47 protein-coding genes and 2 pseudogenes (2 of these 49 cut by a window edge) are annotated in these 57,489 nt (G+C 62.4%); 17 read left to right on the top strand and 32 right to left on the bottom strand.

From position 1 onward, the window contains the following. Window positions 1–747: the 5' end (the start) of a penicillin-binding protein 1A gene (locus BFQ04_RS06775; RefSeq protein WP_371914489.1), read on the bottom strand. Its footprint begins 1,716 nt before the window's first position; the window shows 747 of its 2,463 coding nt (coding positions 1–747); it begins with the start codon at window positions 745–747; its stop codon lies beyond the left edge, outside the window. A 218-nt stretch (window positions 748–965) separates the two neighbouring features. Between BFQ04_RS06775 and pilM the strand changes: the two genes are divergently transcribed. From pilM to BFQ04_RS06820, 9 genes and pseudogenes are all read left to right on the top strand, one after another. After that, complete coding sequence (gene pilM / locus BFQ04_RS06780; RefSeq protein ID WP_065950135.1) at window positions 966–1,622, top strand: type IV pilus assembly protein PilM; 657 nt, start codon at window positions 966–968, stop codon at window positions 1,620–1,622. Further along, complete coding sequence (locus tag BFQ04_RS06785; RefSeq protein ID WP_065950136.1) at window positions 1,619–2,170, top strand: PilN domain-containing protein; 552 nt, start codon at window positions 1,619–1,621, stop codon at window positions 2,168–2,170. Before pilM ends, BFQ04_RS06785 begins: the two co-directional genes overlap by 4 nt. Continuing rightward, window positions 2,167–3,138, top strand: a complete 972-nt coding sequence (locus BFQ04_RS06790) for a pilus assembly protein PilP (protein WP_065950137.1) — start codon at window positions 2,167–2,169, stop codon at window positions 3,136–3,138. The genes BFQ04_RS06785 and BFQ04_RS06790 overlap by 4 nt, the downstream gene beginning before the upstream one ends. 147 nt (window positions 3,139–3,285) lie before the next feature. Next, window positions 3,286–4,533: pseudogene (locus BFQ04_RS06795) on the top strand (type IV pilus secretin PilQ); the annotation flags it as partial. 4 nt (window positions 4,534–4,537) lie between these two features. Continuing rightward, on the top strand, window positions 4,538–5,056 hold the full coding sequence (gene aroK / locus BFQ04_RS06800; RefSeq protein ID WP_003171222.1) for a shikimate kinase AroK: 519 nt from the start codon (window positions 4,538–4,540) through the stop codon (window positions 5,054–5,056). A 124-nt stretch (window positions 5,057–5,180) separates the two neighbouring features. Continuing rightward, window positions 5,181–6,281, top strand: coding sequence for a 3-dehydroquinate synthase (gene aroB / locus BFQ04_RS06805; protein WP_065950138.1), 1,101 nt, complete (start codon window positions 5,181–5,183; stop codon window positions 6,279–6,281). A gap of 10 nt (window positions 6,282–6,291) precedes the next feature. Continuing rightward, window positions 6,292–7,875 carry an AAA family ATPase gene (locus BFQ04_RS06810; RefSeq protein WP_065950139.1) on the top strand — a complete coding sequence of 528 codons (1,584 nt, stop codon included), beginning with the start codon at window positions 6,292–6,294 and terminating at the stop codon, window positions 7,873–7,875. Between the two features lie 351 nt (window positions 7,876–8,226). After that, entirely contained in the window at window positions 8,227–12,672 is a 4,446-nt protein-coding gene (gltB, locus tag BFQ04_RS06815; protein ID WP_065950140.1) for a glutamate synthase large subunit, read from the top strand. 123 nt (window positions 12,673–12,795) lie between these two features. Then, complete coding sequence (locus BFQ04_RS06820; RefSeq protein ID WP_065950141.1) at window positions 12,796–14,214, top strand: FAD-dependent oxidoreductase; 1,419 nt, start codon at window positions 12,796–12,798, stop codon at window positions 14,212–14,214. 61 nt (window positions 14,215–14,275) lie between these two features. Here the strand turns inward: BFQ04_RS06820 and BFQ04_RS06825 are convergent, their stop codons facing one another. Both BFQ04_RS06825 and BFQ04_RS06830 read right to left on the bottom strand, forming a co-directional pair. Further along, window positions 14,276–17,365 carry a multidrug efflux RND transporter permease subunit gene (locus tag BFQ04_RS06825; protein WP_065950142.1) on the bottom strand — a complete coding sequence of 1,030 codons (3,090 nt, stop codon included), beginning with the start codon at window positions 17,363–17,365 and terminating at the stop codon, window positions 14,276–14,278. Between the two features lie 3 nt (window positions 17,366–17,368). Next, window positions 17,369–18,535, bottom strand: coding sequence for an efflux RND transporter periplasmic adaptor subunit (locus tag BFQ04_RS06830; RefSeq protein ID WP_065950143.1), 1,167 nt, complete (start codon window positions 18,533–18,535; stop codon window positions 17,369–17,371). A gap of 240 nt (window positions 18,536–18,775) precedes the next feature. Here BFQ04_RS06830 and hemE point away from each other — a divergent pair, with 240 nt between their 5' ends. Beyond that, a complete protein-coding gene (hemE, locus tag BFQ04_RS06835; protein WP_065950144.1) occupies window positions 18,776–19,843 on the top strand; it encodes a uroporphyrinogen decarboxylase in 1,068 nt (355 codons plus the stop codon). A 59-nt stretch (window positions 19,844–19,902) separates the two neighbouring features. Here the strand turns inward: hemE and BFQ04_RS06840 are convergent, their stop codons facing one another. Beyond that, a complete protein-coding gene (locus BFQ04_RS06840) occupies window positions 19,903–21,114 on the bottom strand; it encodes an MFS transporter (RefSeq protein WP_371914490.1) in 1,212 nt (403 codons plus the stop codon). 181 nt (window positions 21,115–21,295) lie between these two features. Here BFQ04_RS06840 and BFQ04_RS06845 point away from each other — a divergent pair, with 181 nt between their 5' ends. Then, window positions 21,296–22,189 carry a LysR family transcriptional regulator gene (locus BFQ04_RS06845; RefSeq protein WP_065950146.1) on the top strand — a complete coding sequence of 298 codons (894 nt, stop codon included), beginning with the start codon at window positions 21,296–21,298 and terminating at the stop codon, window positions 22,187–22,189. Between the two features lie 123 nt (window positions 22,190–22,312). Here the strand turns inward: BFQ04_RS06845 and BFQ04_RS06850 are convergent, their stop codons facing one another. Genes BFQ04_RS06850 through BFQ04_RS06945 form a run of 20 tightly spaced genes read right to left on the bottom strand, consistent with a single transcriptional unit; the run spans window position 22,313 to window position 39,624 of the window. After that, entirely contained in the window at window positions 22,313–22,708 is a 396-nt protein-coding gene (locus BFQ04_RS06850) for a hypothetical protein (protein WP_065950147.1), read from the bottom strand. A 26-nt stretch (window positions 22,709–22,734) separates the two neighbouring features. After that, the gene (locus BFQ04_RS06855; protein WP_065950148.1) at window positions 22,735–23,961 is read right to left on the bottom strand and encodes a beta-ketoacyl-ACP synthase; all 1,227 of its coding nucleotides are present in this window, start codon (window positions 23,959–23,961) and stop codon (window positions 22,735–22,737) included. After that, complete coding sequence (gene fabG, locus BFQ04_RS06860) at window positions 23,961–24,689, bottom strand: 3-oxoacyl-ACP reductase FabG (protein WP_065950149.1); 729 nt, start codon at window positions 24,687–24,689, stop codon at window positions 23,961–23,963. Before fabG ends, BFQ04_RS06855 begins: the two co-directional genes overlap by 1 nt. Then, window positions 24,686–25,147, bottom strand: a complete 462-nt coding sequence (locus tag BFQ04_RS06865) for a hotdog family protein (protein ID WP_065950150.1) — start codon at window positions 25,145–25,147, stop codon at window positions 24,686–24,688. The genes fabG and BFQ04_RS06865 overlap by 4 nt, the downstream gene beginning before the upstream one ends. After that, complete coding sequence (locus BFQ04_RS06870) at window positions 25,144–26,310, bottom strand: beta-ketoacyl-[acyl-carrier-protein] synthase family protein (RefSeq protein WP_065950151.1); 1,167 nt, start codon at window positions 26,308–26,310, stop codon at window positions 25,144–25,146. Before BFQ04_RS06870 ends, BFQ04_RS06865 begins: the two co-directional genes overlap by 4 nt. Further along, on the bottom strand, window positions 26,307–26,789 hold the full coding sequence (locus BFQ04_RS06875) for a hypothetical protein (protein WP_065950152.1): 483 nt from the start codon (window positions 26,787–26,789) through the stop codon (window positions 26,307–26,309). Before BFQ04_RS06875 ends, BFQ04_RS06870 begins: the two co-directional genes overlap by 4 nt. Beyond that, window positions 26,786–27,535 carry a class I SAM-dependent methyltransferase gene (locus BFQ04_RS06880; protein WP_065950153.1) on the bottom strand — a complete coding sequence of 250 codons (750 nt, stop codon included), beginning with the start codon at window positions 27,533–27,535 and terminating at the stop codon, window positions 26,786–26,788. Before BFQ04_RS06880 ends, BFQ04_RS06875 begins: the two co-directional genes overlap by 4 nt. Next, complete coding sequence (locus BFQ04_RS06885) at window positions 27,532–28,779, bottom strand: NAD(P)/FAD-dependent oxidoreductase (RefSeq protein ID WP_065950154.1); 1,248 nt, start codon at window positions 28,777–28,779, stop codon at window positions 27,532–27,534. The genes BFQ04_RS06880 and BFQ04_RS06885 overlap by 4 nt, the downstream gene beginning before the upstream one ends. Window positions 28,780–28,812: 33 nt before the next feature. Next, the gene (locus BFQ04_RS06890) at window positions 28,813–31,143 is read right to left on the bottom strand and encodes an MMPL family transporter (protein ID WP_065950155.1); all 2,331 of its coding nucleotides are present in this window, start codon (window positions 31,141–31,143) and stop codon (window positions 28,813–28,815) included. Further along, complete coding sequence (locus BFQ04_RS06895; protein WP_065950156.1) at window positions 31,115–31,765, bottom strand: outer membrane lipoprotein carrier protein LolA; 651 nt, start codon at window positions 31,763–31,765, stop codon at window positions 31,115–31,117. The genes BFQ04_RS06890 and BFQ04_RS06895 overlap by 29 nt, the downstream gene beginning before the upstream one ends. 29 nt (window positions 31,766–31,794) lie before the next feature. Then, the gene (locus BFQ04_RS06900; protein ID WP_065950157.1) at window positions 31,795–32,220 is read right to left on the bottom strand and encodes an acyl-CoA thioesterase; all 426 of its coding nucleotides are present in this window, start codon (window positions 32,218–32,220) and stop codon (window positions 31,795–31,797) included. Further along, window positions 32,213–33,754, bottom strand: a complete 1,542-nt coding sequence (hutH, locus tag BFQ04_RS06905; protein WP_065950158.1) for an HAL/PAL/TAL family ammonia-lyase — start codon at window positions 33,752–33,754, stop codon at window positions 32,213–32,215. Before hutH ends, BFQ04_RS06900 begins: the two co-directional genes overlap by 8 nt. After that, window positions 33,738–34,673, bottom strand: coding sequence for an LpxL/LpxP family acyltransferase (locus BFQ04_RS06910; RefSeq protein ID WP_065950159.1), 936 nt, complete (start codon window positions 34,671–34,673; stop codon window positions 33,738–33,740). Before BFQ04_RS06910 ends, hutH begins: the two co-directional genes overlap by 17 nt. Next, window positions 34,670–35,404 (bottom strand): glycosyltransferase family 2 protein, encoded by a 735-nt coding sequence (locus BFQ04_RS06915; RefSeq protein WP_065950160.1) that lies wholly within the window; start codon window positions 35,402–35,404, stop codon window positions 34,670–34,672. Before BFQ04_RS06915 ends, BFQ04_RS06910 begins: the two co-directional genes overlap by 4 nt. After that, the gene (locus BFQ04_RS06920) at window positions 35,397–37,067 is read right to left on the bottom strand and encodes an acyl-CoA synthetase family protein (RefSeq protein WP_065950161.1); all 1,671 of its coding nucleotides are present in this window, start codon (window positions 37,065–37,067) and stop codon (window positions 35,397–35,399) included. Before BFQ04_RS06920 ends, BFQ04_RS06915 begins: the two co-directional genes overlap by 8 nt. Next, window positions 37,064–37,609, bottom strand: coding sequence for a COG4648 family protein (locus BFQ04_RS06925; protein ID WP_057724397.1), 546 nt, complete (start codon window positions 37,607–37,609; stop codon window positions 37,064–37,066). The genes BFQ04_RS06920 and BFQ04_RS06925 overlap by 4 nt, the downstream gene beginning before the upstream one ends. Then, a complete protein-coding gene (locus BFQ04_RS06930; protein WP_003209389.1) occupies window positions 37,606–37,860 on the bottom strand; it encodes an acyl carrier protein in 255 nt (84 codons plus the stop codon). The genes BFQ04_RS06925 and BFQ04_RS06930 overlap by 4 nt, the downstream gene beginning before the upstream one ends. 9 nt (window positions 37,861–37,869) lie before the next feature. Next, window positions 37,870–38,139 (bottom strand): phosphopantetheine-binding protein, encoded by a 270-nt coding sequence (locus BFQ04_RS06935; protein WP_065886594.1) that lies wholly within the window; start codon window positions 38,137–38,139, stop codon window positions 37,870–37,872. After that, entirely contained in the window at window positions 38,117–38,929 is an 813-nt protein-coding gene (locus BFQ04_RS06940) for a lysophospholipid acyltransferase family protein (RefSeq protein WP_065950162.1), read from the bottom strand. The genes BFQ04_RS06935 and BFQ04_RS06940 overlap by 23 nt, the downstream gene beginning before the upstream one ends. Next, the gene (locus tag BFQ04_RS06945; protein ID WP_065950163.1) at window positions 38,905–39,624 is read right to left on the bottom strand and encodes a beta-ketoacyl synthase chain length factor; all 720 of its coding nucleotides are present in this window, start codon (window positions 39,622–39,624) and stop codon (window positions 38,905–38,907) included. Before BFQ04_RS06945 ends, BFQ04_RS06940 begins: the two co-directional genes overlap by 25 nt. 316 nt (window positions 39,625–39,940) lie before the next feature. On the opposite strand from BFQ04_RS06945, the gene BFQ04_RS06950 reads away from it, so the two are divergent. Beyond that, window positions 39,941–40,711 (top strand): ParA family protein, encoded by a 771-nt coding sequence (locus BFQ04_RS06950; protein WP_065950164.1) that lies wholly within the window; start codon window positions 39,941–39,943, stop codon window positions 40,709–40,711. A gap of 459 nt (window positions 40,712–41,170) precedes the next feature. Next, entirely contained in the window at window positions 41,171–41,392 is a 222-nt protein-coding gene (locus BFQ04_RS06955; RefSeq protein ID WP_065950165.1) for a DUF6124 family protein, read from the top strand. 129 nt (window positions 41,393–41,521) lie between these two features. Here BFQ04_RS06955 and trxC read toward each other — a convergent pair whose 3' ends face one another. Further along, window positions 41,522–41,956: a thioredoxin TrxC gene (trxC, locus tag BFQ04_RS06960; RefSeq protein WP_057724391.1), complete on the bottom strand. Its 435-nt coding sequence runs from the start codon at window positions 41,954–41,956 to the stop codon at window positions 41,522–41,524. A gap of 222 nt (window positions 41,957–42,178) precedes the next feature. Here trxC and BFQ04_RS06965 point away from each other — a divergent pair, with 222 nt between their 5' ends. Continuing rightward, on the top strand, window positions 42,179–42,475 hold the full coding sequence (locus BFQ04_RS06965; RefSeq protein WP_065950166.1) for a type II toxin-antitoxin system HigB family toxin: 297 nt from the start codon (window positions 42,179–42,181) through the stop codon (window positions 42,473–42,475). Next, window positions 42,472–42,873, top strand: coding sequence for a helix-turn-helix domain-containing protein (locus BFQ04_RS06970; protein ID WP_065950167.1), 402 nt, complete (start codon window positions 42,472–42,474; stop codon window positions 42,871–42,873). The genes BFQ04_RS06965 and BFQ04_RS06970 overlap by 4 nt, the downstream gene beginning before the upstream one ends. A 4-nt stretch (window positions 42,874–42,877) precedes the next feature. On the opposite strand, the gene selO is transcribed toward BFQ04_RS06970, so the two are convergent. From selO to BFQ04_RS30325, 5 genes and pseudogenes are all read right to left on the bottom strand, one after another. Next, a complete protein-coding gene (selO, locus tag BFQ04_RS06975; RefSeq protein WP_065950168.1) occupies window positions 42,878–44,341 on the bottom strand; it encodes a protein adenylyltransferase SelO in 1,464 nt (487 codons plus the stop codon). 48 nt (window positions 44,342–44,389) lie between these two features. Next, window positions 44,390–47,767, bottom strand: a complete 3,378-nt coding sequence (gene mscK, locus BFQ04_RS06980; RefSeq protein WP_065950169.1) for a mechanosensitive channel MscK — start codon at window positions 47,765–47,767, stop codon at window positions 44,390–44,392. 49 nt (window positions 47,768–47,816) lie between these two features. Further along, window positions 47,817–49,559, bottom strand: coding sequence for a potassium/proton antiporter (locus BFQ04_RS06985; RefSeq protein ID WP_065950170.1), 1,743 nt, complete (start codon window positions 49,557–49,559; stop codon window positions 47,817–47,819). Between the two features lie 321 nt (window positions 49,560–49,880). Beyond that, window positions 49,881–50,753 carry a methyl-accepting chemotaxis protein gene (locus BFQ04_RS30320; protein ID WP_371914491.1) on the bottom strand — a complete coding sequence of 291 codons (873 nt, stop codon included), beginning with the start codon at window positions 50,751–50,753 and terminating at the stop codon, window positions 49,881–49,883. Further along, window positions 50,736–51,728: pseudogene (locus tag BFQ04_RS30325) on the bottom strand (MCP four helix bundle domain-containing protein); the annotation flags it as partial. The gene BFQ04_RS30320 and the pseudogene BFQ04_RS30325, both read right to left, overlap by 18 nt. 54 nt (window positions 51,729–51,782) lie before the next feature. Between BFQ04_RS30325 and BFQ04_RS06995 the strand changes: the two are divergent. Next, window positions 51,783–52,013 (top strand): hypothetical protein, encoded by a 231-nt coding sequence (locus tag BFQ04_RS06995; RefSeq protein WP_057724384.1) that lies wholly within the window; start codon window positions 51,783–51,785, stop codon window positions 52,011–52,013. Beyond that, window positions 52,010–52,300, top strand: coding sequence for a cell division protein ZapA (locus tag BFQ04_RS07000; protein WP_057724383.1), 291 nt, complete (start codon window positions 52,010–52,012; stop codon window positions 52,298–52,300). Before BFQ04_RS06995 ends, BFQ04_RS07000 begins: the two co-directional genes overlap by 4 nt. Here the strand turns inward: BFQ04_RS07000 and BFQ04_RS07005 are convergent. Both BFQ04_RS07005 and putA read right to left on the bottom strand, forming a co-directional pair. After that, a complete protein-coding gene (locus BFQ04_RS07005; protein WP_065950172.1) occupies window positions 52,297–54,099 on the bottom strand; it encodes an acyl-CoA dehydrogenase in 1,803 nt (600 codons plus the stop codon). The two genes, BFQ04_RS07000 and BFQ04_RS07005, sit on opposite strands and share 4 nt — an antisense overlap. A 165-nt stretch (window positions 54,100–54,264) precedes the next feature. Next, window positions 54,265–57,489: the 3' portion of a trifunctional transcriptional regulator/proline dehydrogenase/L-glutamate gamma-semialdehyde dehydrogenase gene (gene putA / locus BFQ04_RS07010; RefSeq protein WP_065950173.1), read on the bottom strand. It continues 729 nt past the right edge of the window; only the last 3,225 of its 3,954 coding nucleotides appear in the window; its start codon lies off the right edge, out of view; the stop codon is at window positions 54,265–54,267.

Below are 57,489 nucleotides of genomic sequence, written 5' to 3' on the forward strand. Positions count from 1 at the left end.
GTTCAACGGTTCGGCCACGGCACTTTCGTACGCCGTCTGGTCGATCTTTCCGAGCTTGTACATGCGCCCCAGGATCCAGTCGCGACGCTCCTTGCTGCGCGCCGGGTTGGCCAACGGGTTGAAGCGCGACGGCGCCTTGGGCAGGCCGGCAATCATCGCCATTTGCGCAAGGCTGGCATCACGAATCGACTTGCCGTAGTACACCTGGGACGCCGCTTCGATGCCGTAGGCACGGTTGCCCAGGTAAATCTTGTTGACGTACAGCTCGAGGATTTCGTCCTTGGTCAACTGGCGCTCGATCTGCAGCGCCAGCAGGATCTCGGTGGCTTTGCGCGAAAAACTGCGCTCGCTGGTGAGGAAGAAGTTCTTCGCCACCTGCATGGTGATGGTGCTGCCGCCGGATTGAATGTGTCCGCTTTTTACCAGTTGCGTGGCTGCACGTACCAGGCTGCTGGGGTCGACGCCGTAGTGATTGGCGAAATTATCGTCTTCAGCCGAAAGTAACGCGTTGATGAAATTGGGCGGAATGTCGGCGAAACGGATCGGTGTACGGCGCATTTCGCCGAACTCCGCGATCAGTTTTTCATCGCTGCTGTAAACCCGCAAAGGAATCTGCAACTGGATACTTCTGAGGGCCTCTACCGACGGCAAACCCGGACTAAGGTAGAGGTAGGCCCCGCTGAGTACGAGCAGCAGCCCGCAGACGATCGCGACAATGGAGTACCCGAAAAACTTCAGCAGACGAATCAAGGCTTTTGGATTTCCAGAGAAAAGAAAGAGTTACGCGTCGGGGCATGCATGGCGAACGATGGATCGACCCGGGCAGCAGATAAAAAGCGGGAAAAAACGCTGGGCATTAAAGCATTTTCGCCTCCGGGCGTCATTCGTACGGCTCAAACAAGTCGACCGAATGCACTGCCCGGAGGCAATCAGGCGGTAAGACAGGCAAAGCTTTAGGGAGTTTTATGGGAAAGGGATTTTTCAGGCGAAAACACCACAGCGTTCTCGGCGTTGACATCAATGACCGAGGTATCAAGCTGATCGAGCTGGGCCGTTCGGCGCAGGGTTTCAGCATTCAAGGGTATGTGACACAGGGATTGCCGGCGCATGCGGTGGTCGATGGCACCGTGCTCGACCTCGAAGGCGCAGGGCGGGCGCTGCATCAGGCATTATCGCGGCTGCACAGCCGCGCCAGGCACGCAGCCGTGGCTGTGTCGGGCTCGTCGGTGATTACGCGGGTGATCGAAATGGACGCAGGCCTCAATGACGAACAAAGGGCCTGGCAGATACACATGGAGGCCGACCAGTACATTCCTTATCCTCTGGATGAAGTCGCCATCGATTTTCAGGTACGCGGCCCGTCGTCCCAGGGAGCGGGGCGGGTCGAGGTATTGTTGGCCGCATGTCTGCGCGAACAGGTCGAGGCGCGCGAGGCGGTCCTGGGCCTGGCCGGGCTGGTGACGCGGGTGGTGGATGTCGAAGCATTTGCATTGGAGCGCGCTTGCCGTCAGGATTTTGCCAGCTTCACGCCGGGTCATCGAGTCGATGGCGCACAATGGGCCGCCGATGCCCACGGGATGGGAGTGGCTTGCGGGTTGGCCCTGAGGAGTTTCGCTGGATGACACGAATCAATCTTTTGCCTTGGCGCCAGCTGCTGGCAGAACGGCGCCGCAAGTATTTGCTGGTACTTCTCCTGGCGTTTGCCTGCCTGGCGCTCGCGGCGGTGTGGCTGGCCGACCAAGTGATCGACCAGGCGATAGACCGGCAGGTAACCCGCAACGTCCGCCTGGACGGCAATGTCGCCGTGCATGACTCGCGGATCAAGACCATCGACGACCTGCAGGAACGAAGCCAGCAATTGGCGCAGCGCATGAAGGTGATGCAGGACCTGCACGACGCTCGCTCTTCCGGCGCTCGGCTGTTCGATCAGTTGGCGCGCACGATGCCCGATGGCGTTCACCTGCATGAGGTGGTAGCCAATGGCGATACCGTCAGCATCCGCGGCAGTGCAGACAGCAACCAGGACATCGCCCAGTTGATGCGTCGGTTGGAGGCGTCGCAAGGCGGCCATTCCGCGCGGCTCGAGCGTGTTCAGGCAGAAGGTGAGCGCGGCGCTCATCAGTTTCAGTTGATGGTGCGCCAGGGGGAAACCATCGAGGCGCAACCATGAGCCTGCCCGGGCTCGACTTTTCCGCACTCACCTACAACGCTGCAAAATGGCCCTGGCCTGGAAAGGTTCTGCTTGGCTGCACGCTGGGCGGCCTGGTGCTGTTGATAGCCGAGGTGTCATACCTGGGCGCTTCGCGAGAGCGATTGCACGGGTTAGAGGCGCGGGAACAGGTGCTGCGCGAGCAGCTTGAAGAGCAAGCCGGTGTGGCCGCAGACCTTGAGGCGTCCACCGAGCACGTCAGGACGATGGAAGACACCGTCGCGGACCTCCAACGGCAACTGTCCGGTGACGCCGCAGTGCCGGCCTTGCTTGAAGACATCGCTCGGCTGGCGATTGCCAAGGGCGTGTGGGTCGAAAGCGTTGCGGTGTTGGATGAAGCGTCGCAGCCGTTCCATGTCGAACAGCCCTTGAAGGTTGGCCTTACAGGGGCTTATCACGACCTGGCGGCGTTCGTCAGCGCCCTGGGTGGCTTGCAGCGCGTTGTCACGGTGCATGACCTGGCGTTGCGGTCGCAAGGGGCTTTGTTGCGTCTGGAACTGCTGATCAAGGCCTATCGAGGTGCCGTTCAAGGGGGCAACGCATTACGGGCGGTCGTCCCGGCCCCGCGCTTTGTTTATGACTCGGCATCCCTGCGCGACCCGTTTCAACTCACGGCCCTGCAACCGCATCACCCGCCTGGGCGGCCCGCCCCTGCTCCGGATCTCACGCGGCCCCGCGGGCTGCTGGAGGGCATCGCAATCGACCAGTTCGCCATGGTCGGTACGCTGTCGGGCGGCGGGCAAGCCTTCGCATTGCTGCGTGCCGGATCAACGGTGCATCGGCTGGCGGTCGGCGACTACCTCGGGCCGGATCATGGTCAGGTCACGTCCATCCAGGACGGCCATGTGGAACTGGTCGAGCGCTTTCCCGATGAACGGGGCCTTTGGCTGGAACGCTCGCGAACGCTGGTGCTGGACGTCAACTCATAACGGAATCAACCAATGAAAAGGATTTTCTCGCCCTTCGGCGTGGCGCTATGGATAGCGTTCACGGTGCCGCTGGCTGCTGCTGTACCCAATCGCGTCGACCTTATCCACCTGCCTGCGCCCGAAAGCGCGTCATCGGCCGGCTATACGGGCGACACACTGAACCTTAATTTCCAGAACATCGATTTGCGCGCGGCATTGCAGCAAATCGCCGATGTCGCCGGCCTCAACCTGGTGGCCGGTGACGAGGTACAGGGTTCGATCACCCTGCGACTCAAGGACGTGCCCTGGGACCAGGCGCTGGACCTGGTGTTGCAAGCCAAGGGGTTGGACAAGCGGGTGAAGGCCGGGGTCTTGCTGGTGGCCCCCGCCGACGAATTGGCCGCACGCGAACTGCTGACGCTGGAGGCGCGCAAGCAGATGGCCGAGCTGGCGCCGTTGCGCCGGGAATTGCTGCAGGTCAATTATGCCAAGGCGGCGGACCTGGCCAAGCTGTTCCAGTCAGTGAGCGGCTTTGAGGGCACGACCGACGAGCGCGGCTCGGTGGCGGTGGACGACCGCACCAACAACATCATCGTCTACCAGACCGCAGAGCGGCTGGAAGAGCTGCGGCGGATCGTGGCGCAGTTGGACGTCCCGGTGCGCCAGGTGATGATCGAGGCGCGCATTGTCGAGGCCAATGTCGATTACGACAAAAGCCTGGGGGTGCGCTGGGGCGGGCGGCTCAATCGCGGCAATTGGGGCGCCGGCGGTATTGCCAGGCCTGTGGCGGATGACGCGCAGCCACCGCAGGATCCACCCAGTTCACCCTTTGTGGACCTGGGTTCGCTGACCGGCACCTCGGGCCTGGGGCTGGCCTTTATCACCGACAACCTGCTGCTGGACCTTGAGCTGACCGCCATGGAAAAGTCCGGCAACGGCGAAATCGTCTCACAGCCCAAGGTGGTCACCTCGGACAAGGAAACCGCGCGCATCCTCAAGGGCACCGAGATTCCCTATCAGGAATCCACGTCCCGGGGCGCCACCTCGGTGTCGTTCAAGGAGGCTTCGCTGTCGTTGGAGGTCACGCCGCAGATCACCCCCGACGATTATGTGATCATGGAGGTCAAAGTCACCAAGGACGAACCCGACTATTTGAACAAACTCAACGACGTGCCGCCGATCAAGAAAAACGAGGTCAATGCCAAGGTCCTGGTCAAGGATGGCGAGACCATTGTCATCGGCGGGGTTTTCTCCAATACCCAGAGCAAAGTGCTAGATAAAGTGCCATTTTTGGGCGATGTGCCGTATCTTGGCCGCCTTTTCCGGCGCGATGTGCGGGCGGAGAAAAAATCCGAGCTGCTGGTATTCCTGACTCCGCGTATCATGAATAACCAGGCGATTGCTGTGAGTCGTTGATTCTGTGCGAAATTTGATTCTTGTAGGGCCGATGGGGGCTGGAAAAAGCACCATCGGCCGTTTGCTGGCCAAAGAGCTGCGCCTGCCGTTCAAAGATTCCGATAAGGAGATTGAATTGCGCACGGGTGCCAATATCCCATGGATCTTCGATAAGGAAGGCGAACTGGGCTTTCGCGACCGCGAGCAGGCAATGATTGCCGAGCTGTGCGGCTGCGATGGCGTGGTATTGGCCACCGGCGGAGGCGCAGTGATGCGTGATGAGAATCGCCGCGCCCTGCATGCCGGTGGCCGGGTGGTGTACCTGCATGCCTCGGTCGAGCAGCAGGTGGGCCGCACCGCCCGTGATCGCAATCGCCCATTATTGCGCACGGCCAACCCGGAAAAGACCCTGCGGGACCTGCTTGCGCTGCGCGATCCGCTGTATCGGGAGATCGCCGACCTGGTGGTGGAAACCGATGAACGGCCGCCCCGAATGGTGGTGCTCGACATTCTTGAACGCCTGCAACGGCTACCACCCCGTTAAAGCCTGGCCGCAAATGCGCTATTCTCGGCGGCGCGTCATGACCTCGCGGGGTATGGCGCAGAGCCATCAGGCAACGCCTATCCAGGCGTTACCGGTTGTCAAAATATCTTCAACGCGGGGACACATGCAGACACTTAAGGTCGATCTAGGCGAGCGCAGCTACCCGATCCATATTGGCGAAGGTCTGTTGGACCTGCCCGAGCTGCTCGCACCGCATATTGCCGGTCGGCAAGTGGCGATCATCTCCAACGAAACGGTGGCGCCGCTGTATCTGGAGCGTCTGAGCCGCAGCCTGGCGGCGTACTCGGTGATCTCCGTGATCCTGCCCGACGGTGAAGCCCACAAGAACTGGGAAACCCTGCAGTTGATCTTCGATGGCCTGCTGAGCGCACGGCATGACCGCCGCACCACCGTGGTCGCCCTGGGCGGCGGTGTGATCGGCGACATGGCTGGCTTCGCGGCCGCCTGCTACCAGCGTGGCGTGGACTTTATCCAGGTGCCGACCACGCTGCTGTCCCAGGTTGATTCGTCGGTGGGCGGCAAGACCGGCATCAACCATCCGCTGGGCAAGAACATGGTCGGCGCGTTCTATCAGCCGCAGGCCGTGCTGATCGACACTGCGACCCTCAACACCCTGCCACCGCGCGAGCTGTCGGCGGGGCTGGCGGAAGTCATCAAGTACGGGCTGATCTGCGACGAGCCCTTCCTGACCTGGCTGGAAGCACACATGGACGCCCTGCGCGCCCTCGACCAGGTGGCACTCACCGAGGCAATTTCCCGCTCCTGCGCGGCCAAGGCGCTGGTGGTGAATGCCGACGAACGGGAATCCGGGGTACGGGCTACCCTGAACCTGGGCCATACCTTCGGCCATGCGATCGAAACCCACATGGGCTATGGTGTGTGGCTGCATGGGGAAGCCGTGGCGGCTGGCACCGTGATGGCATTGGAGATGTCGCAGCGCCTGGGCTGGATCAGCGCCCAAGAGCGTGATCGCGGGATCCGTCTGTTCCAGCGCGCCGGTTTGCCGGTGATTCCGCCGCCTGAAATGACCGAGGCGGATTTCCTGGAGCACATGGCAATAGACAAGAAAGTGATCGACGGTCGGCTGCGGCTGGTGCTGTTGCGCCACATGGGCGAAGCGGTGGTGACCGACGATTATCCGAAAGAGATTTTACAGGCCACGCTGGGAGCGGATTACCGCGCCCTGGCCCAGCTTAAAGGTTAATAAGATCCCGATGACTAGTTTGCATGCCGACGAGGCGTTCCTCGGCCATTATCACTTGAGCCACGACCCTTTCGCTCCACGGGTGCCTGGTTTCAAATTCTTCCCCGCCCAGCGCAAGCCGGTACTGGGGCAATTGCACCACCTCGCGCGCTACAGCCAGTTGCTGCTGGTGGTCACGGGGCCGTTGGGCAGCGGCAAGACGTTGCTGCGCCAGGCGCTGGTCGCCAGCACCAACAAGCAATCGGTGCAGAGCGTCGTCGTCTCGGCCCGTGGCGCCGGTGATGCGGCCGGCGTGTTGCGCCAGGTGGCGCAGGCGTTGGACGTAGCCAACGCTGAGCCGAACGCGATCCTCAAGCAGGTGGTGCAACTGGGCCTGACCGGCCAGGAAGTCTATCTGCTGGTGGATGACGCCGAGCAACTCGACGAGTCCGCCCTGGAAGCGTTGCTGGCGCTGGCGGCGGGTACGCCGGAAGGTCGTCCCCATGTGTTCCTGTTCGGTGAGTCGTCGCTGATCGCCGATCTGGAACAGATCAGCGGTGATCAGGAGCTGTTTCACGTCATCGAATTGCAGCCGTACGAAGAAGAAGAGACCCGCGAATACCTGGCTCAGCGCCTCGAAGGTGCAGGGGCCGGTATCGAACTTTTCTCCGCTGCGCAGATCTCTGATATTCACGAAAGCTCCGATGGCTGGCCTGGCAATATCAATCAGGTTGCCCGCGATGCAATGATCGAAGCCATGATTGCCAGCCGCTCTGCGGTCAAGCGTCCAAAGATGGGGTTCACTATGCCTAAGAAGCACGTATTGGCTATTTCCGCCGTTGTCGTGGTCGCCGTTGCCGCCGCCTGGTTGATTCCAGGCCGCAGCAAGGCCCCGGCCACCGCCGGCGCGCCAACCGAACAGGCGCAGTTGCCACTGGGCAAGCCCACGCCAAATGTCGAGTTCGCCAATTCCGGCCAACCGACCAACCTGCCGATGGTCGGCCAACCTGTCATGCGCGGCCCGTTGGCCGAGGAAGCCGGTGGCATCTCCGAAGGCGACGATGGCGTGCCGGTGGAAGGCTCCAGCGCCACGCCGCCGACCGTTACCACCACCGCGCCACCTGCGGGTGTCCCTGCCGGCACGCCAGCGGCGCCGGCTGCACCGGTTGCTCCAGCCGCTCCAGCCGCTCCAGTTGCCAAGCCGACTCCTGCGCCGACGGTTGCCACGGCCAAGCCTGCGCCGGTCGCCAAACCTGCTCCTGCCCCAGCGCCAGCGGCCAAGCCTGCTGAAAAACCTGCCGCCACCGTCGCCAAGGCCGGCGCCGCCGGCAGCAGCTGGTACAGCAGCCAGCCCACCGGCAACTTCGTGGTGCAGATCCTTGGCACCAGCTCCGAGGCCAACGCCCAGGCATTCGTCAAGGAGCAGGGCGGCCAGTATCGTTATTTCAAGAAAGTGCTCAACGGCAAGCCTCTCTACGTGATCACCTACGGCAGCTTCCCAAGCCGCGCCGCAGCCGATTCTGCCATCAAAGCCTTGCCAGCGAAGGTTCAGGCTGGTAAACCTTGGCCTCGCACTGTCGCCAGCGTTCAACAAGAACTCGCGACAACTCGCTGAAGATCCGGCGGCCTTACCCAGGCCGCCCTCCCGGCACCTCAAAAAATCCGCAAGTGCGTGCTGCCCTTACAGGCCGCGCGCTTTGTGGTGTCTGCGTCACGGTAGCTTTTGAGTCGTAGCGGTCAGAATTAAAAAAGTTTTGACTAGCACAGCATATCGCTTTAAACCTTTCATAAATGCGACATAGATTTGCGACATTTCGTCGCTAAATTTGTGAGCGTCTGTGTCGGTGTGTACAATGACCTCCCTTTTGCCCCCGCTAAGCCGGCGTACGTTCGGCGTGGAAGGTAACCGGTTGAATTGAAAAGAAATTTGCCTCGATAAAAGAGGCAGCCTGGTGAGAAAGTGTCTATGAAAGCAGGTCTGTACCAACCCGATGAATTCAAGGATAACTGCGGTTTCGGCCTGATAGCCCACATGCAGGGCGAGCCCAGTCATACCCTCTTGCAAACGGCCATCGAGGCCCTGACCTGCATGACCCACCGCGGTGGGATCAACGCCGACGGCAAGACCGGTGACGGTTGCGGCTTGCTGATTCAAAAGCCCGACCAGTTCCTGCGCGCTGTCGCCAAAGAGCATTTCGCCGTCGACCTGCCCAAGCAATATGCCGTGGGCATGGTGTTTTTCAACCAGGACCCGGTCAAAGCCCAAGCGGCTCGCGAGAACATGAACCGCGAGATCGTAGCCGCCGGCCTGCAGCTGATCGGCTGGCGCAAAGTGCCGATCGACACCAGCGTGCTCGGCCGCCTGGCAAACGAGCGCCTGCCGCAGATCGAACAGGTGTTCATCGCAGGCGACGGCCTGAGCGACCAGGACATGGCGATCAAGCTGTTCACCTCGCGTCGTCGTTCGTCGGTGCTCAACGCCGCCGACACCGACCATTACATCTGCAGCTTTTCCCACAAGACCATCATTTACAAAGGCCTGATGATGCCGGCGGACCTCACCGCCTTCTATCCGGACCTGAGCGATGAGCGCCTGCAGACCGCAATCTGCGTGTTCCACCAGCGCTTCTCCACCAACACCCTGCCGAAATGGCCGCTGGCCCAGCCGTTCCGCTTCCTTGCCCACAACGGCGAGATCAACACCATCACCGGCAACCGCAACTGGGCCGTGGCCCGTCGCACCAAGTTCGCCAACGATCTGATGGACCTCGAAGAGCTCGGCCCGCTGGTCAACCGCGTGGGTTCGGACTCCTCCAGCATGGACAACATGCTCGAACTGATGGTCACCGGCGGCATCGACCTGTTCCGTGGCGTGCGCATGATCATTCCGCCTGCGTGGCAGAACGTCGAGACCATGGACCCGGACTTGCGGGCGTTCTACGAATACAACTCGATGCACATGGAGCCGTGGGACGGCCCGGCCGGCGTGGTCATGACCGACGGCCGCTACGCGGTGTGCCTGCTCGACCGTAACGGTCTGCGCCCGGCACGTTGGGTCACCACGACCAACGGCTTTATCACCCTGGCCTCGGAAATCGGCGTGTGGGACTACAAGCCTGAAGACGTCATCGCCAAAGGCCGCGTCGGCCCTGGCCAGATCCTCGCCGTGGACACCGAAACCGGGCAGATCCTCGACACCGACGCCATCGACAACCGCCTGAAGTCGCGTCACCCGTACAAGCAATGGCTGCGCAAGAACGCCCTGCGCATCCAGGCGACCATGGAAGACAACGACCACGGCTCGGCTTTCTACGACGTCGATCAGCTCAAGCAATACATGAAGATGTACCAGGTCACGTTCGAAGAGCGCGACCAGGTCCTGCGCCCGCTCGGTGAGCAAGGCTATGAGGCCGTCGGCTCCATGGGCGACGACACGCCGATGGCCGTGCTGTCCCAGCGCGTGCGCACGCCATACGACTACTTCCGCCAGCAGTTCGCCCAGGTGACCAACCCACCGATCGACCCGCTGCGCGAAGCCATCGTGATGTCGCTGGAAGTGTGCCTCGGTGCCGAGCGCAACATCTTCCAGGAGTCGCCGGAGCATGCGTCCCGTGTGATCCTCAGCTCGCCGGTGGTTTCCCCGGCCAAGTGGCGCTCGCTGATGACCCTGGAACGTCCAGGTTTCGACCGCCAGATCATCGACCTGAACTACGACGAGAGCCTCGGCCTTGAAGCCGCTGTGCGCAACGTCGCCGACCAGGCCGAAGAAGCCGTGCGCGCCGGTCGTACCCAGATCGTGCTGACCGACCGTCATATCGCGCCAGGCAAACTGCCGATCCACGCTTCGCTGGCCACCGGTGCTGTGCATCACCGCCTGACCGAAAAAGGCCTGCGCTGCGACTCCAACATCCTCGTCGAGACCGCCACTGCGCGCGACCCGCACCATTTCGCGGTGTTGATCGGTTTCGGCGCGTCGGCGGTTTATCCGTTCCTCGCGTACGAAGTGCTGGGCGACCTGATCCGTACCGGTGAAGTGCTGGGCGACCTCTACGAGGTGTTCAAGAACTACCGCAAGGGCATCACCAAAGGCCTGCTGAAGATCCTGTCGAAGATGGGCATTTCCACAGTGACCTCGTATCGCGGCGCTCAGTTGTTCGAAGCCATCGGCCTGTCCGAAGAAGTCTGTGAGTTGAGCTTCCGTGGCGTGTCGAGCCGCATCAAGGGCGCGCGTTTCGTCGATATCGAAGCCGAACAGAAAGCGCTCGCGGCTGAAGCCTGGAGCGCGCGCAAGCCGATCCAGCAAGGCGGCCTGCTCAAATTCGTACACGGTGGCGAATACCACGCCTACAACCCGGACGTGGTCAGCACCCTGCAAGCCGCCGTGCAGCAGGGCGACTACGCCAAGTTCAAGGAATACACCGCGTTGGTGGATAACCGCCCGGTGTCGATGATCCGCGACCTGTTCAAGGTGAAAACCCTGGACACGCCGCTGGCCATCAGTGAAATCGAGCCGCTGGAGTCGATCCTCAAACGCTTCGACTCCGCTGGTATTTCCCTGGGCGCCTTGTCGCCTGAGGCTCACGAAGCCCTGGCCGAAGCCATGAACCGCCTGGGCGCGCGTTCCAACTCCGGCGAAGGCGGCGAAGACCCGGCGCGCTACGGCACGCTCAAGAGCTCGAAAATCAAGCAGGTGGCAACCGGCCGGTTCGGTGTGACCCCGGAATACCTGGTCAACGCCGAAGTGCTGCAGATCAAGGTGGCCCAGGGCGCCAAGCCCGGTGAAGGCGGCCAGCTGCCAGGCGGCAAGGTCAACGGTCTGATCGCCAAGCTGCGTTATGCCGTGCCGGGCGTGACGTTGATCTCGCCACCGCCGCACCACGACATCTACTCGATTGAAGACCTGTCGCAGCTGATTTTCGACCTCAAGCAAGTCAACCCGCAGGCGCTGGTCTCGGTGAAACTGGTGGCGGAAGCCGGCGTCGGCACCATCGCGGCCGGTGTGGCCAAGGCCTATGCCGACCTGATCACCATCTCCGGCTACGACGGCGGCACCGGCGCTTCGCCGTTGACCTCGATCAAGTACGCCGGTGCGCCGTGGGAGCTGGGCCTGGCCGAAACCCACCAGACCCTGCGCGGCAACGACCTGCGCGGCAAAGTGCGGGTACAGACCGACGGCGGCCTGAAAACCGGCCTCGACGTGATCAAGGCCGCGATCCTCGGCGCCGAAAGCTTCGGCTTCGGTACTGCGCCGATGATTGCCCTGGGCTGCAAATACCTGCGCATCTGCCACCTGAACAACTGCGCGACCGGCGTGGCCACTCAGAACGAAAAGCTGCGCAAGGATCACTACATCGGCACCGTCGACATGGTGGTGAATTTCTTCACCTACGTCGCCGAAGAAACCCGTGAGTGGCTGGCCAGGCTGGGCGTGCGTTCGCTGCAAGAGCTGATCGGTCGCACCGACCTGCTCGAAGTGCTCGAAGGCCAGACCGCCAAGCAACAACATTTGGACCTGACGCCGCTGTTGGGCAGCGATCACATCCCCGCAGACAAGCCACAATTCTGCCAAGTGGACCGCAACCCACCGTTCGACAAGGGCCTGTTGGCCGAGAAGATGGTCGAGATGGCCGGTTCCTCGATCAATGATGCCAGCGGTGGCGAGTTCGCCCTGGACATCTGCAACTGCGACCGTTCCATCGGCGCGCGCATCTCCGGTGAAATCGCGCGCAAGCACGGCAACCAGGGCATGGCGAAAGCGCCGATCACCTTCCGCTTCAAGGGCACCGCTGGCCAGAGTTTTGGTGTGTGGAACGCTGGCGGCCTGCACATGTATCTCGATGGCGACGCCAACGACTACGTGGGCAAGGGCATGACCGGCGGCAAGCTGGTGATCGTTCCGCCTGAAGGCAGCGTCTACAAGACCCAGGACAGTGCCATCATCGGCAACACCTGCCTGTACGGCGCCACCGGTGGCAAGCTGTTCGCCGCCGGCACCGCCGGTGAGCGTTTCGCCGTGCGTAACTCCGGGGCCCACACGGTGGTGGAAGGCACCGGCGATCACTGCTGCGAGTACATGACCGGGGGCTTTGTCGCGGTACTGGGCAAGACCGGTTACAACTTCGGTTCGGGGATGACCGGCGGTTTCGCCTACGTGCTCGACCAGGACAACACCTTCGTCGACAAGGTCAACCACGAGTTGGTCGAGATCCAGCGGATCAGCGGCGAAGCCATGGAATCCTACCGGAACCACTTGCAGCACGTGCTGGACGAGTACGTTGAGGAGACCGGCAGCGAATGGGGTCGTAACCTCGCCGAAAACCTCGATGATTACCTGCGTCGTTTCTGGCTGGTCAAGCCCAAGGCGGCGAGTTTGAAGTCCCTGCTATCCAGCACGCTTGCGAGTCCGCAATGATGACGCTGCTGCAAGTAGCAAGCTTCAAGCCGCAAGCCAGGAGCAGTGCGCGGTGTGCCGGTTCAATCGATTTCTTGCAGCTTGAAGCTTGTAGCTCACAGCTGTCGTGTACGAGGTTTTAACATGGCTGAACGTCTGAATAACGACTTCCAGTTCATCGATGTCGGGCGCAAAGATCCGAAGAAGAAACTGTTGCGTCAACGCAAGAAAGAGTTCGTGGAGATCTACGAACCGTTCAAACCCCAGCACTCGGCCGAGCAGGCCCACCGCTGCCTGGGTTGCGGTAACCCGTATTGCGAATGGAAGTGCCCGGTGCACAACTTCATTCCCAACTGGCTGAAATTGGTGGCCGAGGGCAACATCCTCGCCGCCGCCGAGCTGTCGCACCAGACCAACACCCTGCCGGAAGTCTGCGGCAGGGTGTGCCCGCAGGACCGTCTGTGCGAGGGTGCGTGCACCCTCAACGACGGCTTCGGCGCGGTGACCATCGGTTCGGTGGAGAAGTACATCACCGACACCGCGTTCGCCATGGGCTGGCGCCCGGACATGTCCAAGGTCAAGCCGACCGGCAAGCGTGTTGCCATTATCGGCGCAGGCCCGGCGGGCCTGGGTTGCGCCGACGTGCTGGTACGTGGCGGCGTGACCCCGGTGGTGTTCGACAAGAACCCGGAAATCGGCGGCCTGCTGACCTTCGGTATCCCCGAGTTCAAGCTGGAAAAAACCGTGCTGAGTCACCGTCGTGAAGTGTTCACCGGCATGGGCATCGAGTTCCGCCTGAACACTGAGATCGGCAAAGACATCACCATGGAGCAACTGCTCGCCGAATATGACGCCGTGTTCATGGGCATGGGCACCTACACCTACATGAAGGGCGGCTTTGCCGGTGAGGATCTGCCGGGCGTGTACGACGCGCTGGATTTCCTGATCGCCAACGTCAACCGCAACCTGGGCTTTGAAAAGTCGCCGGAAGACTTCGTCGACATGAAAGGCAAGAAGGTCGTGGTGCTCGGCGGTGGCGACACCGCGATGGACTGCAATCGCACCTCGATCCGCCAGGGCGCCAAGTCGGTGACCTGTGCGTACCGTCGTGACGAAGCCAACATGCCCGGTTCGCGCAAAGAGGTGAAGAACGCCAAGGAAGAAGGCGTGAAATTCCTCTACAACCGCCAGCCGATCGCGATCGTCGGTGAAGACCGCGTCGAAGGCGTGAAGGTGGTCGAGACCCGTCTCGGCGAACCGGATGCCCGTGGCCGTCGCAGCCCCGAGCCGATCCCGGGTTCCGAAGAGATCATTGCGGCCGACGCCGTGGTGATCGCTTTCGGTTTCCGCCCAAGCCCGGCGCCGTGGTTCGAGCAGTTCGAAATCCAGACCGACAGCCAGGGTCGTGTCGTCGCCCCGGAACAAGGCCAGTACAAGCACCAGACCAGCAACCCGAAAATCTTCGCCGGTGGCGATATGGTTCGTGGCTCTGACCTGGTGGTCACCGCGATCTTCGAAGGGCGCAATGCCGCTGAAGGGATCCTGGATTACCTGGGCGTCTAAGCACGGCTGAGCAACACACAAAAGCGGGCTTGCTCTTGACGGACAGCCCGCTTTTTACGTTTCAGCGACGGCGGGTTCTCACTCGCTTCATCACTTCCACAAAAAACACCGGTACAAACACCACTGCCAACGTCGCGGTGATCATCCCGCCGATCACGCCCGTACCGATGGCCTGTTGGCTTTCCGAGCTGGCACCGGTGGCAATGGCCAGCGGCACCACGCCAAGGATGAATGCCATGGAGGTCATCACAATCGGCCGTAACCGCTGCCGCGCGGCTTGCAGGGTGGCGTCGACCAGGTCGTGGCCTTCGTCGTGGAGGCTCTTGGCAAACTCGATGATCAAGATCGCGTTTTTCGCTGACAGGCCAATAATGGTGATCAATCCGACTTTGAAAAATACGTCGTTGGGCATCTCGCGCAAGGTCACTGCCAGCACGGCGCCGAGCACGCCCAAAGGCACCACCAGCAAGACGGATGTCGGGATCGACCAACTCTCGTACAGGGCCGCCAGACACAGAAACACCACCAGCAGCGACAAGCCGAACAGGATCGGCGCCTGGTTGCCCGACAAACGTTCCTGCAATGACAGCCCCGTCCATTCCTGGCCCAGCCCGGCAGGCCCTTGCGCCACCAGGCGTTCGATTTCCGCCATGGCTGCGCCGGTGCTGTAGCCGGGCGCCGGTTCGCCGGAAATGCTGATCGACGGGTAGCCGTTGTAGCGGTTCAGTTGCGCCGGCCCTTTAATCCAATTGGCCTGTACAAAAGCCGACAGCGGTACCATTCGTCCCTCGTTGTTGCGTACGTGCATCTTCAGCAAGTCCTCCACCTGCCTGCGTTGCTCGCCTTCAGCCTGGACCACCACCCGTTGCATACGTCCCTGATTGGGGAAGTCATTGATATAGGCCGAACCGATGCTGGTGGACACGACGTTGCCGATATCGGCAAAGGCGACACCGAGGGCATTGGCATGTCGGCGATCGACTTCCAGTTTTACCTGGGGCGCTTCGGCCAGCGCGCTTTCGCGCACATTGATCAGGATCGGGCTGGCTTGAGCGGCTTCCAGCAAATCGCTGCGCGCCTGCATCAATGTCGCGTACCCAAGACCGCCACGGTCTTGCAGGCGGAACTCAAACCCGCTGGAAGTGCCAAGACCGTCAATCGGCGCAGGCAGTACGACGAACACTTCGGCGCCCTTGATCTGGCTCGCCATCGCGTTCGCCCGTTCGGCGATGGCGGCCGCTGTGTCATGACTGCCCCGCTGCGACCAATCCTTGAGCACCGTGTAACCCAGCCCGGCATTCTGCCCGCTGCCGGAAAAGCTGAAACCGAGCACAAACGTGCTGTTGTCCACGCCTGGCTCGGTGGCGTTATGCGCTTCGATCTGCTTGATGACCTCGATCGTGCGGCTTTGGCTCGCCCCGGGAGGTAGTTGAATATCGGTGATCGTATAGCCCATGTCTTCGACCGGAAGAAACGAGGAGGGCAGACGATTGAAGCTCACCACCAGCACGATCAGCAGCGCGGCATAGATGAACAAATAGCGGCCACTGCGTTTCAACGCATGTGCGACCCAGCCCTGATAGCGCTCGGTCAGCTGTTCGAATCGGCGGTTGAACCCGGCGAAGAATCCGCGGGCCGTGTGATCACCCGGCGCAACGGGTTTCAGTAGCGTGGCGCACAGCGCCGGTGTGAGGGTCAGGGCCAGGAACGCCGAGAACAGAATGGATGCGGCCATAGTCAGGGAAAACTGCTGGTAAATGATCCCGACGGAACCTTGCATGAACGCCATCGGAATAAACACGGCCACCAGTACCAGGGTGATGCCAACAATGGCGCCGCCAATTTGTGTCATCGCCTTGCGCGTGGCGTCCTTGGGTGAAAGGCGCTCCTGGAGCATGATGCGCTCGACGTTCTCCACCACCACGATGGCGTCGTCCACCAGGATGCCGATGGAGAGCACCATGCCGAACATGGTCAGCACATTGATGGAGAACCCCAGCACCTGCATGAGTGCAAGCGTGCCCATCAGGGCCACTGGTACAACCAATGTCGGAATCAATGTATAGCGGATGTTCTGCAAGAACAGGTACATCACGGCAAACACCAGTACCATCGCTTCGAGCAAGGTGTAAATCACTTTGGTGATCGAGACTTTGACGAAGGGCGAGGTGTCGTAGGCGATCTGGTATTTCATGTTTGCCGGAAAGTAGCGCGTCAACTCATCCATTTTCGCGCGCACCAGCGTCGCAGTGCTCAATGCGTTGCCGCCGGGTGTCAGTTGCACGCCCAATTCACTGGAGGACTGGCCGTTGAGCCGGGTGCCGAACTGGTATTCCTGGCTGCCGATCTCGACCCTGGCGACATCGCCTATGCGTACGCTGGCCCCATTGGGCTCGGCACGCAGCACAATATCGGCGAATGCTTCAGGGCTCGATAGTTGGCCGTCTACGAGGATGCTCGCGGTGATTTCCTGGCTGCCGGCAACCGGCAATTCGCCGAGGCTGCCGGCTGCTATCAGGGCGTTCTGCGCGACGATCGCGGCATTTACGTCAGCCACTGTCAGGTTGAAGGCGATCAGTTTTTGCGGGTCGACCCAAATACGCATGGCCCGCTCGGAGCCGAACATCTGCACCTTGCCGACGCCGTCCAAACGTTTGATCTCATTGACCACGTTACGCGCCAGGTAATCGCTGAGGGAAACGTTGTCGACGTCATCGCTGGTGCCAATCAGCGAGATAAACAGCAGGAACCCCGTGGAAACTTTCTCCACGCGCAAGCCCTGTTCTATCACCGCTTGCGGCAGGCGTGACTCGATGACCTTCAAGCGATTGAGCACGTCGACTTGTGCCAGCTCAGGGTTAGTGCCGGGTTTGAAGGTCGCGGTGATCGTGGCCGAACCTTGGCTGCTGCGCGATTCGAAGTACAGCAGGTGATCAGCCCCGCTGAGCTCTTCTTCGATCAGGCTGACGACACTTTGGTCCATGGCCTGCGCCGAAGCGCCGGGGTAGTTGGCGACGACTTCGATTTTAGGCGGCGCGATGTTGGGGTATTGCGCCACGGGCAACTGCGAAATCGCCAACACACCGGCCAGCACGATAAACAGGGCAATCACCCAAGCGAACACTGGGCGGTCGATAAAGAACTGCGGCATAAGCTAGCGTCCTGCTGACTGACCAATGGCCTGGTCGAGTGGAAGAGCGGCGTTGTCGAGCACCACGTGTTCGCCTGGGCGGGCATGCTGCAGGCCTTCGATGATGATGCGGTCGCCAGCGGTGAGGCCGTCGGTGACGACCCAGCGGTTCTGGTACGCCGCGCCCAGTTGCACGGTTTTCAGGCTCACGCGCAGCTCGTCATCCACCAGCAGCACCTGGGCCAACCCTGCGCTGTTGCGCAGGATGGCGCGCTGCGGCACGCTGATGCCTCGTTGATCGATGGCGTGCTCCAGCCGCACACGCACAAAGCTGCCGGGCAGCAAGTCGAGGTCGGGGTTGGGAAATTCGCTGCGCAGGATGATCTGGCCGGTGCCGGGGTCTACGGCGATGTCGCTGAACAGCAGCTTGCCGGGCAACGGGTACGCGCTGCCGTCGTCCTGGAGCAAGGTGGCTTTGGCCTGGCCCTGGCTCAGTTGCTGCAACTGGCCGGAGCGCAATGCGCGGCGCAGCTCGTTGTGTTCACGGGTCGATTGCGTGAGGTCGACATGGACCGGGTCCAGTTGCTGGATCAGCGCCAGCGGGGTTGACTCGTTCTGTCCGACCAAGGCGCCTTCGGTCACCAGGGCACGCCCGATGCGGCCGGAAATAGGCGCGGTAACGGTGGCGTAACCCAAGTTAAGACGAGCGCGTTGCACCATGGCCTCATTGGCCGCGACGTCAGCCTCAGCCTGCCGGGCAGCCGCGCGCGCGTTGTCATATTCCTGGGCACTGATCGCATTGCCCGCAATCAACTGGCGGTAACGCTGTTCCTGCTGACGCGCCCTTAGAGCATCGGCTTGGGACCTTTTCAGCCCTGCCAGCGCGCTGTCCAGGTCAGCCTGGAGCGGCGCCGGGTCGATGTAGAACAGGACGTCGCCCTGTTTCACGTCACTACCTTGCTCGAACACACTGTTGAGCACCACCCCAGCCACCCGTGCGTTTACCTGGGCGGTTCGGGGTGCCGCAATGCGCCCACTGAGCTCGCTGCTGATAGGCAGGGGTTTGGCTTCCAGGGTTTCGGTGCTTACCTTTACGGGGGCGGATGCCTGCGGCTCGGATGCCGGAGTGCAGCCGCTCACAGCAATCGCCAACACCAGTGAACCTGATGCGAAACGCAGTTTTCTATTCATCGACACGCCTCCATGAAGAGGCATGGATGCTAGGAATGGGCGGTTAATTTGCTGTTAAGTCGACGTTGCAAGAGTGCGAGCAAATGTGACGCTTAGTTTCAACTCATTGCAGCGAAGAGGCTCAGGTGCGACGTCCAATCACCGCGACAAATTGACCCGATAGACAAAAGGCACGGCGCATTCCGTGCCTTTTGCGTCTGGCTCTGAGAAAATGCCCGCACTTTTTTTGCGGATGCCGACATGACTGCCCTCAAGAACGACCGTTTCCTTCGTGCCCTGCTCAAGCAACCCGTAGACGTCACGCCCGTGTGGATGATGCGTCAGGCCGGTCGCTACCTGCCGGAATACCGCGCCAGTCGCGCCAAGGCCGGCGACTTCATGAGCCTGTGCATGAATCCTGCGTTCGCCTGCGAAGTCACGATGCAGCCGCTGGACCGCTACCCACAACTGGACGCGGCCATTCTCTTCTCCGACATCCTCACCATCCCCGATGCCATGGGCCAAGGCCTGTACTTTGAAACCGGCGAAGGCCCGCGTTTCAAGAAAGTCGTCAGTACCCTGGCCGACATCGAAGCCCTGCCGATTCCTGATCCGCACAAAGATCTTGGCTATGTGATGGATGCTGTCAGCACCATTCGCCGCGAGCTTAATGGCCGCGTACCGCTGATCGGCTTCTCCGGCAGCCCGTGGACCCTGGCGACCTACATGGTCGAAGGCGGCTCGTCGAAAGACTTCCGCAAGACCAAGGCCATGCTCTACGACAACCCGCAAGCCATGCACCTGTTGCTGGACAAGCTGGCGCAGTCAGTCACCGCCTACCTCAACGGCCAGATCATGGCCGGCGCCCAAGCCGTGCAGATTTTCGACACCTGGGGCGGCAACCTGTCGGCGGCGGCCTACCAGGAATTCTCCCTGGCCTACATGCGCAAGATCGTCAGCGGCCTGATCCGCGAACACGAAGGCCGCAAAGTGCCGGTCATCCTGTTCACCAAGGGCGGCGGCCTGTGGCTGGAAAGCATCGCCGACGCGGGCGCCGATGCATTGGGCCTGGACTGGACCTGCGATATCGGCGAAGCCCGCCGCCGCGTTGGCGGTCAAGTTGCACTGCAAGGCAACATGGACCCCACCGTGCTGTACGCCAAGCCGGAAGCGATCCGCACCGAAGTGGGCCGCATCCTCGCCAGCTACGGCAAGGGCACCGGCCACGTGTTCAACCTCGGCCATGGCATCACCCCGGAAGTGAACCCGGAGCATGCGGGTGCGTTCCTGCGCGCGGTGCATGAACTGTCGGCGCAGTACCACGAATAAAACACAGTGCAAAATGTGGGAGGGGGCAAGCCCCCTCCCACATTAAAAGCCAGAAACCTTCAGACCTGCCCCAACGGCGGCAACTTCGCCAGCTTCAGGGCCACCAGCAACGCGCCAATCAGCAGCGCGACGATAAACCCGCCAATCCCGTTCCATCCGCCCAAGTGCCAGAAGAACCCGCCCGCCGTCCCGGCAATGCTCGACCCTGCGTAATAGCAAAACAGATACAGCGACGACGCCTGTCCCTTGGCCCTCACCGCACGCCGGCCGATCCAACTGCTGGCTACCGAATGCGCGCCGAAGAAGCCGAAGGTAAAGATCAGCATGCCCGGCACCACCAGCCATAGTGGGGTGAACAGCGTCAGGGTGATGCCGGCGAGCATCAGCACAATGGTGCCCCACAGCACGCGACGGCGGCCCAGGCGGTCGGCCAGAGAGCCAATTTTCGCCGAGCTGTAGATGCCTGACAGGTACACCAGCGACAGCAGGCCGACCACGGCCTGGCTGAGGTCATACGGATCGGCCAGCAGGCGATAGCCGATGTAGTTGAACATCGTTACAAACGCACCCATCAACAGGAACGCTTCAAGGAACAACCACGGCAGGCCCGCGTCTTTGAAGTGCATTACGAAGCCATCCAGCAGGTTGCGCGGCTTGAGGCTGCTGGCGCGGAAGTTGCGCGATTCGGGAAGGATTTTCCAGAACACCGTCGCGGCGATCAGCGCGAGGCCGCCGATGATCAGCATGGCGGTGTGCCAACTGACGAAGTCGATCAATACCCCGATGATCAACCGACCGCTCATACCACCAATCGCATTGCCGCCGATGTACAGGCCCATGGCCAGGCCGATGTGCTGCGGATGGATCTCTTCGCTCAGGTAGGTCATCGCCACGGCGGCCAGGCCGCTCAAGGACAAGCCCACCAGCGCACGCATGAGCAGGATGTCTTCCCAGCTCGGCATCAAGCCGCTGGCGATGGTGGCCAGCGCTGCACAGAACAGCGCAGCGACCATCACTGGTTTGCGTCCCAGCCGGTCGGAAATCGGCCCGGTGATCAGCAGGCCGCAGGCAAGCATCGCCGTGGCGACCGACAGGATCAGACTGCTTTGCGCGGCATTGATGGCAAATTCGTGGGACAGCGCCGGCATCATCGGCTGCACGCAATACAACAGGGCAAAGGTGGCGAACCCGCCGGAGAACAGCGCCAGCACCGTGCGCATGAACATCGGCGTGCCTTTTTCGATGTACTCGTCATTAAGCTGCGCAACCACATCATCGAGGGCTGAGGGCGGGGTGCGTTGGGCAAGTGGAGCAACAGCAGGATTCACGGGGGACCTCGGGGAGGAAAGTCTGCCAGGACTGACAATGCGAAAAAGAATATAGCTGGCTAATGATTCTTTCCAATATATTGTTCGACCTGTTTGATAGGTTTTACGACCTAATGAGGTGTGCATGGAATTACGTCATCTGCGGTACTTTATTGCCGTCGCCGAAGAACTGCATTTTGGCCGCGCCGCGCAAGTGCTGGGCATTTCGCAACCGCCGCTGAGCCAGCAGATCCAGGCATTGGAGCAAGAGGTGGGGGCGCGGTTATTTGAGCGTACCAATCGTCGAGTCGAGCTGAGCGAGGCCGGGCGCCTGTTCCTGCAAGAGGCACGGCTGGTGCTGGCCCAGGTCGACAAGGCGGCGGATGTGGCGCGCAGGGCACAGTTGGGCGAACTCGGCGAACTGAAGATCGGCTTCACGTCTTCCGCGCCGTTCAATTCCAGCATTCCCCAGGCGATCTTTGCGTTTCGCCAGGCTTTCCCGGCCGTGCACCTCAACCTGCAAGAGATGAGCAGCACCCAGGTGGCCGAGTCGCTGGTGGATGAGTCGATTCAGGTGGGGCTGATGCGGCCTCTGCCGTTGCCGGACTCACTGAGCGTGATCGAATTGATGCGCGAGCCATTGGTGGCCGTATTGAGCGCCGGACACCCCTTGGCGCAGGGCAGCGAGCGCGGCTTGCACCTGGCGCAATTGGCAGAAGAACCCTTCGTGTTTTTCCCGCGTACCTACGGCAGCGGTCTCTATGCGCAGCTGCTCAGCCTGTGCCGTGACGCCGGCTTCAGCCCGCATGTCGCCCAGGAGGCGGGGGAGGCGATGACCATCATCGGTCTGGTGGCGGCGGGATTGGGCGTATCGGTATTGCCTGCGTCGTATCAACGGATACGGATCGATGGCGTGGTGTATCGCACGTTGCTGGACCCGGAAGCGGTGACCGCGGTATGGCTGGTGCAGCGCAAAGGCGTGCAAACGCCGATGGCGAAGGGGTTTGTGGCGTTGTTGACGCGTAGGGGGTTGGAATAACGCCCTTCAGAACAAGGCATATTTCATGTGGGGGGGGGGCTTGCTCCCGATAGCGGTGGTTCAGTTAGAGATGCTGAGACTGAAAAACTGCTATCGGGAGCAAGCCCCCTCCCACATTTGGCTTTATTGCATTCCCGCCGAGCGCAACCCCGCCAAGATATCCCGATCCAGCATGCTCACCCAACGGTTGTAGTTGCGATGGATCTTGCCGTCCTTGTAGCCCAGTTCGCGGCTGTCGCGGTAGCTGATGGCGTAGCTGTTGCGGGTGTAGCGGATGTCGATGGCTGCATAAAACTGGCCGCGTACGGTGATGTCGGCCTGCACCAGCTGCGGGCTCAGGCGTTGTACCGTCCACTCGCGTTTTTGCAGGGCGGCGACGATCACCTGTTTCATTTTTTCTTCGCTGAGCTGGGTCGTGGCCGGCAGCTCGTGCTGGGTGTTGAGCACCGGTTTACTGGTGCAACCGGCAGTGGTCAACAGGGCCAGGGCGATCAGGGTGGCGCGTAGCAGGGAAGACATTCCGTTTTCTCCAATCGATTAAAAAGTCAGGACCAGCGGCGAAAGATCAGCGAAGTGTTGACGCCGCCAAAGGCAAAGTTGTTGTTCATCACGTAGTCGTTGTGCATCTGGCGAAAGCCACCTTGCAGGTAGTCCAGCTCACCGCATTGCGGGTCGACCGAGTCCAGGTTGAAGGTGTGCACGTACTGGTCGCGGTTCATCATCTCGATGCTGAACCACGACTCCAGCGCCCCGCACGCGCCCAGGGTGTGGCCCAGGAAACTCTTCTGCGAACTGATGGGCATGCGGCTGCCGAACAGGCTGCTGGTGGCCAGGGTCTCGGCGATGTCGCCCTGGTCGGTGGCGGTGCCGTGACCATTTACATAGCCGATGGCGGCCGGTTCAAGCCCGGCGTCTTCCAGCGCCAGCTCCATGGCGCGGCGCATGGTTTTCTGTTCCGGGCGGGTGGTGTGCTGGCCGTCGGCATTGCTGCCGAAACCGACGATCTCGGCATGGATATGCGCACCCCGTGCCAGCGCGTGTTCCAACGCTTCCAGCACCAGCATGCCGCCGCCTTCGCCGATCACCAGGCCATCGCGGCCGCTGTCGTAGGGGCGCGGGCTGGTTTGCGGCGCGTCGTTTTTCAGGCTGGTGGCGTAGAGCGCGTCGAACACCATGGCCTCGGTGGGGCACAGCTCTTCAGCGCCGCCGGCAAGCATCAACGGCAGGCGGCCGAACTTGATGGCCTCATAGGCATAACCGATGCCTTGGCTGCCACTGGTGCAAGCGCTGGAGGTGGGGATCAAGCGCCCGGTCAGGCCAAAGAAGATGCTGATATTTGCCGCCGTAGTGTGCGGCATCATGCGCACGTAAGAGTTGGCATTCAGCCCCTCGGCCACCGAGTTCAGCAGCATATTGCCGAACGCCTTGATCTCATCGGTGCTGCCGGTGGACGAGCCACACGCCACGCCCATGCGCCCGTCCTTGATCGACGCATCGCCAAGCAAGCCGGCGTCCTGCAACGCCTGCTCCGCCGCCCATACCGCCAGGCGCGAGACGCGGCCCATGCTGCGCAGCTGCTTGCGGGTCCAGTGCTCGGGCACCACGAAATCGTCAATCGGCCCGGCCAGGCGCGTATTCAATTCGGTGAAACGGTCCCATTCATCCATGCGCCGGATGCCACTGCGGTTGGCGCGAAAGTTGGCCGCGATGGTGTCCCAGTCGCTGCCCAGGGAGGTCATGCCGGCCATGCCGGTGACGACAACGCGTTTCATCAGCACAGGCCCCCATTCACGGCCAACACCTGGCGCGTGATATAGCCCGCCTCGGCCGACATCAGGAAGTTCACCGCGCCGGCCACTTCTTCCGGAGTGCCCATGCGCTGTGCCGGGATCATTTTCATCAGTTCTTCCACCGGCACGTTTTCGTCCAGCATGGCGGTGTCGATCAAACCCGGTGCCACACAGTTGACGGTGATCTTGCGCTTGCCCAGCTCGATGGCCAGCGCCTTGGCCGCGCCGATCAACCCGGCCTTGGAGGCGCTGTAGTTGACCTGCCCACGGTTGCCGATCAGCCCGGACACCGAGGTGATGCACACGATGCGCCCGGCCGCGCGACGACGGATCATCGGCATCATCACCGGGTGCAGCACGTTGTAGAACCCGTCGAGGTTGGTGCGCATCACGACGTCCCAGTCGTCCTCCGAGAGCGCCGGGAACGCGCCGTCGCGGGTCAGGCCGGCATTGAGCACCACGCCGTAATAGGCGCCATGTTGCTCAACGTCGGCCTCCAGGATCTGCTTGCACGCCGCGCGATCGGCGACATCGAATTGCAGCACCCGCGCCTGGCGGCCCAGGGCCTCGATCTCGAGCTGTACCGCGTCGGCTTCGGCACGGCCGTTGCGGCAATGCAGCACGATGTCATGCCCGGCCTGGGCCAGGCGCAGGGCAATGGCGCGGCCGATGCCACGGCTGGAGCCGGTGACCAGTACGGATTCAGTCATGGCGTTTCGTCCTTCGATTCATCTAAATAATTGGCCGCCTGGGGCGGTCGAAATACGTTCAAGCGTGCGCTGGCCTGGATGCCGTCACCGGTGAGGTGGCATTCGAACACCCCCATGCCATTGTCGTCCTCCAGCGAGCGCAGGCCGTGGATATTCAGCTCGGCGCCAGCGGGAAAGTGCGCCACGTTGCATTCGAATTTACGCGTGCCCAACAGGAAACCCAGCTCCACCGCCAGGCCTTGCTGGCGCGCGCGGCATCCGGCATAGGCGGCGACGCTTTGCGCCATCAGCTCGATACCGACCCAGGCCGGCAGGCTGCCGTCAGCCTGGCTGAACAGGCCGCCGGGCTTGACGGTGAGACGGGTGTGCACCTGCTCTTCATCGAACGACAGCACCTGGTCGATCAGGATCATGTCGCCCGCATGGGGCAGCAGTTCGGCGAGTGGCCAAGCGATCATGGGGCCTCTCCAATAATCAGGCTGACGTTGTTGCCGCCAAAGGCAAACGAGTTGCTCATCAAATAAGGTTTTTTCAAGGTGTCGCCCTTGTGTGCCCACTGCAAGGCGGGCAGCGCCGGGTCGACGTGACCGTCCCACACATGGGGAGGGACGCGGCCGTGCGTCAGGCTCAACCAGCAGAACGCCGCTTCCAGTGCGCCCGCCGCGCCGAGGGTGTGGCCGCTCATGGGTTTGGTCGACGAACAGGCCACCCCGCCCGGAAACAGGCAAGCGACCGCGAGGCTTTCCATGGCGTCGTTGTGCTGGGTGGCGGTGCCGTGCAGGTTCAGGTAGCCGATCTGCTCGGGCGCGAGTTCGGCGTTGGCCAGGGCCTTGCGCATCGCCTGCAACGCCCCTTTGCCGGTGGGCTCGGGTGCGGAGATATGGTGCGCGTCGCTGCTGGCGCCGCAGCCCAGCAGGGCGACCGGTGCCGCCTCGCGGCTCATCACGAACACCACCGCCGCTTCGCCGATATTGATGCCGTTGCGGTTCACCGAGAACGGATTGCAGCGCTCGGCAGACACCGCTTCCAGTGCGGTAAAGCCGTTCAGCGTCAGCCTGCACAAGCTGTCGACGCCCCCGCAGATCACCGCATCGCACAGGCCCAGGTCGAGCAGGCGCCGGGCGCTCATCAACGCGCGGGCGCTGGAGGTGCAGGCGGTGGAAATCACATAGGCCGGGCCGCTCAATTGCAGCCAGTCGGCGAGGAAATTCGCCGGGGCGCTGAGTTCCTGCTGCTGGTAGTCGTAGTCGCCAGGAAAGGCGTTATCGCGCAGGTAGTGGGCAATGCCGCGACTGGCCTCGTCGATGCCCGACGTGCTGGTGCCCAGCACAACGCCAACCCGTGAGGGGCCGTAGGTGTGGATCGCCTGGCGGATCGAGCCTTCGATCTGCAACGCCGCTTCCAGCAGCAACTGATTATTGCGGCTGCTCTGCTGGCCCAACTGTGCCGGAAGGGGCGCCAGCTCGCCGCGCACGGCCGCGACCGGCACCACGCGCTCGGGCACCCAGCCGCTCTCGGCGCGCATGCCGCCACAGTTGCCGGCAAACAGGCTGCGGCTGACCTCGGCCTGGCCGCGACCAAGGGCACAGATCACGCCGAGGGCGTTGAGGTAGGCGCTCATTTGCCCACGCCCAGCGGGGTAATGCGATAGCTCAACGGTTGGCCCGCCATGTTCACGCTGAACACCTCTGAAGACTGATAGACGATTTGCCAATGGCCCGGCAGCGTTCGCGTAAGGTCCATGGCCTGGGCCGCAGGATACAGCGCACGCAGGTCATCCGCCGAGGCCAGGGCAAACAACAGCGCGGCGAACAGCGTTCGGGCCTGGGGATTGGGCGGCAGCAAGCCATCGGCCTGCCACTTGCCGTCGATCAACTTCTGCCGGGCCTGGGGAATGCCCAAAGGGTCCATCATCGACCAGCGAATCGCCGCGCCTTCACGCTGGATCACCAGCAGCCAATCCTGGCTGCGGTCGCCCTCCAGGCGTTGCACATGCAGCTGCATCGGCAAGTTCAGGGCCGGGAGGGTGTGCGGCAACGGCGCCTGGCTGGCGCACGCGCCGAGCAGCAACAGGCAACTCATCAGCAACCCGCGGATCATGAACGCGCGGCCTCTGACGGCTTGCGCGCCACGCAGTTGACCAGGGTTTCCTCGCGCTGGCCCACCGGCGGCGCCTTGCGCAGGCCCCAACGTTCCAGCAGGCCGAAATCGCTGGAGCGGCTCCACCACAGATAGGGGTACGAGACGTTCTGCGCGCCGAATTCAAAGCCCTGCTCGCGCAGCATGTCCAGGTATTGCTCGGCGCTTTTCTGCACATGCATCGGGTGACGGAACAGCCAGCGAATCACCCAGGTGTCGATATAGGCTTCGGTGGACTCGGCAAACAGCAAATAACCGCCCGGCTTGAGGACCCGATAGAACTCCTTGAGGGCGCGATGCTGCTCGACCAGGTGGTGAAAGGTCTGGTGGCAAAACACAATATCGACGCTGGCGTCGGGTAACTCGAGGGTGGCGCAGTCGCTGCCGATCAACTCCACGGCCAGGCCCTGGCGCGCGGCTTCCTCGCGGCTCAGTGCCAGGCTGTGAGGGTCGGCATCCAGACCGATCAGGCGCGCGGGCGCAAATACCTGCTGCAGCAACTTGAACGATTTACCCTGGCCGCAGCCGGCGTCGAGCAATACCGGCGCCACCGGCAGTGGGTCGCTGAACAGGCTGCGCAGGTCATTGATCGCCACGCGCAACACATGATGCTGCCAGGTGTGGCTGCGCAGGAACCAGAAGCCGAAGCGGGTTTCTTCGACGTAGTTTTTACTCAGGTAGTTTTTTTCAACGACAGGGCTGCTCATACCGGCTCACTCGCACAGATTTGCGACAACATCCGCAGGCGCCGCTTGGGCTCGCTGACAAACGGGTTGCGTTCATCCCAGGCGTAGCCGGCGAGGATCGAACTGATCATGCGGCGAATCTGCGGTGAACTGTCGGCGTGGAAAATCACGTCCTGGAACGTACCGGCGTACCAGCCCTCGACGTAGCAGCGGAAGGTGTCGACGCCGCGCTTCAACGGTTCGGCAAACTCGGTTTGCCAGTCCACCGCTTCGCCTTGCAGCTGGCGATGCAGCACGCCGGCGGCCATGCTCGCCGAACGCATGGCGATGGTCACGCCGGAGGAGAACACCGGGTCGAGAAATTCCGCCGCGTTGCCCAGCAGCGCAAAGCCCGGGCCGTGCAGGGTTTTGACGTTGGCCGAATAACCGCCGATGCTGCGCGCCGGGGTGTCCCACACGGCGTTCTGCAATACGCCGGACAGGCTTGGGGTTTGCTCGATAAAGCTGCGCAGGCAGGCGTCGAGATCGTGATCGCGGCCGTCGAAATGCTCCTTGGCCGCGACCACGCCCACCGAGCATCGGCCGTTGCTGAACGGGATGGTCCAGAACCAGATATCGCGCTGCTCGGGATGGGTGGTTATCAGAATCTTGGTACGGTCGAAGCCTGGGTGTTCGATGTGGTCTTCGATGTGGGTGAACACGGCCTGGCGCAGCGGGAAACCGGACGGCGCTTCAAGGTCCAGCAGGCGCGGCAGCACGCGGCCATAGCCACTGGCATCCAGCACGAAGGTGGTCTTGAGGTGGTACTCGCTGCCATTTTCGCGGCGTACGTGCAGGTAGCGATTCTCGCCGGAAAAATCCACGCCGACGATGCTTTCGCCGTAGCGGATTTCCACACCCTGCAACGCCGCCTGGTCGGCCAGCAGCTTGTCGAACTCGGCACGCTGCACCTGGAAGGTGGTCGGTTTGCCGTGGCTGAAGGTGTCACCGAAATCGAACGCACTGTAGCGCTCGCCCCAAGCGAACGCGGCACCGGTTTTCAGTTGAAAGCCGGCAGCCTGCACGGCCTCGAGCATGCCGGCTTCTTCGATAAAGTCGATGCAGTGCGACAGCAGGCTTTCGCCAATCGAGAAACGCGGAAAATACTGGCGCTCGATAATCAATACATCATGCCCTTTGCGCTTGAGCAGCGCGGCCGCGATGGCCCCGGATGGCCCGGCACCGATCACCACTACCTGGCGACGTTCCATTTCAACTGTGGGCACGAAGGCTCCTTGCCGCTTTGGCGATATTCACATTCATAAGGCGTGTTTTTGTTGCCCGGCCCAGGGCGCCAGCATAAAGCTGAAGGCCAGGCCGAGGCTGACCGACAGGCCGAAATTGCTCACCGCCGGGGTACTTGAGACGGCCAGCAGGCCGAACGATAACCAAGTGGTCAGCGCGGCCAGCAAGGTTCCCAGCAGGCTGACGGAGGCCCCGCCGATCTGCTCGCGCATCAGGATCGCGTAGTCGACGCTGATGGCCGTGACCAGCAGCAGGCCGAACAGACTGAACAGGGTCAGCGGCTGGCCCAGCCAACCGAGGCTGGCCAGGCTGCACAGCGCCGCCAGCAACGGCAGCGCGACGACGCGCACGGCGCCGGTGAAGCCGAAGGGCAGCATCAACAGCAGCACGATCAGCCCACAGGACAGCAATTTCAATTCGGCCGCGCTGATTTGAGTGTCGGCAAACACGCGGTTCAAATCACCCAGGCGATCCACCAGTTGTACGCCGGGCAAATCCACCGCCTGCACCCGCAGCAACGCTGGGTTGTTCAGGCCCTGCAGGCTGACCATCGCCGCCACGCCGCCGTCTACCGGGCCCAGCCACAGCATGCGCCATGGCTCGGCCAGGGGGCCTTTGAGCGCGGCGTCGATGTCTTCGCTGGGCAGCGCCTGCAGTTGCGCGACTTCAGCTTGCAACGCGGCGGCGGGAACGCCAAGGTCCAGCAACGGTTGCCAATGCTGCGCGAGGGTATTGAGCGCGTCGCGCAGTTGCTGCTGCTCGGCGGGCAGGTTGACCAGTTGATTCAACGCCAGGTAACCCTGGAGCTTGTCCATATTCACCAGTTGATCCAGGCGCTGGCCCAGGGCGGCCTGGCGTTCCAGTAACTGCTGCTGATTGTCGGCCCGCACCAGGAAGAACTGACTGGTGGGCTGGAACCCGGTAATGCGCGCCACGGCCTGGGCTTGCTCGAGCAATTGCGGCGGCGCGCCGATCCACTGGCGGATATCGTTTTTACTGTTCAATTGCCACAGGCCACCGGCGCAGAACAACAGCACCCACACCAGCAACACCGCGCCGGGCACGCGTTTGATCAATGCCGCCCGCCACTGCCACAAGCGTTCGGCGATGCGCAGCGGCCATTGCGCCGGGCGCAGGTCGACACCGCTGAGCAGCGCGGGCAGCAGGCACACGGCGCACAGATAAGCGCCGACCAGACCGGCTGCCGAGAACACCGCGATTTGCGTCAGCGCCGGGAACGGCGTCCAGGCCAGCGCCAGGTAGCCGATGCAGCTGGTGGCCAGGCTCAGGCTCAGCCCCGGCAGGGTCAGGCGCAATGCCGGCCAACTGCGCCACGGCTGCAGGCTCCAGCTTTTGGACAGGTAGTGCAGCGGGTAATCCACCGCCACGCCGATCAGGCTTGAGCCCAGCACCAGGGTCATCACATGCATATGGCCGAACAGCGCCACACAGGCGACTGCGCCAAACAGCATGCCGACCACCACCGGCACGAACGCCAGCAGCACCCGCCAGCGCCGGAACGCCAGCAGCAGCAATATCAGGATGCCCAGGGTTGCGCCGCCGCCGACCCAGGTGATCTCCCGCGTGGCTTGCTGCTGCCCGTTGGCCGCATAGAGCAAGCCGCTGGCGGCGAGCAGCTGCACGCCTTGCGCGCCGGCCTGGGCGCGGCTGGCCTGGAGCAGATCCGCCACTTGCAGCGGCAGTTTCATGTCGAATGCATTGCCGGTGGTGCGCGCCCGCAGGAGCACCCAGCTTTTGCCGTCGGCGTCGGCAATCAACGCGCCGCTGCCGATATCCAGCTGTACCGCGCCGTGTTGCGGCTGGCTGTTCTGGATGCGCCCGGTCAGGCCCAGCCAGTCGTCCTGGCTCGGCACCAGGCTGAAGCCGGTGAAGGGGTCGAACAACGACTGCACGCGCTGCTGGATGAACCCGTCAGGCTGTTCGATCAGTTGCTCGCGGTCCCTGGCCGACAGCATCGCCAGTCGGCCGCGCAGCAGTTGCTCGCGCAGCGCCGGCAAGTCGGCCTGCAGGTTCCACTGCACCTTTTCGAACAGACCGCTGGCCTGCCAGCGCTCGGCCAGTTGCTGCGCCATGGCCAGCGCTTGCTGGCGGTCGGCATGCCCCACCAGCACCAGCATCTCGCGGTTCAGTGGTTCCTGCATGCGCTGCTCGGCTTGCAGCTCCAGAGCGTCCGGCGTACTGCCGGGCACCAGTTCCATCAGGTTGGCCGACAGCGGCGCACCCTGGCGCCACTGCCAGCCGGCCAGGGCCAATACCGCCACCAGCAGGATCAGGAACAGGCGTGGCAGCAGGCGCTCACTGGGCAAAGTCGTGCTGCTCCGCATCGCTCAACGGCTGGTCGGCGGTGCTGTCCTGCATGCGCAGTACGGTGCTGTCGCCCTGGGTTTCCAGCAGCTCGATGGTCTTCACCAGCGCGCCGCCGTCGATATTGATTTGGGTGAATACCTGCTTGAGCAGCAGTGAGCGTGGGATCAGCGTGAGCTTCCACTGCTGGGCCTGGCCTTGCAGTTGCAGGTCGAAGTCACGCTGCAAGCCGCTGCTGTCGCCCTGGAGCACGGCGAGGAACAGGCGATTCTGCTCGGCGCCGGCACTCTTGTTCGGCAGCAGTTGCCAGCCGTTGGCGTCGCGCCGGGCGATGCCCTGGGCGCTGATGCGGTAGTCCTGCTGCAGCGGAGTTTTCAGCAACCACAACAGGCCGTGGTCCTTGGCGAGCACGAAGGTGCCTTGGCTGACCAGCGGCTGGGGCAGGGCGCGCAGGTGTTTTTCCTGGGTGAAGTTGCCGTGGATCACGCTGGGTTTGGCCAGTTGATCGCTGAGTTGCTGCAGGTCGAAGGCGTGGGCGTTGAAGCTCAGCAATGCGGCGGCCACTGTAGGAGCGAGCTTGCTCGCGAAGGACCTGAGAGCACTGCGCAGTGTCAGGCGACCCGCGTTATCGTTGACGTCCATCGGGGGCAAGCCCCCTCCCACATGGGATCTCATTTCAAGGCCCTTTCGACGGCGTTGGTGAATATTGTCGGGGAGGCAAGCTGCATTTCGCGGCTGGCGATTTCTACCGCGACCTGCACGGTGCTGGCGCGGGTCAGGCGTTCGCCGCTGGCCAGGTCGGTAATCAGGTAATTGATCTTCAAGCGGTTCTCCCACTCCACCAGGCTGGCGCGCACGTTGAGGGTCTGGCCGAAGGTGGCGCCGCGCACATAGCGCAGCTGCATGTCGATCACCGGCCAGGCATAGCCGGCGTCGAGCATCGCGGTGTAGTTATGGCCGATCTTGTCCAGCAACGCGCAGCGCGCCACTTCCAGGTACTTCACGTAATGCCCGTGCCACACCACATGCATGGTGTCGATATCGAAAAACGGCACGAGGATCTGAGTGTCGCAGTGCAACACGCCGGGGCTACGCATGCAGCCTCCAGTGTTGCTCGGCGATGCGTTGCAGGCACAGGCGCAGTTCGCCTTCCAGGGCGCGGTCTTCGATGACCGGCGGGAAGTCCTTGGCCAGTTCTTCGTGCATCGCAGCCAGTGCCGGTGGCAGCGCTCGTGCCTCTTCAGCCTGGGCACGCAGCCACACGCCCTGGTTGGCGGCGAGCAAGGTGGCGGCGGCGACCTGTTCGGTCAGCTCGAGCACGCGGATCGCATCGCGGGCGGCGATGGTGCCCATGCTGACCTTGTCCTGGTTATGGCACTCGGTCGAGCGCGAGAACACGCTGGCCGGCATGGTGTTCTTCAGCGCTTCGGCGGTCCAGGCGCTGGTGCCGATCTGCACGGCCTTGAAGCCATGGTTGATCATTGCGCGGTCGGCCGGCGCGCCCGAAAGGTTGCTCGGCAGGCCGTGGTTGTAACGCACGTCCACCAGCAGCGCCAGTTGGCGGTCGAGCAGGTCGGCGACATTGGCCACCAGGGTCTTGAGGCTGTCCATGGCAAAGGCAATGTGCCCGCCGTAGAAGTGCCCGCCGTGCAGCACGCGCTCCTCCTCGGCGTCGATGATCGGGTTGTCGTTGGCGCTGTTCAGTTCGATTTCGATAAACGCGCGCAGCCAGTTCAGGCTGTCGGCCAGTACGCCGAGCACGTGGGGCGCGCAGCGCAGGGAGTAGCGATCCTGTAGGCGGTGCAGCGGGGCGGTCGGTGCATCGATGGCCAGGTCCTGGCGCAGCCAGGCGGCGACCTGCATCTGCCCGGGGTGGGGCTTGGCAGCGAACAGGCGCTCGTCGAAGTGTTCCGGGTTGCCTTGCAGCGCCACCACATTCAGCGCGGTGATGCGCGTGGCCAGTTGCAGCAGGTAGTCGGCGCGGGCGAAGGCCAGGCAGGCCAGGCCGGTCATTACCGCTGTGCCGTTCATCAACGCCAGGGCTTCCTTGGGGCGCAGCACCAGTGGTTCCCAGCCCAGTTCGTGGTGCACGTCGGCGGCTTGGCGGCGCTCGCCACGAAACAGCACTTCTCGCTCGCCGGAGAGCGTCGCAGCTACGTAGGACAGCGGCGTCAGATCGCCGCTGGCGCCCACCGAGCCTTCTTCAGGGATCAGCGGCAGCACGTCGTGTTCGAGGAATCCATGCAGGCGCTCCAGCAGTTCCACGCGCACCCCGGAAACACCATGGCACAGCGACTGCAAGCGCGCCGCCAGCACGGCGCGAGTGGCTTGGGCGTCGAGTAACTTGCCCAGGCCGCAACCGTGGAAGGTGTACAGATGACGTGGCAGCGCCTCGACGTGTTCGAGCGGCACCGCCACCACGCAGGAGTCGCCGTAGCCGGTGGTCACGCCGTAGATCACGCCTTCCTTGTCCAGCAGCGAATCAAGGAACTGCGCGCCTTTGGCGATGCGCTGGCGATACGCGGCATCGTCCTGCAATCGAGTGGGCACCTGACGGTTGGCCAGGGCCAGGACGTCTTCGATGCGCAGGGGGCGTTCGCCAAAGGTTATCGGCTCAAGAGGCGTGGTCATCGGTCTTCCAGAAAGGGTAAAAGTTGAACCATTGTTGCGGCGCTTGCAGGCAGAACTGGCCCAGGCGTGCGGCGTAGCGGGCGGCCCACTGGGCGATGACCTGCTCACGGGTGCTGCGCTTCCATTCGACCAACGGCGCGAAGGGCTCGATGGTCAGGCGATAGCGGCCCTGGTGCTTGAGGCACATCAGCAGGTTGACCGGGCATTTGAGCAGGCCGGCCAGCAGCCACGGGCCCTGGGGGAATGCGGCCTGCTGCCCGAGGAAGTCCACGCGCACCGTGCGCCCGCCGTGCAGCGGGATGCGGTCGCCGGCAATGGCCAGCCATTCGCCGTCGTCCAGGCGCTGGCTGAGCAGCAGCATGGTGGCCGGGTCCAGCTCGCTGACCTGGATCAGGCGCAAATGGGTCGCACCGGCTTCACCCAGCAGGCGATTGAAACGCTCGGCGTGCTTGGTGTGCACCAGGACGTTCATGGTGACCTGTTCGCCGATCTCCGCCAGCGCGCGGCACACTTCCAGGTTGCCCAGGTGCGCGCCCACCAGCATCTGCCCGCGCGCTCCACGCAACTGGCCGCGCAATTGCGCGGGGTCGTTGATGTCGATCTGCTCCAGGCGCAGCTTGCCGTTCCACACGTCCAGCTTGTCGAGCAGGGAGTCGGCGAAGGCCATGAACTGGCCGAACACCTTGGCGTGGGTCGGCAGCAGCTCGTCACGCCCGCTCCACTGCGCCAGGCGTTGCTGGTATTGCCAGGCGCTCTGGCGCGCGGTGCGGCCGAACAGGAAGAAGTAGAACACGATGCTGTAGAGCAACGGGCTCAACAGGCGCCGGCCTAGGACCTTTGCCGCGAACGCCGTGAGTTTCATCAGCCAGAAGCTGCCGCGCTCTTCGCGGTCGGCCCAGTGTTTGCTGCCGCCGCTCATGCCTGCCACCGACGCCACAGGATGGCGGGCGCGCGCACCAGCATGCCGAAGAACAGTCGCGTATGCATGGCGCTGATACGCACGTTGTCGTGCAACAGGCGAAAGTGCGACAGGCCGTCGGCGGGGTAATGCACCTGGGTCGGCAGCCAGCGCATTGGCTGGTTGCGCCAGGCCAGGCGCACGAGGATGTCCGAGTCGAAATCCATGCGCGTGCCGATGTAGGCCGAGTCCATCAGCGCCAGCGTGGGCGCCAGCGGGTACACGCGAAAGCCGCACATCGAGTCGCGAATCTGCAACGACAAGGTGTTGATCCATACCCACACGTGGGTCAGGTAGCGTGCGTAGAGACGGCCCTTGGGCACGCTTTCGTCGTATTCGGGATAGCCGCAGATGATCGCGTCGGGGTGTCTGCGGGAGGTGTCGATAAAGGTCTCGACTTCGCGCAGGTCATGCTGGCCGTCGGCGTCCACTTGCAGGGCGTGGCTGTAGCCCAGGCGCGCGGCTTCGCGAAAGCCCGCCATGACGGCGGCGCCCTTGCCCTGGTTGTGGGGCAGCGTCAGCAGGGTGACGTTATCGAGGGTAGCCAGTTGCGCCAGTATCGCCGCGCAGGCCGGGCTGCTGCCGTCGTCCACCAGCAGGCAAGGCAAGCCGCTGCCCAGCAGGCTGCGGACCACGGCGGGCACGGCGGCTTCGTGGTTGTACACCGGGATCAGGGCGCAGGGGTTATGCATGCGTGGCCTCCAGCACTATGCGGCCACTTGAGCAGGCAGCATCCCCGTGGCGATAGGCGAAGTACAGCTTGCCGCGCTCTTGGTCAAAGCGCAGGTGCAATTGAATGCGATCACCGGGACGCACCAGTTGCTGGAACTTGAGCACTTCCATGCCGGCAAACGTACTCGGCAAGTCGAGCAGTTGCTGGCCCAGGTTGAACGCCCATTCCACTTGCACCACGCCCGGCAGCACAGGCGTGACTGGAAAATGCCCGCTGAAATAGGCCAGGTCGGGCGGCACGCTCAGTTGCAATGTCCATTCTCCGTCGGTCTCGACCTGCGCCAGCACGTCCGGCGCCTTGGGGCGGGGGGCCAGCAACAGCGCCTCGATATCGGCCTGGGGCAGCTTGCCCTGGCTGTTGAGCGGCAGTTGGCGCAGCAAACGCCAGCGGCGGGGCAAGGCCAGGGCTTCGCAATGCTGGCTCAGGTGCTGGCGCAGGGTTTGGGTCACCGTGCGCCGGCCCTGGTTGCGCAGAGCATGCAGGCCCTCTGCGCTCAGTACCACCAGGGCACCGAGTGAAGCGCGGTTTTCCTGCACCACGCCCAGGCGGGTTTCAGCGACCCACGGATGGGTGATCAATGCCTGTTCGAGCATCGGCAGGGCGATGCGTTTTTCTTCCAGCTTGACGATGCGGTCCAGGCGGCCGAGCAGTTCGAAGCGGCCATCGGCATGGATGCGCGCGGCGTCGGCAGTCTGTTCGATATGCCCGGCGGGCAGGTAGGGCGAGGCAATGCGCAGGGCACCGTCGGCATCCTGGCTCAGGTGCACGTCGGCAAACGGCTGCCAGGGTTGTGCGCCCTGGCGCCAGGCGATGCCACCGGTTTCCGAGCTGCCGAGGATTTCCGTCGGCCACTGCTGCAAGCGGTCATAGAGGCTGCCGGCGGCTTCGACAGGCAAGGCCCCGCCCGAGGAAAACACCCGTGAGACCTGGCTCAGCGCCGGCCAGTCGAGGTTATCGCCCATGCGCTTGAGCAGCGCCGGGCTGGCCACCCAGGCGAATGGCGAATGCTCGCGACTGGCGCGCTGCATGTCCTCGGGGAATGCCAGTTGCCTGCGCAAAAACGTGCGACCGGCGCACAGTGGCCACAGCACGCGGAACAGCAACCCGTAGATATGTTGGGTGGCGACGCTGCCGATGATGCAGGCGTCTTGCAGATCGGCGCCCCACAGTGCCTCCAGCGCCTGTACCTCATTGGCCAGCTGGCGCAGGGACTTGTCGATACGCTTGGGTTCACCGCTGGAGCCGGAGGTGCACAGGCTCAGTTGGCAGCGATCGAGGTCAAGGGCGGCAGGGCTCAGTGGCGTTTGGTACAACGCCTCAAGGTCCGCAGCCTGCGTCAGCCAGGCATCGACGACGGCATCCCAGCGCTGACGGGTTTGCGGCTGCAGGTCGGCGGGGAGCAGTACGCTGACCCCGGCACGCCAGGCGCCGAGCAACGCAATCGCCAGCACGCCGGCGTCTTCCAGGTGCACCGCCAGGCGCTGGATGCCGCGCGCCTGCAAGCCTGCCGCCAGGCGCAGGGACTGCTCCATCAGTTGAGCATGATTGAGCGCCGGCTCAGTGGTGACCCGGCGTTGTTCCTGCGGCTCGAGCAGCAGGTGCTCAAGTTTCAAACCTTTCATACGCGGCCTCGAACCCTTTGTCGTACCAGCCATTCCACGGCAAACAACAGCCCCATCAGCCCGTAGGCGATCAAGCCGTTGTACAACGTCCACCAGCTCAGCGGCGCCCACAAGGTGAGGGCGGCAGCGAGCAGGCCATTACACAGAAAAAACACGCTCCACACCACGGTGACCTGGCGCGTATACAGCACCGCGTTCGACGGCAGGTCCGGCTCAGTCATGCGCGCCAGGCGCTCGACCATCGGCGGCCCGTATTTCAGGCTCAGGCCGAACAGTGCCAGCATGAACCCACTGACCAGGCTGGGGTACCAGCGCAGCCATTGCGGGTTATCGAACCAGGCCAGCGCCAGGCAAAACACGATCACCACCAGCGCCATCCAGCGACTGCCTGGGCGTCGTGCAGCAGTGAACGCGCGCAGCAACCACAGGCTGCCCAACAGCAGGCCGAATTGCCATGGCGCAAAATGCTCGGTGCCGTAATACACCGCAAAGGGGTACAGCAGCCCCGCCAGCAACAGGCCAAGGCCGATCAGCCGGCTCATGCGGCGGGTTGGACCAGACGGTACACCGCCTCAACCACGTCATTGACGGTACGCACCGCCTTGAACTCCTCGGCGGCGATCTTCTTGCCGGTCTGGCGCTTGATATGGTCGATCAGGTCCACGGCATCGATGCTGTCGATTTCCAGGTCCTGGTACAGGTTGGCGTCCAGGGTGACGCGCTCGGGCTCCAGTTCAAACAGTTCCACCAAGGCGTCGCGCAGGGTGTTGAAAATATCGTCACGAGTTTGCATGGTCCGGTCTCAAGCTGCCTGTCTGGCCGTGACGAATGCCGCAAGGCTGGCCACGTTGGTGAAGTGATTGCGCGTGTCCTTGGCGTCGGCGTCGATCTTGATGCCGTACGTTTTCTGAATCGCCAGACCCAGTTCCAGGGCGTCGACCGAATCCAGGCCCAGGCCCTCGCCAAACAGGGTCTGGTCGCTGCCGATGTCGTCGGCGCTGATGTCTTCCAGGCCCAGGGCCTCGATGATCAGCGTCTTTATGTCGTGCTCAAGGCGGTGTTGGTCGCTCATCTTCGGCGAGCTCCTTAATGAAATAGTGATGCAGGTAATCGTTGAGCTTGCGTGACGCCTGGGGCGCGGGGCCCAGTGCGGCAAACGCGTGTGGTTCTATATCGGCCCCCACGCGCAAACTGAAGTGAAATCGGCATTTGGGAATGCGATACCAGGGCTCGGCCTTGGTCAGGGTGGTGGGGCTGACCTTGATCACCACCGGGGTAATGATCGTCGCGCCGCGCAGTGCAATGGCCGCGCCGCCGCGATGAAAGGCCGGTGCGCTGCCTGGCGTGGTGCGGGTGCCTTCGGGAAAGATGATCAGGGTTTGCCCCGCGCGCAGGGCATCGGCGGCGGCATCGAGCATGTCGGCGCTGCCATCGTTGCTGATGTAGCCGGCGTCGCGCACCGGGCCGCGGGTGAACGGGTTCTGGAACAGGCTCTGCTTGACCACGCAATTGGTCTGGCGCATCAGGCCGATCAGGAACACGACATCGATCAGCGACGGATGGTTGGCGACGATCATCTGGCCAGGGCGGCCGAGCTTTTCCGCGCCCTCGACGCTGTACGTGAGGATGCCCAGCCCTTTCATCAGGCGAATGAAAAACCAGAACAGGCAACTGATGGTGTGGCGCGCGCGTCGTTGATGCTGCCTGGCGTCGCCCGGCAGGCAACTGAGCAGCGGGAACACCAGCAAGCGCAGGCACAGCCCGCCGACGCCGAACACAAAGAAGCTGGCGGCCGTTGCGAACAGGCGCCAGTAATAGGCCTGCCGTGGTTTGTCGTTCAGGACTTGCGTCGCCAGTTCCATACTCGGTTCTTCCAGGCATGTTGGCAGGCGCCCTGTTCGGTCAACAGAGTGCGCAGCAGGTTCAGGGCGTGAGGCCACTGGGTTTGAGTGAGTTGGACAGCGCTGCTGTTTAGTTCCAGTTGCCACTCGTCGCCCGGCGTCAGCAAAAGGCCCAGGGCATAGGGGAAGGGCACGTCAGCGATCCAGCTGGCGTACGCCTGGGGCGGTTGTTCTTCGGTCAGCACCAGCAACACGGCCGGGGCGCCTTCGTTGAGCAATGCGGCGGCTTCGAGCACGCCGTGTTCGAGGCCATCACCGGCGGCGGCGAGGGCAGTCATCTCGCTGGTTTCATTGCGCAGGATCGACCACAGGCCAATCACCGCGTTATGCACCGACAGGCTGAACTGGGTCGGCGACAGTGGCTGCTCGTTGGCCAGGTCGCTGAGGATGTCGAGGGTGCGCGGGGTTTCGCCGTGGCGGGAAATGAACACCAGCGGCAGGTCGTCAAGGCCTTCGGCCAGCGGCCAGCCGACGCTGAACGCCATGCGCGCCAGTCGGCTCAGGCGGCGGCGCTGCATAGCTGGCAAAAATGACACATCGGGAGACGCGTCGCTGACAGGCAGCAACACCGGGTCCCGGCACCAGGCGTGCCAGTCGTCCGCACTCTCAAGGCCAGGAGCCCAGGCGCGCCATTGGGCGATGTTGAAGTTGATCACTGAGAAGTTATCCCGCCCCTGCGGGCTTCCATGTGCGGCCAATGGCCCCGGATTCCGGGACAGAGGACAATGGCCGAATGGCGCGCATTATCCCGGTGCTGCGGGGTTCTAGCAAATATTGGTTAAAATTTGTTCACGATTGTTCACAAATAAGTGGGAGGAATTTACAGATCGTCGGCGACCGAGGGGCGAACCGGATTGTGGCAGCGTTCCCATTCATTTGTGAGCCAGACACAGCGGATGGATGAACGAGGTAGCTAACCGGCGCTTTTGCGCTCTACACTCGGGTTATTCATTGATACGCGGAGGTTTTTCCATGCGGCGCGTGGTGTTCAATCAGAAAGGCGGCGTGGGCAAGTCCAGCATCGCTTGCAACCTGGCGGCCGTCAGCGCCAGCGAAGGTTATCGAACCCTGTTGGTGGACCTCGATGCACAGGGCAACTCCACCCAGTACCTCACCGGGCTGACCGGTGACGATATTCCCATGGGGATCGCCGACTTTTTCAAGCAAACCCTGTCTTCCGGGCCGTTTTCCAAGAAGAACAAGGTGGATATCTACGAGACGCCCTTCGACAACCTGCATGTCATCACCGCCACCCCGGAACTGGCGGACCTGCAGCCCAAGCTTGAGGCCAAGCACAAGATCAACAAGCTGCGAAAGCTGCTGGATGAGCTGAGCGAGGACTACGACCGTATCTACCTGGACACGCCACCAGCCTTGAATTTTTATGCGGTTTCGGCGCTGATCGCCGCTGATCGTGTGCTGATTCCCTTTGATTGCGACAGCTTTTCGCGCCAGGCCCTGTATGGGCTGTTGGCTGAAATCGAAGAATTGAAGGAGGACCATAACGAAGGCCTGGAAGTGGAAGGTATCGTGGTCAACCAGTTCCAGGCCCGGGCAAGCCTGCCGCAGCAGATACTCGATGAAATGATTGCCGAAGGGCTGCCGGTGCTGCCGGTGTACCTGGCCAGTTCGGTGCGCATGCGTGAGTCGCACCAGGAGAGCAAGCCGCTGATTCACCTGGACCCACGGCACAAGCTGACGCAGCAGTTTGTTGAATTGCATAACCTGCTGGAAAACGCCTGATCCTAAGGGCTACACAGACCCAATGTGGGAGGGGGCTTGCCCCCGATAGCAGTGTGTCAGCTACAGATAAGCTGGCTGACATACCGCAATCGGGGGCAAGCCCCCTCCCACATTTGGATTGCATTTCAGTTGGGTTTCTGGGACTTATCCTACGAAGGCTGTAGGAACGGTCTGGCAGCAGGGGATTGGCCTTGTAACCTTGCCTACAGCTACGCCAGAATCCGCCGGCTTGTGCGTCTGGATGGGGGCCTCTAAGGTTTGCCGGTCGCTGAATGTTCAGTGATCGGGTTTAGTAGCCCGTGGTGAGACGTACGGCAAATCATCAGTAATTGATGGTGGCTGTACGGAGGGCGCTTTCGAGCGCGCCGGTTGCGTCTCCCCGGTCTACTAACCTGCGTACAGCTGCCACCCTCCGTTTAGTAGCGGGTTGGTTGCGGCTCATCTACCCGGAGACGATTCATGGTTAACCTCTATACCGTCACACCCAACCTTCCCACCGAAGCGCTGATCATCAACAGCTACGAAACCTTCTCCTCGGTCCGCACCTTATTGCTCAATCTATCCAACGACCTTACCGGTGAACATCGCGATGTGGCTCTGGCTATCCATCAACTGAGCGAGCTTGGCGTCATGCTGGTCAGCCAGATGATGGACCGCCAAGCCCCACTGTCCCAAGGCTGAAACACGGACAAAATGTGGGAGGGGGCTTGCCCCCGATGGCAGAGTGTCAGGCACTTATGTGTCACTGCTACACCGCTATCGGGGGCAAGCCCCCTCCCACACTGTCCCGCCTTGTTCTGAAGGTTCGGGTTACACGCCCTGACTACGCAACCAACTCATCAACTGTGGCAATGGGAATGCCCCACTCTGGCGCGCCACTTCCCGGCCATTCTTGAACAGAATCAAACTTGGAATCGAGCGAATCCCCAGCTGAGCCGACAACTGCTGGTTGGCCTCGCTGTCCAGCTTGGCCAACCGGCATTTGCCTTCAAGCTGCCCGGCGGCCTGCTCGAATACCGGCGCAAACGACTTGCACGGCCCGCACCAGTCAGCCCACACGTCCACCAGCAACGGCAGGTCGCCCTTGATCTGGCTGGCGTAGTCGCCCTGTTTCAATTCAAACGGCTTGTTCAACAGCACTGGCTGCTTGCAACGGCCGCATTTGGGCGCATCACCCAGGCGTGCGCCGGGGATGCGGTTGAGACCGTTGCAATGAGGGCAGGGGATTACGAGAGGTTCAGACATCGGAGGCTCCTGGGGGCTGGCCAATAGGTTGTATCTGGTGCCGGGGCTGAGATTTATCAAGGCTGGATGCAGAGACTCATTCGCTCACAGTTTCTCCTGCGCCGAATGAGTCGTCTGTCTAGGCTTGCTGTTGTGCGCCATTGGTCTGTTTACGGATATAGCAAATTGCGATAGTCGGAAATCAGGTTTAACCTCCATAGCAAGATGCGATAGGGACGTTGCATGCGAGTCATCAGTGAAAAGAGGATCTGGGAAGCAAAGGAAACATGGCCGCGCTCGGCAACGGCTTTGGACCAGTGGTATCGCGTGATCAAGCGCAACGCCCCCAAGGACTTCGCTGCAATGAAAGCCATGTTTCCCGCCGCGGACAAGGTAGGTGAATTTCATGTGTTTGATATTGGCGGTAACAAGCTGAGGTTGATCGCGACGGTGCAGTATCGAATGCAGCGCGTTTACATCAAGCACCTGCTGGACCACCGCGACTATGAGAAGGACAAATGGAAGGAAAAAAACAGATGAGCGCGCTTATGCAAGTAGCGGCAGAACACTGGCAGTTCGTTTCGCCGGTGCTGCGCAAGCCGGAAAACGAGGCGGACTACGACGCACTGGTATGCGGTCTGGATGAGTTGTTGAGCCTCGTGGGTGAAGACGAGGACAGCCCGCTGATGAGCCTGGTCGACATTCTCAGTGACTGGATCGAAGCTTATGACCGTGAACACCGCCCAATGCCCGTCGCCAGCGGGGTCGATGTGCTGCGCTACATGATGCGCGAGCACAATCTCACCCAGAGCGACCTTCCGGGGATTGGGGCACAGTCAGTCGTCTCGGAGATATTGAGCGGAAAGCGCCAGCTCAACGTGCGCCAGATTCGTTGGCTGGCCGAGCGTTTCGGGGTGTCCGTGGAGACCTTTATCTAAGCGGTCAAGACGAACAACTGATCTCCAGATGCTTGCCCCAATCCGGCGGCCGCTGTGCATACTGCTCCATCCCCGCTTGTTCCTCGAACGGCCTGGTCAGCACTTTATGCAGCCGCCGCACTTCGCTGTAGTCCCCGGACTCGGCGGCGGCGATAGCGTTCTGGGCGAGGTAATTGCGCAGGATGTACAGCGGGTTCACGGCATGCATGCGTTCGCGGCGCTGTGCCTCGCTGTCGTCCCCGTCCCTTGCAACACGGGCCTTGTATCGCTCGGCCCAGGCATCGAAACCGGCCAGGTCGACAAAGTCGTCACGCAAACGCGCCACGGCCAACGCCGCTGATTCATCGCCCAAACGCCGGAAGAACAGGGTGTAATCCACACCGCTGTTCTGCATCAGTTTGAGTAAGTGCTCCACCAGCTTCTGATCATCTTCTTCGGCGGTCGTCAGCCCCAACCGGCGGCGCATCAGGTCCAGGTAGTGCGCCTGGTACAGCGGCAGGTACAGGCCCAGGGCTTCTTTGAGTGCGTCAACGCTGATAAACGGCGTGAGCGCCTGGGCCAGTGCGCTGAGGTTCCACTGCCCGATCGGCACCTGATTACTGAAGGAATAGCGCCCTTCATGATCGGAATGGTTGCAGATGAAGTGCGCGTCGAAATCATCCAGAAACGCAAACGGCCCGAAGTCGAAAGTGATGCCCAGGATCGACATGTTGTCGGTGTTCATGACGCCGTGGCAGAAACCATACGCCTGCCATTTGGCGATCATCTCGGCGTTGCGCTCGACGATTTCGCGGAACATCGCGAGATACGGCTCAGGCTGTTCGCGGCACTCGGGGTAATGCAGGTTCAGTACGTGTTCGGCCAGCTCGGCCAACTGCTCGGGCTTCTGGGTGTAGTAGAAGTATTCGAAGTGCCCGAAGCGGATATGGCTGGGTGCCAGGCGCAACACCATGGCCCCGCGTTCCTGCTTTTCACGCCACACCGGCGTGCTGGAGCCGATCACGCACAAGGCGCGGCTGGTGGGGATGCCCAATGCATGGAGGGCTTCGGAGGCGAGGAATTCGCGGATCGAGGAGCGCAACACCGCGCGCCCGTCGCCCATGCGTGAATAAGGCGTCATGCCGGCGCCCTTGAGGTGCAGGTCCCAATGCTCGCCGGCCTGGTTATACACCTCGCCCAGCAGCAACCCTCGGCCATCGCCCAGTTGCGGGGTGTAGCCGCCGAACTGGTGCCCGGAATAGACCATCGCCCGCGGCTGCGCTTCGGCCCACAGTTTATGGCCGCCGAACAGTTCGGCAAACACGGGCGTTTCGGCCACGGCCGGGTCGAGGTCGAGCAGGGCCATGGCGGCGTCGCTCGCCACCACCAGGCGCGGCTCGTCGAGGGGCTCGGGCAGCACGTGGGTTGAGAACGCATCGCCCAGGCGTGCGAAGCGGTTGTCGAAGGTCAGTTCGTCGAGGGCTTTCACCGGGCATCTCCAGCAGGATGCCCCAGCATTTCGCTGGGGCTCAGTTCGTTAGTCGAGTTTGCTCGGCGGGGGTTCAGGTGCATCTTCGACCTTTGCGGCGGGCGGCTCGGGGGCATCCTGCTCGGGCGCGACGAGGGTCTTGCGCTCATCCTCGGCCGGCACCAGTTTGTATTCCTGGCCGTGGAGGTTTTTCAGGTAGATCTCCATCTGCCGGAACGAGATGTTGATGTGCTGCTTCTTGAACTCACGGTTGATAAAGCGGTTGACCTCGTCCAGCACCGGGTTGCGGTCGCCCAGGTCGCGCACATGCATGCGCAGCTCGTGGTCCAGCGTGCTTTCGCCAAAGTTGAGGAAGTACACATGGGGTTCAGGTTCTTTCAGTACCCGCGGGTTTTCCCGTGCGGCCTTCAGTAACAATTCCTTCACCAGGTCCAGGTCGGAGCCGTAGTCCACGCCCAGCTTCAGGGTGACACGAGTGATGGTGTCGGTCAGTGACCAGTTGATCAGTTGCCCGGTAATGAAGGTCTTGTTCGGGACGATGATGTCTTTGTTGTCAAAGTCGGTGATGGTGGTGGCGCGGATGCGGATCTTGCTCACCGTGCCTGACAGATTGCCGATAGTAATGGTGTCGCCGATGCGCACCGGGCGCTCGAACAGGATCATGATGCCGGAGATGAAGTTGGCAAAGATCTCCTGCATGCCGAAGCCCAGGCCCACCGACAGCGCTGCGACCAGCCATTGCAGCTTGTCCCAGCTCACACCAAGGGTGGACAGCGTGGTGACAAACCCGACGCCGGCAATGATATAGGACAGCAAGGTGGTGGTGGCGTAGGCACTGCCTTGAGCCAGGTCCAGCTTGGAGAGCACCAGCACTTCCAGCAGGCCGGGCAGGTTGCGCGCCAGGGCGAAGGTGATGCCGATGATGATCGACGCACCGAGCAGGTCGCCGATGCTGATGGGCACCATGCTGATATTCGCACCCGTGCCGCTGGTGTATTCGTACAGCGTGACGTTATCCAGGTAGGAAAATACCGAGATCAGGTCCGACCATACCCAGTACAAGGCCGCAATAAAACCGCCGAGCAGGGCCAGGCGGATCAGGCGCAAGGATTGTTCGTTGACCTTTTCGATGTCCAGTGTCGGCTCTTCCACCACGGCTTCGCCTTCACCGGCATCCTTGGCGGCTTGGCGTTTGGCCAGCGCTCGTGCGTAGGCCAGGCGCCGGGCGGCGACGCTCAGCCAGCGTACAAAGGTGGCCTCGATCACCAGCCAGAACATCAGCAGGTACAGGGTGTTGATCAGCCGGTCGCTGAGTTTCAGCGCGGTGTAGTAGTAGCCAAAGCACACGGCAATGAATAACGCGATCGGCAGGGCGGTGAACACCAGCCCGATGGTCTTGCGAAACAGCGAGGCCTTTTCGTGGGTTGGGCTATTGAGCAGCAGGCGACTGAGCAGCCACGCCATCAGGCCGTAGCACGTAAGGACCACGGCGATGCCCAGCACGTCTTCGGCGAGTGCCGCCGGTTGGTGTTCGGCGATGGCCACCACGGCCACCAGGGCCAGTACCACCAGCCCGAGCTTGCGCACCCAGCCCTGGAGGAATTCGACCTGGGGCTTTTCCCAGCGAAAGTGCAGCTCGGCCACACCGCCGGGCGCGAGGATGCGGTAAGCGGTGTAGAACACCAGCCACGCCTGGGCGATCTGCAGCAGGGCCGAGCCCAGGTTGGCGTTTTGCCCACGGGCGTCGATCTGCAAGGCATAGCCGCACAGCGCCAGGCCCAGGGATACTGGCATTGCCAGCAGGATATTGATCAGGATCGCCTGCGGCGTGTGCCACTGGCTGTCGCGCTTGAAGTGACCGATGTCCAGGTGAACCTTGTTCAGGCGCTGATACAACGCCTTGCGCCGCCACAGCAGCGCGCCGATCAACAGCAGCAGCGGCAGGAACAGCAACGGGCGCTGGGTCAGGCCGTCATACAGCTCGCTGACGCTGGAGGCCCAGGGCAGGGTGGTGACTTGCTTGCTCAGGTGCGCCGGTACGGTTTCCAGCCACTCGGTGTCCAGCGGTTTGTTGCTCGGAATCCAGAACATCTGCTCATCGAGCGTGGCGCGCAGGGTGGTCGCGGTGCTGAGCAGTTGTTTCTGGTTCAGTTGCAGGGTGATGGATTCGTTGAGCAGCGCGCTCAATTCACGGCTCAGGCGCTCCAGCAGGTCGCTGCGGGTGATCGCCAGTTCCAGCAGGGTGCGGCGCAATTGCGGGGTGACGTCGTCCGGCGGCTGGTTGGCCAGCAGGTTATCCACATAGGCGCTGGGAGAGCTGATCAGCTCGCGCTGCTGGTTGACCTCGAACTGGTACAGGCGAATGTTGGCGATGTCGTCGGCCAGGTCGCGGTCGACGGTCAAGCGCGGCAGCGCCTGTTTCTGTTTGTAGAGGATCTTGGACAGCAGCAGGCTGCCCTTGAGTACGTTGATCTGTTCGTCCAGCGCCGAATCGCTTTGGGTCACGGTGTCCAGTTGCTGCTTGGTCTGCAGGTTTTTCTGGGTCAGGTCGTTGAGGCGGTCGGTGCTTTTGAGCAGGTAGTCGGAGAGCTTCAGGTTGGCCGCGCTTTCCGTGGCCAGCAGGCTGCTGCCGCCGGCTTTCTGCGCTTCGATGGACTGTTGGGTCACCGTCTGCTGTGACTGGGCCAGGCGTTTCTGGTTGATCAGGGTTTGCAGGTCCTGGATTTCCTGCTCCAGGCGCGCGGTTTTTTCCTGGATCAGGTCGTGCTGGCTGTTGCCCAGGTCTTGCAGCTGGCTGTTGCCGGCCAGTTCCTGGCGGCGCAGGGGGATCAGCGCATTCAGGGCGGCGAGTTCGGCGTTGAGCTGGTTGCGCTGGTCGGCGTTGAGGGCTTTGCCGTTGTCTTTGCCGGTCTTGAGGATCGCATTGATTTGCTGGATGCGCGTCTGGCTGCTGCTGATCTCGGTCTGGGCGCGCTCGGGCCGGGTCTGGGCGGCGATGGTCAGGCTGTTGGCGTCGGCCAGCTCTTTTTGCAGGTCGCCTTGCTGGGTGCTGCGCTGCACCAGCAATTGCTCAAGCTGCGGCACGGGCAGGCTGGCGTAGCGTTGGGCCACCGGGACGATTTTGGTGGCCTTGAGCCGGGTCAGCTCGCGCTGGTTTTCGACGGTCTGGCGCGGCGCGTCCTCAAGCTGGCGTTTGAGATCGGCCAGGCGCTGCTCGTAATCCTGCTTGTTGGCCAGGTACGTCAGGGTTTGTTGCAGGATGCCCTGCAATGCCTTCATGTCGGCGTCGGGCAGCTTGCGGTCGGGCAGCTTGTCCAGGGTTTGCTGGATAGCGTCGGCGCTGGGCGGGTCGGCGGCGTGGACGGTGCCGACACAAAGGGTCAGGCCCAGCAGGGCAGTAGCGAGAAAAGTGCGCAGGGTTGGCATAGAGACCGGTCGAGCAAGGTGAAGAATCGGGGCGTTGTCGCCCCGCAGTTTAGAGGAAGAGCCCGGGGCCCGGGCGACTTCCTTCGGGGAATCTGACGCCGACTTTGCCAATCTTGTTCCCGTCCATGACCGCGACGGTCCAGATGGTGTTGTTCCACTCCACCTGGTCGCCCACCACCGGCGCGCCGCCGACTTTCTGGGTGATGAAGCGGCTCAACGGCATGTCCGGGTCGATACCCTCGAGCTTGAGCCCGTACAACGCCGACACCGCGCCCAGCTGGGCGTCGCCTTCAAGGACGAAGTCGCCGAAGAAGCGCAGATCGAGACCCCGTTGCGGTGCCTGGCTGAACAGTTTGCCCAGGGCCGGCAGGTTGTGTTCATGGCCGATGACGCAGAGCAAATCATCGACTTCCAATACTGTACTACCCGACGGATGGAGCAGTTGCTGGCCACGGAACAACGCGGCAATCCGCGTGCCCTCAGGCATTTTCAGCTCGCGCAGGGCAGCACCGATGCACCATTTTTCCGCACCCAGGCGGTAGACGAACAGCTCCCACTCACTGGTGACGTGCACTTCCAGGGCGGCGCGGGAAATCGGCGCCGGGTCCGGCGGTACGGTGACTTTGAGCAACTTGGCCACCCACGGCAGGCTGGTGCCCTGCACCAGCAGCGACACCAGCACGATAAAGAACGCCAGGTTGAAGTACAGCTGCGCATGGGGCAGGCCGGCCATCAGCGGGAACACCGCGAGGATGATCGGCACCGCGCCGCGCAGGCCGACCCAGGCGATAAAGGCCTTTTCGCGACCGTGGAACGCCTTGAACGGCAGCAGGCCGACCATCACCGACAGCGGCCGCGCAAACAGGATCATCCACAGTGCCAGGCCCAGGGCGGGCAGGGCGATGGGCAGCAAGTCATGGGGCGTGACCAGCAGGCCCAGCACCAGGAACATGCCGATCTGCGCCAGCCAGGCCATGCCGTCGAGCATATGCAGGATGCCGTGGCGGCTGCGCACCGGACGGTTGCCGATCACCAGGCCGCACAGGTACACGGCGAGAAAACCGCTGCCGTGCAAGGCGTTGGTCAGGGCGAAGACGAACAGGCCGCCGGCGATCACCAGGATCGGGTACAGGCCGTTCGCCAGGTTGATGCGGTTGACCATTTGCAGCATCAGCCAGCCGCCGCCCAGGCCAACCAGGCCGCCGATGCCGAATTCGCGGATCAGGTGGGTCAGCAGGCTCCAATGCAGGCCGGTCTGGCCGCTGGCGAGCATGTCGATCAGGGTCACGGTGAGGAACACCGCCATGGGGTCGTTGCTGCCCGATTCGATTTCCAGGCTGGCGCTGACCCGTTCGTTCAGGCCCTTGCCGCCCAGCAGCGAGAACACTGCCGCAGCGTCCGTGGAGCCGACGATGGCGCCGATCAGCAAGCCCTGGATGATATTGAGGTCGAACAGCCAGGCCGCTGCCATGCCGGTGAGGCCGGTGGTGATCAGCACCCCCACAGTGGCCAGGGACAATGCTGGCCAGAGCGCCACACGGAAACTCGCCACCCGCGTGCGTAAACCGCCGTCGAGCAGGATCACGGCCAGGGCGAGGTTGCCCACCAGGTAGGCGGTCGGGTAATTATCGAAGATGATACCGCCGCCATCGACGCCGGCGATCATGCCCACGGCCAGGATGATCACCAGGATCGGGATGCCCAGGCGCGACGACAGAGAACTCACCAGAATGCTCGCACTCACCAGCAACGCGCCGATCAAGAACAGGCTGTTGATGGTCGTCGCATTCAAAGGCAGTACTCCAGAGCAGGGAAGACAGGGCGCAAACTGACCATGCAGTCTGCGTGCCAGGGATTCTAACCTGTTGAATTGCTGCGCTGTCAAAAAGCTTTTGTGGGGGGAATCCCATAATGAAGGTTCCGACCCCATTCCAAATGTGGGAGGGGGCAGGCCCTGATGCCAGTGTAGGAGCGAGCTTGCTCGCGAAAAACTCACAGGCACCGCGTTCATTCAGGAAGCACGCGTTATCGTTGACGTTTTTCGCGAGCAAGCTCGCTCCTACAGACTGGCATTAGGGCAAGCCCTTCCCACATTTTAATCCCGTGCCGTCAGTCAGAGGCGGAAGCGGCCGACCATCCCGTTCAAATCCACGGCCAGGCGCGACAGCTCGTTGCTCGCCGCGCTGGTCTGGCTGGCGCCTGTGGCCGATTGCACCGACAGGTCACGGATATTGACCAGGTTGCGGTCGACTTCCCGTGCGACCTGAGCCTGTTCTTCCGCCGCGCTGGCGATCACCAGGTTGCGCTCGTTGATCTCGACAATTGCGGTGTTGATGGTGTCCAGCGACAGCCCCGCGCCCTTGGCGATGTTCAGCGTCGATTCGGCGCGCTCGGTGCTGTTGCGCATCGAATCCACCGCATGCTCGGTGCCGGCCTGGATGCTGCCGATCATGCGCTCGATCTCGCTGGTGGACTGCTGGGTACGATGGGCCAATGCGCGCACTTCGTCGGCCACCACGGCAAAACCTCGCCCGGCCTCACCGGCCCGCGCCGCTTCGATGGCCGCGTTGAGGGCCAGCAGGTTGGTCTGGTCGGCCAGGCCACGGATCACGTCCAGTACCTTGCCGATATCGCGCGATTCATTGGCCAACTCACCAATCAAGGTCGCGGTGGCTTGTACGTCGCCGCTCATGCGTTCGATGGCGCTGACGGTTTCCTGCACCAGGTCACGCCCGTCGCCGGCGGAGGTGGTGGCGTTGCGCGAAGCTTCAGAGGTGCTCACGGCATTGCGTGCGACTTCCTCGACCGCGCTGGTCATTTCGTTGACGGCGGTGGCGGCTTGTTCGATTTCGTTGTTCTGCTGGGTCAGGCCGCGCGCGCTTTCGTCGGTGACGGCGTTGAGCTCTTCGGCGGCCGACGCCAGTTGCGTGGCTGAGCCGGCGATGCGTTGCAGGGTGTCGCGCAGTTTGTCCTGCATCTTGGCCATGGCGGCCAGCAGGCGGCCGGCTTCGTCGTTGCCATCGACCTTGATCGGGCGTGTGAGGTTGCCTTCGGCCACTTCTTCCGCCGCTTCCAGGGCCTGGGAGATCGGCACGGTGATGCTGCGGGTCAGCAGCCAGGCGAACAACAGGGTCAGCGCGGTGGCGATCACCAGCAGGCCCACGACCATGTTGAAGGCCAGGTTGTACTGGTCTTCGGCCTGCTGGTTGGTGTCCAGGGCCATGGCGTTATTGATTTCCAGCAGGCGGTTGAGTACCCCGTTGACCTGCTCGGAGTTGGTCAGCAGTTCGGTATTGAGCAGGGTGCGCAATTCGTCGACCTGATTGGCCCGTGACAGGCTCTTCATGCGCTCTTCGATCTGATGGTACTGAGCCAGCAACCGCACGTATTCATTGTAGGTCGAACGCTCTTCGCCGCTTTCGATCAGCTTTTCATACACGCCTTGGGCGGTACGGATCTGCTGGTTGCGTACGTCGAAGGCTTCCAGGGTCTTTTGCTGCACGTCCGGCTCGCGGTTGGTGAGCAAGCGGTACGACAACACACGCAGGCGCAATGTCAGTTGGGTGAACTCGTCGAGGGCGCGGATGCTGGGCACGCTGGACAGGGTGATGTCTTCGGTGGCCGCTCGGATCTTGCTCATCTGGTTCAGCGCGAACACGCCGAGAGCCAACATCAAGGCGCCAATAAACGCGAAGCCGAGGAAGGCCCTCGGCGCGATATTCATATTACGAAGAGACATGCTGGAATCCTGGGGGAAGCGCGATCCGTGCGGCCATGAGACGGGGTGTGCATCGTGTATCGGCCCTACGACTAAAGTCTTAAGGGGCTGTGCGTTTTTGTCGCATCTGAGCAGGGGGTTTGAGCGATTCAGGAACCAGATCGGGTAATTGCAGTCACTAAGGCTCGAAAGTGCGGCCCGGGCCTTTGGAATCGGGCTGCGCGCCAGGGATAACCCTGGCATCCGAGGTGATTTTTCTTTATCGTCACCGCCCTTTTAAAAGCCCGAGAAATCAAAATGTTAGAAGCATCCCTCAGCCAACTGGAACAACTGGTCAGCGACCTCGTACAGCAGAATCAAGACCTGCTGGGCAGCAACGAATCCCTCAAGGCGGAGCTTGCCCGTGCCAGGGACGAAAACGACAGCCTGCAACTGAACCTGATGGAACAGGAAGAAAAACACGGCGCCACCGCCGCCCGTATCCAGGCACTGGTTGAGCGTGTAAGCGCAGGGCCTGTCAGCGCATGAACGAAGGGATAAAGGTCGTTTCGATTCTCGGAGAGGATTACTCGATCAAGGCGCCGGCCGGGGAAGACCAGACCCTGATGCACGCCGTGACCATGCTCAAGGCCTCCCTGGCCACCACCAAGAAAAAGTACCCGACCCTGATCGGCGACAAATTATTGGTACTGGCCGCGCTGAACCTGTGCGCCGAGCAGATCGAAATGCAGCAGGCTCATCAACAGGAACTCGACCGTTACCAAGAGCAAGTCAGCGCCACGGTCGAGGTGATTTCCAAGGCGATCCAGCCCTAGAACCACGCATCCTGCATGCCCAGGCACGTATCGTCGCGTGCCTCCAGAATCGCCAGTTCATGATGGCAGCCTGGTACTTCCCAGGTCAGGAAGTACCGGGCGGCCTGGAGCTTGCCTTTATAGAAGGCCACATCGGCCGCGTCGCCCCTGGCCAGCCCTGCTTCGGCGCGAATCGCCTGTTCCAGCCAGCGCCAGCCAATCACCGTGTGCCCGAACACCTTCAGGTACAGCGCCGAGTTCGCCAGGCTGCTGTTGACCTTGCCCTGGGCGAGATCGCCCAGCAGGCCGAGGGTGACGCGTTGCAGGCCATTGACCAGTTGCTCCAGCGGCTCCCTTAGCACGGTCAGCGATGGGTATTGCTGTGCCCGGGCGCCTGTCTCGGCGATCAGCCGAATCAATTGCTTGAGCCCGGCGCCACCGTTCTGCGCCAGTTTGCGCCCGAGCAAATCCAGGGACTGGATGCCATGGGTGCCTTCGTGGATCGGGTTCAGGCGGTTATCGCGGTAGTACTGCTCCACCGGGTATTCACGGGTATAGCCATGACCGCCAAGGATTTGGATCGCCAGTTCGTTGGCCTTGAGGCAGAACTCCGACGGCCAGGATTTGACGATGGGGGTGAGCAGGTCCAGCAGTTCGTGGGCCTGTTTGCGCTCGGCGTCGGTCGGCAGGGTGGTGGTGTCGTCGAACAGCCGTGCGGCGTACAGGCCCAGGTCGAAGGCGCCTTCCACATAGGCTTTTTGTGTCAGCAGCATGCGCTTGATATCGGCGTGCTGGATGATCGACACCGGCGCGGTGCCTGGGTCTTTGCTGTCCGGCAGGCGGCCTTGCGGACGTTCGCGGGCGTACTCCAGCGAGTAAAGGTAGCCCGCGTAACCGAGCATCACCGCACCCATGCCCACACCGATGCGGGCTTCGTTCATCATCTGGAACATGCAGCTCAGGCCCTGGTGCGGTTTGCCCACCAGGTAGCCGACACAGTTGCCGTTATCGCCGAAGTTAAGCGCTGTGGACGTAGTGCCGCGCCAGCCCATCTTGTGAAACAGCCCGGCCAGCAGCACGTCGTTGCGCTCGCCCAGGCTGCCGTCATCGTTGACCAGGAATTTGGGCACGATAAACAGCGAAATGCCCTTCACCCCGGCCGGTGCGTCAGGCAGCTTGGCCAGCACCATGTGTACGATATTTTCCGACAGCGGGTGGTCGCCGCCGGAGATAAAGATTTTATTGCCCTTGAGTCGATAGCTACCGTCGGCCGCAGGCTCTGCGCGTGTACGAATATCCGACAAAGACGACCCGGCATGCGGTTCGGTGAGGGCCATGGTGCCGAAGAAACGTCCGTCGATCATTGGTTGCAGGAAGCGTTGTTTCTGCTCCTCGGTACCGAAGCTTTCGATCAGGTTGGCAGCGCCCATGGTCAGGAACGGGTAGGACGTGGACGCGGCGTTGGCCGACTGGAAGTGCGCAAAGCAGGCCTGGGACAGCAACGTAGGCAGCTGCATGCCACCGGCGTCGAAACTGCGCGCGGCGTTGAGGAAGCCCGCTTCGAGAAACGCGTCCACGGCCGGCTTTACTTCCGGAATCAGGATCGCCTTGCCGTCTTCGTAACGCGGTTCGTTTTCGTCGTTCTTGCGGTTGTGGGGCGCGAAGTACTTTTCGGCGATGTTGCGCGCCGTGCTGATGGCGGCATCGAAGGTTTCACGATTGTGCTCGGCAAACCGCTCGCGCTGGGTCAGGCCCTCGGCATCGAGGACTTCGTACAGCTCGAAAGCCAGATTGCGGGAACTGAGCAGCGTCTCGGACATGGCGGATTACCTTTTAAAAGTATGCCGCAGTCTAGGAGTGCTAATAAAAATGGGGAAGGAAGATAGATGGGGGTGATGGGGCGGCACAAGTTGCGAGCCTCAAGCTGCAAGTAAGAGCAGGACGCTTTTACTTGCAGCTTGTAGCTTACAACTTGAAGCTGTTGTTTAACCGATAGTCATCAGGCTGGCATTACCGCCTGCCGCAGCGGTGTTGACGCTCAACGCCCGCTCGATCACCAGGCGCTCCAGCGCAATCGCCGTTTCGCCCTGCGACAGACCCTGCACACCAACAATCGCACCGCCACGCTGCGCCACTTGCTGGCACACCGCGCGCAGTTGGTCGGAGTCACCGTGATGCAGGACCGCGTCGAACACCACGTCGTCCTTGGTCCAGTCGGCCACGCGCTTGATCTTCGCCTGAATGTCTTTCGGCAGGCGTGGGAACAAGGCCTTGGTCAGCTCGGTTTCCGGCCATACCGCCGAACCGCCTACCGCCAATACCGCGGCCAGTTGGGTCAGCAGGTCGCCTTCCACGTCAGCCAGGCACAGCACGTGTTCGCGCGGCAGGATCGCATAACTGTTGCGCTCGCCGGTCGGGCCGGCCAGTTGGCGGGTGATACCGCTTTGCGACTGTGCGGCAAATTGTGTGCACAGGCTGCTCAGTTCGCTGAACGTGTGACTGTCGGCCCAGGTTTTCAGGGCGGTCAGCGGTTGGCTCATGGCGTCGCGCAGGCGCAGGTCGGGTGCGGTCAAGGCGTCGCCACGTACGAAGGATTGCTCGATCGCATCGGTAGGACGGGTCGACAGCAGGCGGTACAAGTACAGCGGGCCACCGGCTTTCGGGCCGGTACCCGACAGGCCTTCGCCGCCGAACGGTTGCACGCCGACCACGGCGCCGACGATGTTGCGGTTGACGTAGACGTTGCCGGCGTTGACGTTGTCGATCACCTTGGCGATGGTCTCGTCGATGCGGGTGTGCACGCCCAGGGTCAGGCCATAGCCGGATGCGTTGATCTGGCCGATGAGCTGGTCGATCTCTTTACGCTTGTAGCGCACCACGTGCAGCACCGGACCGAAGATCTCGCGTTGCAGCTCGTCGAAGCTTTCCAGCTCGATCAGGGTGGGCATCACGAAGGTGCCACGCTTGATCTCGTCGCCATCGGCAATCGCCACCTGGTAAACGTTGCGGCCTTTGTCGCGCATGGCCTGGATGTGTTTCTCGATGCCGGCCTTGGCTTCGGCGTCGATCACCGGGCCGATATCCACCGACAGGCGCTCCGGGTTGCCCAGGCGGCATTCGGCCATGGCACCCTTGAGCATTTCGATGACACGCTCTGACGAATCTTCCTGCAGGCACAAGACGCGCAGGGCCGAGCAACGTTGGCCGGCGCTGTCGAAGGCCGACGACACCACGTCGATGACCACTTGTTCGGTGAGCGCCGACGAGTCGACGATCATCGCGTTCTGGCCGCCGGTTTCGGCGATCAGCGGAATCGGACGCCCCTGGGCATCCAGGCGCCCGGCGACACTGCGTTGCAGCAAGCGTGCAACCTCGGTGGAACCGGTGAACATTACGCCTTTGACGCGCTCATCACCGACCAGGCGCGCACCGACGCTTTCGCCCTGGCCCGGCAGCAATTGCAGCACGCCTTGCGGAATGCCGGCTTCGAGCAGGATGCGTACAGCCTGGGCGGCGACCAGCGGGGTTTGTTCGGCAGGCTTGGCCAGTACCGGGTTGCCGGCGGCCAAGGCAGCAGCGACCTGGCCGCTGAAGATTGCCAGCGGGAAGTTCCACGGGCTGATACACACCACCGGGCCCAATGGGCGGTGGGCGTCGTTGGTGAAATCGTTGCGTGCCTGCACCGCGTAGTAGCGCAGGAAGTCCACGGCTTCGCGCACTTCGGCGATGGCGTTGGCGAAGGTCTTGCCGGCTTCACGGGCCAGCAGGCCCATCAGTGGCTGGATCTCGCCTTCCATCAGGTCGGCGGCGCGCTCCAGGATCGCGGCGCGCTCGGCGGGCGGGGTGGCCTGCCAGATGGGCGCGGCGCTGATAGCGCACTGGATGGCATTGTCGACGTCTTCGACAGTGGCTTCCTGAACATGACCGACCACATCGCGCAGGTCGGACGGGTTCAGCACCGCCGCAGCCGGCTGTTCGCTGGAAGTGCAACCGAGCATCGGCGCGGCTTTCCAGTTGTTATGGGCGGTGGCCAGCAGGGCGCAGGACAGCGATGCCAGGCGATGCTCGTTGGCCAGGTCGATACCGGCCGAGTTGGCGCGGTCGCGGCCATACAGGTCACGCGGCAGCGGGATGCGCGGGTGCGGCAGGCCGAAGCCGCCTTCCACGGTCGCCATCTGCTCGATGCTCGCCACTGGATCGGCCACCAGCTCCTGGATCGAGATGGATTGGTCGGCGATGCGGTTGACGAACGAGGTGTTCGCGCCGTTTTCCAGCAGGCGACGCACCAGGTACGCCAGCAGTGTTTCGTGAGTGCCGACCGGAGCGTACACGCGGCACGGACGGTTCAGCTTGCCTTCGGAAACCTTGCCTACAACCTGTTCGTACAGCGGTTCACCCATGCCGTGCAGGCATTGGAACTCGTATTGGCCGGGGTAGTAGTTCTGACCGGCAATATGATAGATGGCCGCCAGGGTGTGGGCGTTGTGCGTGGCGAACTGCGGATAGATGACTTCCGGCACCGACAGCAGTTTGCGTGCGCAGGCAATGTAGGAAACGTCGGTGTACACCTTGCGGGTGTACACCGGGTAGCCTTCCAGGCCTTCGACCTGGGCGCGCTTGATTTCGCTGTCCCAGTACGCGCCTTTTACCAGGCGGATCATCAGGCGGTGGCGGCTGCGGCGGGCCAGGTCGATCACATAGTCGATCACGTACGGGCAACGCTTCTGGTAGGCCTGGATCACGAAACCGATACCGTTCCAGCCGGTCAGTTGCGGCTCGAAGCACAGGCGCTCGAGCAGGTCCAGGGACAACTCGAGGCGGTCGGCCTCTTCGGCGTCGATGTTCAGGCCGATGTCGTACTGCTTGGCCAGCAGCGTCAGGGACAGCAGGCGCGGGTACAACTCGTCCATCACGCGCTCGTACTGCGCACGGCTGTAACGCGGGTGCAGTGCCGACAGCTTGATGGAGATGCCCGGGCCTTCATAAATCCCACGGCCGTGGGAGGCTTTGCCGATGGAATGAATGGCTTGTTCGTACGAGGCCAGGTACTTCTGCGCATCGTGCTCGGTGAGCGCGGCTTCACCGAGCATGTCGTAGGAATAGCGAAAGCCCTTGGCTTCGAACTTGCTCGCGTTGGCCAGGGCTTCGGCGATGGTTTCGCCGGTGACGAACTGCTCGCCCATCAGACGCATGGCCATGTCGACGCCCTT

Origin of the sequence: Pseudomonas sp. 37 R 15, assembly GCF_900004865.1 — a bacterium.
In the GTDB taxonomy this organism is placed as follows: domain Bacteria; phylum Pseudomonadota; class Gammaproteobacteria; order Pseudomonadales; family Pseudomonadaceae; genus Aquipseudomonas; species Aquipseudomonas fluorescens_AM.

Excerpts from the sequence above, each read along its gene's own strand:
- BFQ04_RS06920 (WP_065950161.1), bottom strand. The coding sequence starts at position 37,067 with ATGAAAGGTTTGAAACTTGAGCACCTGCTGCTCGAGCCGCAGGAACAA.
- BFQ04_RS06865 (WP_065950150.1), bottom strand. The coding sequence starts at position 25,147 with ATGATCGCTTGGCCACTCGCCGAACTGCTGCCCCATGCGGGCGACATG.
- BFQ04_RS06925 (WP_057724397.1), bottom strand. The coding sequence starts at position 37,609 with ATGAGCCGGCTGATCGGCCTTGGCCTGTTGCTGGCGGGGCTGCTGTAC.
- BFQ04_RS06955 (WP_065950165.1), top strand. The coding sequence starts at position 41,171 with ATGGTTAACCTCTATACCGTCACACCCAACCTTCCCACCGAAGCGCTG.
- gltB (WP_065950140.1), top strand. The coding sequence starts at position 8,227 with ATGAAAGCAGGTCTGTACCAACCCGATGAATTCAAGGATAACTGCGGT.
- BFQ04_RS06880 (WP_065950153.1), bottom strand. The coding sequence starts at position 27,535 with ATGAGCAGCCCTGTCGTTGAAAAAAACTACCTGAGTAAAAACTACGTC.
- BFQ04_RS06970 (WP_065950167.1), top strand. The coding sequence starts at position 42,472 with ATGAGCGCGCTTATGCAAGTAGCGGCAGAACACTGGCAGTTCGTTTCG.
- BFQ04_RS06870 (WP_065950151.1), bottom strand. The coding sequence starts at position 26,310 with ATGAGCGCCTACCTCAACGCCCTCGGCGTGATCTGTGCCCTTGGTCGC.
- BFQ04_RS06820 (WP_065950141.1), top strand. The coding sequence starts at position 12,796 with ATGGCTGAACGTCTGAATAACGACTTCCAGTTCATCGATGTCGGGCGC.
- BFQ04_RS06910 (WP_065950159.1), bottom strand. The coding sequence starts at position 34,673 with ATGAGCGGCGGCAGCAAACACTGGGCCGACCGCGAAGAGCGCGGCAGC.
- BFQ04_RS06895 (WP_065950156.1), bottom strand. The coding sequence starts at position 31,765 with ATGGACGTCAACGATAACGCGGGTCGCCTGACACTGCGCAGTGCTCTC.
- trxC (WP_057724391.1), bottom strand. The coding sequence starts at position 41,956 with ATGTCTGAACCTCTCGTAATCCCCTGCCCTCATTGCAACGGTCTCAAC.
- BFQ04_RS06940 (WP_065950162.1), bottom strand. The coding sequence starts at position 38,929 with ATGGAACTGGCGACGCAAGTCCTGAACGACAAACCACGGCAGGCCTAT.
- BFQ04_RS06900 (WP_065950157.1), bottom strand. The coding sequence starts at position 32,220 with ATGCGTAGCCCCGGCGTGTTGCACTGCGACACTCAGATCCTCGTGCCG.
- hutH (WP_065950158.1), bottom strand. The coding sequence starts at position 33,754 with ATGACCACGCCTCTTGAGCCGATAACCTTTGGCGAACGCCCCCTGCGC.
- BFQ04_RS06790 (WP_065950137.1), top strand. The coding sequence starts at position 2,167 with ATGAGCCTGCCCGGGCTCGACTTTTCCGCACTCACCTACAACGCTGCA.
- BFQ04_RS06855 (WP_065950148.1), bottom strand. The coding sequence starts at position 23,961 with ATGAAACGCGTTGTCGTCACCGGCATGGCCGGCATGACCTCCCTGGGC.
- fabG (WP_065950149.1), bottom strand. The coding sequence starts at position 24,689 with ATGACTGAATCCGTACTGGTCACCGGCTCCAGCCGTGGCATCGGCCGC.
- aroB (WP_065950138.1), top strand. The coding sequence starts at position 5,181 with ATGCAGACACTTAAGGTCGATCTAGGCGAGCGCAGCTACCCGATCCAT.
- BFQ04_RS06935 (WP_065886594.1), bottom strand. The coding sequence starts at position 38,139 with ATGAGCGACCAACACCGCCTTGAGCACGACATAAAGACGCTGATCATC.
- pilM (WP_065950135.1), top strand. The coding sequence starts at position 966 with ATGGGAAAGGGATTTTTCAGGCGAAAACACCACAGCGTTCTCGGCGTT.
- BFQ04_RS06785 (WP_065950136.1), top strand. The coding sequence starts at position 1,619 with ATGACACGAATCAATCTTTTGCCTTGGCGCCAGCTGCTGGCAGAACGG.
- BFQ04_RS06950 (WP_065950164.1), top strand. The coding sequence starts at position 39,941 with ATGCGGCGCGTGGTGTTCAATCAGAAAGGCGGCGTGGGCAAGTCCAGC.
- BFQ04_RS07005 (WP_065950172.1), bottom strand. The coding sequence starts at position 54,099 with ATGTCCGAGACGCTGCTCAGTTCCCGCAATCTGGCTTTCGAGCTGTAC.
- hemE (WP_065950144.1), top strand. The coding sequence starts at position 18,776 with ATGACTGCCCTCAAGAACGACCGTTTCCTTCGTGCCCTGCTCAAGCAA.
- BFQ04_RS06830 (WP_065950143.1), bottom strand. The coding sequence starts at position 18,535 with ATGAATAGAAAACTGCGTTTCGCATCAGGTTCACTGGTGTTGGCGATT.
- BFQ04_RS06825 (WP_065950142.1), bottom strand. The coding sequence starts at position 17,365 with ATGCCGCAGTTCTTTATCGACCGCCCAGTGTTCGCTTGGGTGATTGCC.
- BFQ04_RS06850 (WP_065950147.1), bottom strand. The coding sequence starts at position 22,708 with ATGTCTTCCCTGCTACGCGCCACCCTGATCGCCCTGGCCCTGTTGACC.
- BFQ04_RS06930 (WP_003209389.1), bottom strand. The coding sequence starts at position 37,860 with ATGCAAACTCGTGACGATATTTTCAACACCCTGCGCGACGCCTTGGTG.
- BFQ04_RS07000 (WP_057724383.1), top strand. The coding sequence starts at position 52,010 with ATGAACGAAGGGATAAAGGTCGTTTCGATTCTCGGAGAGGATTACTCG.
- BFQ04_RS30320 (WP_371914491.1), bottom strand. The coding sequence starts at position 50,753 with ATGGCCAAGATGCAGGACAAACTGCGCGACACCCTGCAACGCATCGCC.
- BFQ04_RS06810 (WP_065950139.1), top strand. The coding sequence starts at position 6,292 with ATGACTAGTTTGCATGCCGACGAGGCGTTCCTCGGCCATTATCACTTG.
- BFQ04_RS06845 (WP_065950146.1), top strand. The coding sequence starts at position 21,296 with ATGGAATTACGTCATCTGCGGTACTTTATTGCCGTCGCCGAAGAACTG.
- BFQ04_RS06875 (WP_065950152.1), bottom strand. The coding sequence starts at position 26,789 with ATGATCCGCGGGTTGCTGATGAGTTGCCTGTTGCTGCTCGGCGCGTGC.
- mscK (WP_065950169.1), bottom strand. The coding sequence starts at position 47,767 with ATGCCAACCCTGCGCACTTTTCTCGCTACTGCCCTGCTGGGCCTGACC.
- BFQ04_RS06995 (WP_057724384.1), top strand. The coding sequence starts at position 51,783 with ATGTTAGAAGCATCCCTCAGCCAACTGGAACAACTGGTCAGCGACCTC.
- BFQ04_RS06890 (WP_065950155.1), bottom strand. The coding sequence starts at position 31,143 with ATGCGGAGCAGCACGACTTTGCCCAGTGAGCGCCTGCTGCCACGCCTG.
- BFQ04_RS06965 (WP_065950166.1), top strand. The coding sequence starts at position 42,179 with ATGCGAGTCATCAGTGAAAAGAGGATCTGGGAAGCAAAGGAAACATGG.
- BFQ04_RS06915 (WP_065950160.1), bottom strand. The coding sequence starts at position 35,404 with ATGCATAACCCCTGCGCCCTGATCCCGGTGTACAACCACGAAGCCGCC.